We start from the raw sequence: 56342 nt of genomic DNA, 5'->3' as shown, positions 1-56342 counted from the left end.
CTTCACTCCGGCCTAAAAATTCGCATTTTTCCAGGTTGGCCCGGACGGTTTGCAGCGCCTGGATCTCCTTATCAACGAAAATCACTTTCTCCATACCCCTGCTCAAGGCTTCGATCCCGAGCCCGCCGCTCCCTGCATATAAATCGAGGCCCAGGCCTTTTTCAAAATACGGGCCGATCATATTAAAAATCGCTTCTTTTACTTTATCTGTCGTAGGCCTCGTTCCCATTCCCGGAACGGCTTTTAAAACAGTGCCCTTTTGGCTGCCTGAAATGACTCTCATGCTGGTCACCACGTATCATCAGATTTCCATCTTATCCTACCATATTTTCCGGCCGGGTGGAAAAGTTTTTCACCAAAATTTAAAGCAAAAGTATAATTCAGGAAAAGTTGGCCATAATGATACCAGCAGCATCAAAAGATGTTGCTGCCAACCGCGGAGAAGACTTACGTTTCCCCATAAGTTCTTCCTCCGGTTTCTCCTCTCCCTTTGCCTTCTGTCCGGAATAAGGATATAGAAGGGCCCTGCAGTATTGGCTGCAGGGTTTTTTATTTTCCGCATTCTTGGCCGGGCACGTCGTTTCAAAAAGCCGGCCGGCATCTCCCCCGGTTTATTTTGCAGAAATACTTTCCGAATAAAAAGAAGTGCAGTAGAATAGAAGCAGCAAATTTGTTTGTAAGCGAGGAATGAAGATGCAACAAAGATTTATTGAACTAGGAAACGGATATACAGATTTATTTGAACTGATCGAACTGGCAAAAGCAAACCGGCACCGGCTGCACGGCATGCTTGCCCTTCATACCATCGTTGCGGATCAAGCTGTCACTTCGCCCGTGCTCATTTTAAAACCGACCGATCCGGGGGAATTTCAGGCGTTATACGTTTGCCTTGAAGGGATTCCGGATCCGAGGGTGCAGCCAAACAAACGGTACAGCCTGTTTGCCGAAACCGCAGCTGCTTTAGGAGCGGACATTGTGGAACTCGAAGTCCGGCCATCTTCGTCTTTTTCCGACAAAAACCTTTTTTATCAATATTTAATCGGCATATTAAGAATGAACCGGCTGATTCCGCCGCTGCAATAAATATTTCGGCCAGAGTGCAGCCGGATGTGCTTGATTTAAAATGCGCGGGACGGAGCTTCCGGGCAGCAACGCTTTTTTGGGCACGGCGGATTTGCGGTGATGCACACGCAGGAAATGCTAGCATGCAAACCCGGCGCCTTTATAGCCCTATTTTATAATCGTATTCTTTTGCTTTGTCCGGTTTTGCGTTTTCATATTCCGTTTTTAAAAACGGCTTCATGGAATAATCCACTTTCCTTACAAACGGAAGATTTTCAATTTTCGCTTTTACCTGCTCTATCTCTTTGCGGTCACAATAAAGGACGGCATACTTCATCCTTTTTGACGCATAATGGACATTGCCAAATCTTCGTAAATGTTTCGTATGCTTCATCTGATACAGCCAAATGATGAGGCCCTGCCGATCTGATAACATAGCGTTTCCCCTTCGTGCTTTTTTTAATGAGTGTACCATACCTTTTTTCACGGAACAATAAGGAAAGGCCGCGGATTGCGGCCTTATCACGATTTATGCGGAACAGCTGCAGCTGCCGCCGGTTCCGCAGCCGCCGGAACAAGAGGCATCAAAAAACGGATTTCCGGTCGGCACTTTTATATGTTCAGAAACAGATTTGCCAATCATCAGGCTGATTTGGTCGAGCAGATCCTGGAGGGCATTTTCCGCCCGCCTGAATCTTGCGACGTTCTCATCCAGATCCATTTCCCTCTTGGCTTCCCTTGTTTCTTTGTTGATGCGTTTATAATCAGGGTGATACCTGCCAAAGCGCTGGACTTCCTCAAACTGTTCTTTCAGGCGTGCAAATTTCCGGATTTTCTGCTGTGTGGCTGGATCATGATACATCCTGTTATAGCAGTCCCGGTAATTTTCGGCAATATCCGAGGCAATGACCATTTTCGCCAGTGCTTCAGCTTCAGACAAAATTTCCGCGCTTTCCAATGTTGCAAGCAAAAAGCTCACCTCCACATGATGATTTTACCATGTTTCCGCAAGCTTTGCGAATTTGCCCGATCAGCTCTCTCCATATGTTTTAACTTATACAAAAAGGGAAATGGAATTATAAGAGAGAAGTCATTTCTCCATGTTTAGAAAAAATTACTGAAAGGTGGTATAATTATGTCTTCAGAAAACAATGTTAATCTAAAAAACCCACCAATGAGTAGAGCAACTGCAGATGAACTTTTACCGGTACTAGATGCTATTGAACATATTCCTGATGAATTGTTAGAACAAGGAAACCAAGATGAAATCCAAAAATATTTCAAAGATACTTTACCTAAAATCCAAACAAAAAGCGTGTGGAGTTGTAGCTTAGCAATTGGAGAATTACTTGTTACCAATGCAATTCCGATTGCAAAATTAACTAAAATCAAGAAATATGTTAAAGCATTAGGCGGGGCATGGGAAACTGCTAAATTATTAGTAGGTGCTACCACCGCAGGTGAAAAAATAGCAGCTCTTTCAGCCCTGATGGCAGAACTAACAGGCTTTACAAACGTAAGGAATGAGTGTGGGTTCTAAAATGATTGGAGTGTCATTATGAACTGGGGTTTAATCACATCACTAATTCTCAATGTTGCGTTTTTAATTTATATTGTTGTTTTAACGAACAAGGTTAATGCTTTAAGAAAAGAAAATACAAAACCTAGTGAAAGCAACGATGAATTAATTGCTCTAGCACAGGAAAAACTAAAACTTCTCGGTGCCATTAAAACTGTGAAATTTTTAAGAGAAGAAAAAGGTATGTCAATGTTGGATGCCAAGCAACTTGTAGATGCATTAAAAAAACAGGAGTAGCTTTAAAGCTACTCCTGTTCTGTTACTCTTTAATAAAATAATTTCTACTTTGCAATCCCAATAAGCAATATGCTTTTTCATCTTCATCATCAGCATTCTCTTCAGTCAAAAAATACAGCCCAGTTTTTCCACATATACGAACGGAATTTCTTGAGGCTCTTTGCATCCGTCATCTGCTTCCGCGTGTATCCATACGATCAGCTGACAGAAATATAAAACTGTCTGTGAATGCCTAGGCGGGCGCCTGTGTTTTTGTCCACTACTTCCAGCTGCACTGTATGTACCCCTTTATCAAGCCCTTTTACAACAAATGCAGCCGTATTGTACTCGTCTTTCCATACACCATCCACATAGACTTTGATTTTTGCCGGTTTGGCATGCCGGCTGCCTGAAAAGGTGACGCTTGGAATCATACATTCCACGAACAAATCCCGGTCTTTTACAAAATACCGGACTGATGCCTGATTTTCCGCCGCGGAAGCAGCAGCATCCGCTTCCCGCTGCTCTTTACGCGGCATATGCCCGCTGCAGCCGGCAAACAGCAAACATACAGCAAGGAATCCTGCAGCCATCTTCATTTCGATCACTCCTTGCGGTTATTTTCCGCAAGAAAGCGCTGATTTACTCAAAAAAGGCAAATTTTTTCGGAAATCATCCTTGTTCATAGATGGACTGCACCATATGCATCATCATTTGTGCCATTTGCAACCCGTTTGCAAACTTTTCAACCCGCTGCGGGATCGTTTTCTGGTAATAATGGAGCGCGGCAATTTGAAATTGCTCCAGTTCCTCGGGATGCCTTGACAATTTCCGGTACCACGCCGGCTGCTCCCTTAAAAAAGTTTTCCATTCGTTCGACTGCCGGATGACTTCCATTACTTCGTTCCGCATATGTGCAGCCCCTCTCTAGTCTTTTCTGAATGAAAACGGGCCCTTCGGCTGGGGAGCCTGGGATTGTGGCGTCTGCCCCCCTGTAAACTGCGTGATCACATTTTGGACGGCGGTAATCGCTTCCGTCAAATGCTGCAGGTGGCCTTGGACCTGTGCTGGGTCCAGGTTCTCGAGCATCGCGCCGAGCTGGTTCAGCCAGCTGCTTCTCCCGCCCGTTTTTTCCTTCGTTTCACTGCCTTCTGCCGCGTATTTTTCCCAGACCGGGTCGTCTTCGCCCAGTATATACCATTCTTCAAAGAAATCCTGTAAAGACTTTTTTCCGCCCCGGACTTCTTTTAAAATCAAAGGATGGGTTTTTGTAAAAGCTTTAAACTTTTCTACGGAAGGATGCAATTTTTTCGTTCCCATTTCCGCTCACCCCGCGAGAAAACATTTTTTTCGAACGTTGGCTTTCTGTTACGTTCACATACCTTCCTCATATCCAGCATATGCCGGCAGTAAGCAGGTGTGAAGGTTTTCATTTCCCGTGAATTTTGATACGATATGGGTATGCTTTTAAAAAAACGCGTTAAAAGAGGTATCAGGAGATGAAAGAAGAAATACACCATACTTTTGAAAAAGTGGTCCAAGCGGCAACGGAAGAAGACTTAATCGTATTGCAGCAAATGTTAAATGGACTTTCCAATAAACAAGCCGGGAACGAACGTACATATTTCAAGGATCTCTTTTTGATGGAAGCGGACTTCGATGGGGAAGAATGCGAGGTGACCATTCCAGTTACGCCGTTACTCTACAATAACTTTTCCATCGTTCACGGCGGTGTAACGGCAACCCTGCTTGATACAGCAATGGGCGTGATGGCAAATCGCCTGTTGCCGGCGGGTCAGCAGGCTGTTACATCCAATCTCACCATTCATTATATTGCCCCGGGGACGGGAAGCCGCTTAAAAGCGAAGGCAAAGGTAATCCACCGCGGCACGCAAACGATGGTGCTGGAAGGAACTGCCTTTCGGGATGACGGGACAAAGATCGCCCATTGCACGGGTTCTTTTTTCATTTTGAAATGAGAAGCCGGAAATACCCTTTCAAAAGCCCCGGGCAGCCCGCCTGCCTTATATGCATACATCAGCCGGACCCCTCTCCAGCTTAGGCTGGAACGGTATCCGGCTATGGTGCCTTCATGAAATCCTGGGTATAGTATTTCTGGTACACCCCGACGCCAAGATGGGTGAAATCTTTCTCCAGCAATGTTTTCCGGTGGCCTTCTGAATTAAGCCATCCCTCCACAGCAGCCGGACCATCCGTATAGTGGGCGGCAATATTTTCCCCAGCCGCAGCATAAGAAACATGCCCATTCTTTAATCTTTCTTTTAAGTCTCCATATTTGGGGGAGACATGCGAAAAATAATGGTCGTCAGCCATGTCTTTGCTGTGATTGTACGCCACTTCGGAAAGAGCTGTATTCCAGGCCAGTTTTTTTAAACCGAATCGTGCCCTGACAATGTTTGTAAGGTCAAAAATTTGCCTGGCGTTCGCCTTTTCTACGTCAACCCATTTCGGATCATCCTCCGGAACGGATTCGGGCAGTTCTCCGTGGTACACCATTTCATATGGATGCAGCATCGTCAGTGTGTTTTTATCCATAAAACGGATAAACAGCAATTTGCCGCTGAACTTATCAAGCGCCAGCTGGGCATAGATATCCCCAAGACGGACAAGCGGGCGGATATTCAAATCTTCTTCCGACAATTCAAAGCGGTATGTGCCTTCATTTGTTTGCACCGTCATATCCGTATCCATTAAAATGGAACTGTAAATTTTTTCTACATTTTCTCCAATCTCAAACGGGGCTACGTCTAAACGGGTTCCGACAGCGTAAATGGTCGTAACCTTGCCATTTTTCACGCCGGCCTGAAAATAACCGGTCGATTTTTTCTTATAAATCCACCAATCATAACCATATGGAGACAGATCCACCCTTTGTGGTTTTCCGAAATGTGTGGTCAACGTTTTCACAGGTTTCCCGATATATACCGACATGCCATGATCCGGACGGCTGTACGTTTGATCCTTGCTGTGGTCATGAATGTCAGAACTGTTATCCATTTTCTTGTTAGAGGAATGGTTTTGCAGTACGCCGTTTTCAGGACGAAGCTGGACATAAAGTCCGATCAGAAATATGATCACAAGGATCGCGGCTGTTTTTAAAAAGGTACGCAGGTGACTTCACCTCTCTTGATGTTCCGTAAATTTTTTCTCCTTTAATTCATTTTATTATATATTTTACAGTTTTAAGCAGAAAAGCACCAATTTTTTCAATCACCTCCTCGAAGGGCAGCCGGTGCGGCCGGTTTTTTTGCGGGTATGAACATTTGCATTGCATAAATGTTTGTATTCAGATAAGATAAAATTGAAAGATTTTAATTGTGCGGACGGGAGGGGTATTTTTGCGGTTTGATGACACGGGTTTGGAAAATATGAAAGTGGATCTGACGCGGTTGGATGATGTAATGGAGCGGCACAAGATGGTACGTGCCGGGCAATGGGATTATGAACGCGTCACATATGATAGAAAATTTACGATTCAAGAAGGCACCTATTATCTTCGCGTGCAGGGAGTTGCAACCGAGGGGGATGTGGATTCGTTTGATGCCGTGATTCAGTTAAAGGCGCCTATTTTAGGAAAATATTATTATCCGCATGGTGTGGAGTACGGCGATGACGAGTATTTTCCGCATGATCTCGTCATGTATTGCAGAAAAATTTTGGAAGCGCTTAAAGAAGACTTGGTTGTATTTGCTGAATAAAATGCGCCGCTCCTGTGGCCCCTTAAAACGGCGGGCCATAGAGAGCGGCCTTTTTTAATGCTGTTCGATCAGCCTCCGCTGTTCTCCGGCAACCGGATTCTTTTCCGTGCTGCCATCTTCCTGTTCTGTCCTTGCCCATTGGAAAAAGATGCGGGCAAGCATGATGCCGTAGACGATTTCCTGCATAATTTTCATCACCACACCGCCAAGCTGCTGGTCCTGCAGTACAGGAAGCGGTGAGAAAAGCGCCGGGGAGCCGTAACGCGCCACTCCGGAGAGCATGTCAGCAGGCACACATAAATGCATGGACGAAAGCCACATCGTTCCGTCGGAAAAGCTCCTGTAAACCGGATGATTGGCGAACATGATTAAGGCGCATGCAGGGGTTAAAAGCATGGCGCTTGCAAATAAATAAGCGATTTTTTTCAGGCCACTCAGCGCATATTGCCCGGGCAATGGCGACAAAATCGGCCACCACATCGCTATGGCTAAAAGAAACAGCACAATGGTGTAGATGCTGTGGAGAAACGGCGTGACCTTGACCTGATCGAAAACGGCCGGAATGTGGTACAGGGAAAAAATGATATTAAAGGTGATAACGGCAAGCACCGGATTTGTAAAGAACCGGACAACGGGCGCGACAACCGGAAGCTGCATCCCCTTTTCCAATATCCACACCGGCATCCCACGCAAAAACAGCGGTGCGACAATGAAAAAAAGGATAGACATTTGCAGCATATGGACGGAAAACAGGATATGCCCGATAAGATCGACAGGAGAGCCTTTGACGATGTAAAGCAATACCATCGCTGTACAAAAAGAAACAGACTGCACCGGACTCGGCGGCATTGCGTTCAAATAAGACCTTTTGCATAAGGACGCAAGCAGAAAATAAAGAAAAACAAACAGTAAGATCGTGATAAAAAAATAAGGGCTCCACAGTGCACGAAATCCGAATATTTCAAGCGGCACCATTACCACTCCTTTCCGCACCATTGCAAATCGATTTAAAGCGGGGGCGCCCAAGAAGCGCCCTCCGCTTTACTTTTAGCTCTGGCTCCTAACAGCCGATAATCAAACGCCCTCCGCTTTTCTTTGTCTAGCTGCGGCTCCTAGCCCCTCGGGTCGAATAACCCGTCCGTCCTGAAGCCAAGGCTTCATCCCGGCCGGAACATTCGCCTGTCGGGGCTAAGCAGTCGCCTCCGCTTTTCTTTGTCTAGCTCCGGGCGCTGTCGGCTAGTGAATTTCCAGTCCCCTCCCCTACGATAAGTCAACATCGGCTCGTTCCTCGCCGTGTTTCCTTTATCTCAGTTCGGGGACTATGAAATTCATACGCCGACGGGCAAACGCCCTCCGCTTTTCTTTTCACCACCAGATGATGGTGAGGAATGCCAGTACTGTGACAAATGCGACGAGTGTGCCGCCAAAGATGAAAAGTTTCGGGCCTTCATGGTGCTTATGGTTCATATGCATGAAATAAAACAGCTGAAATACGACCTGGATCGCAGCCAAAAGCAGGATAACCGGAATGGTAAACCATTTGGACAAATGGGCATGGACGGCCCAGAATGCAACAATAGTCAAAAACATCATCAAAATAAAACTGACGACCTGGTACTTCATTTCCTCCGCGCTTTTGCGGCGCCTGTATTCGTATTCAACATGGCGTCTGTCCATTTGTGCATTGTGTTCCATCTTATCCCACCATCCCCATCAAATATACAACCGTAAAGATAAACACCCAGACGACATCAATAAAGTGCCAATACAGGCTTGCCACGTAAAATTTCGGCGCATTGTACAAATTCAATCCCCGTTTCGCGTTCCGCACCATCAGTGTCGTAATCCATAACAGCCCGAACGCCACGTGGCCGCCGTGGAACCCGACAAGCGTATAAAACGCGGAACCGAATGCGCTGCTTGTAAATGTATGATGGTATTCCGTCACATAATGATGGAATTCATAGACTTCAAGCCCAAGAAAACAAGCACCAAGCAAAACGGTAATCAAAAACCAGGCCTGCATTTTTTTAAAAGCAAAATTTTTCATATGATAAATGGCATACACACTTGTAATGGAACTCGTTAACAGAAAAACCGTGGCCAAAAAGGTTAGCGGCAGTTCAAATAAGTCTTTTGCATGCACCATTGATGCCGGGCCCTTGTCTTTCAGCGCCAGGTAGGTTGCAAACAAGGAAGCAAAAAGGACCGTCTCGCCGCCTAAAAACAGCCAAAAACCGAGAAATTTATTCCTGCCTTCAAGCGTCGCCCGCTCCGGGGACTCTGGCCATGTTTTCGCCGTAAAATTTTGTTCTATTTCCATTACGCCCCGGCCCCCCTTTCTTCGCGTTCCATTAAGGCTTCCTTCCTAATATGGTATCCCGTATCATCTTTTACCGACCGGATCAGCATCGATCCAAGGGTAATCGCCAAGCCGATGACAAGGATCGTGATGCCGGCTTTGGTATGGTTTGCATGATACATTGCGCCGAACGCGGCAATAAATAAACCGAATGCCATAAAAAACGGCAAGATGGACGAGTTCGGCATATGGATGTCTTTGATCGGCTCTGCTGGTGTCACCTGTTTTTTCCCTTCCATTTTTTCGAGCCACCAGGTGTCAATTCCTCTGACAAGCGGTGTTTGTGCAAAGTTGTATTCCGGCGGCGGAGAGGAAATCGACCATTCGAGCGTCCTGCCAAACTCCCACGGATCGTTTCCGACTTTCCGGTTCTGGACGGCCGTGACAACAATATTGGCCACGAGGATTAGCACACCTGCCGCCATCAACACCGCGCCGGATGAACTGACGAGGTTATCCGTATCCCAGCCTTGATTCGGCAGATATGTCCACTGCCTTCTCGGCATCCCGAGCAATCCGAGCCAGTGCTGGATCATAAAGGTTAAATGGAAACCAATGAAAAATAGCCAGAATGTGATTTTCCCCATTGTCTCATTCAGCATCGTGCCGAACATTTTCGGCCAGTAATAATGCAGTGCCGCAAGCAACCCGAAAACAACACCGCCGACAATAACATAGTGGAAGTGGGCTACAACAAAATAGCTGTCATGATATTGGTAGTCAGCAGGTGCAGCCGCGAGCATCACCCCGGTAACACCGCCCAATGTAAAGGACGGGATGAAAGCAGCCGCATAAAGCATCGGCGTTGTAAACCGGATGCTCCCGCCCCACATCGTAAGCAGCCAGTTGAAAATTTTAATGCCCGTCGGCACCGCAATGGTCATTGTAGACACGGCAAAAATGGCGTTGGCTACATTGCCCAGGCCGGTTGTAAACATATGGTGGGCCCACACCATAAAGCCTAAAAACCCAATTAAAATAACGGCGAATACCATGGAAGAGTATCCGAATAATCGCTTTTTAGAAAAATGTGCAAAAATTTCAGAGAAAATGCCAAATGCCGGCAAAATTAAAATGTAGACTTCCGGATGCCCGAAAATCCAGAAAAGATGTTCCCAAATGATGGTATTTCCTCCGAAGGCCACGTCAAAAAATTTCGCACCGAACATCCGATCAAATGTTAGCAAGAACAAACCGGCTGTAAGTGGTGGAAACGCAAACAGAATAAGGGCGGACACAACGAAAGTCGTCCATGTGAACATCGGCATGCGCATGTACGTCATTCCCGGCGCCCGCATGTTCATAATCGTCACAAGGAAATTCACCCCAGCAATGAGCGTACCGAAACCTGAAACTTGCAACCCGAGTGAATAAAAATCAATCCCGTGTCCGCCAGATGCGAGGGACAGTGAAGCATAGGAAGTCCACCCCGCATCGGGCGCGCCCCCAAGAAACCAGGATAAATTCAAGAAAATACCGCCAAAGAAAAACAACCAGAACCCCAATGCATTTAAAAACGGAAAAGCCACATCACGGGCACCGATCTGAAGCGGGACAATCGCATTCATAAAACCAAACAAGAGCGGCATGGCCGCAAGAAAGATCATGGTCGTGCCGTGCATTGTCATGACTTGATTGTACGTATCCGCGCCGACAAAATGATTGTTCGGCACCGCCAGCTGTATGCGGATCATCAGCGCTTCAATCCCGCCGATGACAAAAAACAATCCCCCTGTAATCAAATACAAAATGCCGATTTTTTTATGATCCACTGTTGTGAGATATTCATAGACAGTGGCGCCAAAACCTGCCTTTTTTGTTCCTACGCTCACTTTAACCTCCCCTTTGCTTTCGAATATCCCCTTTGTTTTATTCACCAGCTTTCAATTGCATCAAATAAGCCGCAAGCGCATCGATTTGCCGGTCGGAAAGCTTATCCCCGAAGGCTGGCATTTTTGTCCCCGGTTTGTATTTCTCCGGATCTTTTATCCAGTTTTTGAGATTGGCCTCATCATGATCCAAAATGCCGGCGACTTTTTCCCTTTCGCCAAAGGTTGCCAGATTGGGAGCTGTCCGTGCCTGTTCCGGCCGTGTATCATTCGGCGTGACCGCGTGGCAGCTGATGCAGCTTTTTTTGAATACATCCTGCCCTTCCTGTGCGAGAGCGGACGCCGGTTTTGTTTCTTTTGCATTTTTCATATTGCTGATCCACGCCTTAAACTCATCCTGTGGCATCGCTTTCACGCGGAAGTCCATTAAGGCATGGGAAGGGCCGCATAATTCGGCGCATTTTCCATAAAACACATTTCCGGCATCCTCTGCCTTCTGATCATCAATTTCAAGCCAGAACTTGTTGATATTATCTGTGTTGGCATCCATTTTCCCGCCAACGGACGGTATCCAAAATGAGTGTTTCACATCTGAGGCTTTAACTTGGAAGTAGACTTTCTGGTTTGTTGGGACAACGAGTTCCTGGCTTGTCACCACACCGTAACCCGGGTATTCAAATTCCCACCAATAAAGGCTGGCGCGAACTTTAACGATAAGCGCCCCTTGCTTGGCATCCTTTTTCTTATCCATCGCTTTCGTATCTCCGAGGCTGAAGACCTGGCTGATGGTCGGAATGGCAATTAAAATCAATAAAACAATCGGAATAATGGTCCATAAGATTTCAAGCTTATGATTCCCCGGCACCTGTTTTGGAATGGATTCGTCCCCTTTTTTCCGCCTGAACCGTATGAGAACGGTAAGGAAAACGGCGAATACGACAACCATGACGAACACCATAATCCAAACGCTCCACATCATCAAATCATACTGCTTCCGGGCCACTTCGCCGGCAGGATCAAGTGCCGACAAATATGGCTTACCACAGCCCGAAAGCGCGGCCATAAACAAAGTGACAATAAAAAGCAAACTCCCCTTTTGCAGCCGCTGTTTCATCGCTCTACCAATCCCCTCTTTCCTGTATCTTTCTGTCAGAACAAGGATGCAATCTATTGGATTTCTTTTGCAAGAAAGAACTCCCTTTAGAAAAGCGTAGCGATTACCATTGCTACAAACAAGATCGTTAAATAGTTCAGCGAATAAATGAACATCCATTTCGCCCATTTTAAATCATTCTTCATTTTAAAACCGGACAGGCTTAATGCCAGCCAGCCCAGATTAAACAATGTCGCAAGGATGATAAAACCAATGCCGAGCGGTTTCAGGAAAAACGGCACCGGAATAAGCAATGCCACCCATATGAGCATATGCCATTTTGTGATTTGAAACCCCTTGACAGCCGGAAGCATCGGAATGCCCGCTGCCTTGTATTCTTCGCATTTTTTCATCGCAATCGCATAAAAATGCGGTGGTTGCCAGATAAACATAAGCAAAAACAGCATCCATGGCACAATCCCGAGATGCGGGTCAACAGCCGCCCAGCCGATCAGCGGGGGAACAGCGCCGGCAAAACTGCCGATCACGGTATTGCTGACAAGGGTTCGTTTTGACCACATTGTATACAGCACGACATAGCTGAATACGCCAAACAGTCCGATCAGCCCCGCCATTGGAGTGGTCATAAACAATAGCAGTGTGCCGATTGCCACAAATCCGAGGCCAATTGTAAGCACTTTCGCGTTTGAAAATCTGCCTGTAACCGTCGGCCTAAAATTTTTGCTTTTCATAATGACATCAATATCCCGGTCATACCAGTTGTTCAGGCTGCACGACCCGGCGACAATCAGCGCAGTTCCCGCCATCGCAAGGACCATAATGTCCAGCGACTGCAAAAAATGCCTGTTTGTCAGTTCCAATGCAAGCCACATTCCGGTAAATGCCGTAATTAAATTTGAGTTTACAATTCCAATTTTAATCAAGGATAAGAAATCTTTCAACGCAGAGGCGTCTGCAGCTTTTACCCTTGTTGTTGTATCCATCGTCCGACTATCTGCCACGATAGTCCCTCCTTCCAATTTTTCAAAACCGTTCAAAAAAAATGGCCTGACACGTTGTCGGCGGATTCCTTTTGTAAATGTTTTTACGCTGCCAATAAGGAAAACGGTATACTACAACTATAATCCATCTTTTCCTTTTTGGCTATTAATCAAAACTGTATGTAACGATATCGTCATACTAAGATCATTTATAAGTTTCCCAACATGTAAATATGCGGAATTCCGAAATATACCTGCCTATATTATATTTAATCATAAATTACCGCGAAGGTGTGATATTTTCGACACATTTTTATGGCAAATTTGTGTCATGGGAAATAAATATTTTTCCTTCAGACTGTTTTACGATAAGATGATAGTTGGAAGCACCTTGCCGAACGGATTTTCTACTATATGAACGGTTGCAATGATGCGGGACTGTATGTTGCATTCGTGGCTTGTGATACATGTTTACAAATGAGATAAAAGAAGGTGGAACAATTGCGCACAACTTTAAAATGGCTCGGAGTAGTGACAACTTTATCGATGATGGTGGTGTTAATTGGCGGGGCACTTGTCACCAATACCGGTTCAAGCCTTGGCTGCGGCCGCCAACGGCCGCTTTGTAACGGCAAAATTTTTCCTGATCCGCTCACTGTCGAGTCGCTGATTGAGTGGCTGCACAGGTTTTGCACGGGCATCGCATCGTTTCTTGTCTTTGCGCTTGCCATTTGGTCATGGTTTGCAATCGGCCATAAAAGAGAAACGAAATTTTTATCCATTATTTCCGTCATTTTTCTGCTTCTGCAGGCATTTCTCGGTATGGCGGCAGTCGTCTGGGGTTCATCCGATCTTGTGATGGCACTTCATTTCGGCGTTTCGCTCATTTCGTTTGCGTCCGTGCTGATGCTAACGCTGATGGTTTTTGAATGGGACCAGAAATTTGACGCAGGCAGGCTTGTCCTTGAAAAAAGCATGAGATGGCATACGATCGGCGTGACCGTTTACAGCTTTATCGTCGTTTATACGGGCGCGCTTGTCCGCCATATGAATGCAAGCCTTGTTTGCCGGGATTTCCCGCTTTGTGTGAACAGCGACCCTTCCTTGCCCGCAAACCGGTTCGAATGGGTGCAGATGGGGCACCGGACGGCGGCACTCCTCATCTTTGTCTGGATTGCTTATATCACCTTTAAAGCGGTAAGGCATTATCAAAACCAGCGCGTTATTTACTGGGGATGGATCATTGCGTTCGTGCTTGTCTGCCTGCAGGCTGTTTCAGGCGCCATGGTCGTTTTTTCGAGGATGAATCTTACTTTCACCCTCCTGCACGCATTTTTCATTTCCTGTCTGTTCGGCCTGTTATGTTATTTGAACCTTGTTGTCGGGCGAGTGAAGCAGTTTGCCAAAAGCAAAGACAGCCTCCCGCTAAAAAAAGCCCGGGTTCGCTGAGTTTGGAAAAACCAATGGTACCGCATGTTGCGGCTTGGTGCAAAATAAGGCAGCAAAGGGCTTACGTAAGATAGGCGGAAAAGGCGCAAGGCATAAAACCTTGCGCCTTTTTATTTTATCCTCTGCTTTCACTCTGCCGCGCACCCGTTTTTAAACGTTACGGCCTTGAGTAGACCTGATACGGCCTCCGGTTTGCTCCGCCCGCTTCCTGCGGCTTTTCCTGTTTGTGTTTATACTTTTCCTCATACTTTGTAAACATGCCCACATTGACCAGAATGCCGAGGGAAAGGGACAAAATCAGAAGCGATGAACCGCCGTAACTGATAAACGGCAGCGTCACCCCCGTAATTGGAATCAGGCCGCAGACGCCGCCCAGATTGATAAATGTCTGGATGGCAATCATGCCGGAAATTCCGATCGCAAGCAGGCTCCCGAACTGGTCTTTTGAATGGATGCCGATATATATGCCGCGCAGCACAATGTAGCAAAGCCCGCCGATCACAAACAAAACGCCAAAAGCCCCAAGTTCTTCGGCAATAATGGCCATAATAAAGTCGGTGTGGGGCTCTGGAAGATAACCGAGCTTTTGAATGCTTTCCCCGAGTCCCTGCCCTTTCAGCCCGCCTGACCCGATCGCAATATAGGAGTTTACGAGCTGAAGACCTTCCCCGCCTTCGTTCTGAAAAGGATTCAAATAGCCTGTAAACCGTGCGATCTTAACCGGTGTAAAGATTTTGTCCTTTTCCAGAAAAAGAAACGGCGACAACAGAACGGAAAATAGAAGCCCGAGCCCTGCCAGCTTCAGCATGGTTTTCAGGCGCATGCCGGATGCAACGATGATCGTGCAGCCAATCCCAAAAATGATGGTCGCCGTCCCGATATCCGGCTGGATCGCAACCAGGAAACAAACAACGATAAGAAAGATAAGCGGCGGGACAACCCCTTTGTTAAAGATGTCAATGTATGCCTGTTTCTTGGCATAAACGGCGGACAGATAAATAATAATCGCAACTTTCACAAATTCCGACGGCTGTACGGAACTGGAACCGAGCCGGAACCAGCTTTGCGCGTTATTCGACGTATGGCCGAAAATAAACAGTGCCAAAAGCCCGAACATCGACCCGCACATCAGCACTGCAAGGAATTTTTTGCTCGCGTATAGTTTATACGGGAGAAAAGCCGTAACGGTAAACGCAAGGAGTGCAAGGGCCAAATTGATTTTCTGCTTGTTGTAAAAATAGGCGCTGTCCAGCCCGTAACGCTGCACTGCAATCACCATGCTGGAACTGTAAATCATTACCAAACCGAATAAGCAAAGAAGCAGGTAGACAACGATGACCGAGTAGTCGAATGATTTTAAGATTTTTTTCAGCATAGGAACCTTCCAATCCGTAAAAACTGCAACATTCATGATAAAAAATATTCTACCGTTTTAAAAAAACTCCTGCCGTTATTTTTAAATTATAACATCTTTTTCGCCGGCCGCCATTACCTGACCCTTATTCAAAAAATAAAAAACTCAAACAACCGGAACATCGTTTGAGTTTTCAACATTATTTTTTTATATATGCATCATGCAAAAGGGACAGTTCCTGTTCAAGCGAATCAAGAAGCCGCTTTCCGTCACCGGCATCCACTAAGCCGAGCCGGACCGCAAAATCTATTTCACGGGATAAACCAAACATTTGTGTATCCAATACTTCCTCGTATAAAGGGCATTGGGGCATCGTTAAGTTATCCATTTGAACCTGAATTAATTTTAATATCTTTTCTGCGTCCGCCTTGAGCAGGCTGTATGCTTTCTCCCGGTGGTTCACCTTTGTTTCAGACGCCAAATTGATCCCCCCGTTCACATATCAATCTAATAAAAATTGTACCTTTAAAACCGTGATTTTGCAAGTTATACGAAATCAATAAACGCCCGGAATCCCGTAAACAAGCGGGGGAGACAGAATTTGAAATTCCGCAATTCCCCGACCCCGAACGCTTTCCGGACTGTTTTTATACGCTTTCAAGTGACACGGGCAGCCGTGAAAGGTATAATGCTGTATAGACGGACAGAAAGGGGCCACAATCATGATTATGCAAATAAAGGGAAAAGTGAAGTTTCCGATTACGCTAGATATCGGCACTTGGATATTTGATGACCGGAAAGTCGATCTTGATACATATTTCGACGAAGAAAAGCAGGAAACCAGCCAGGAAGAAGCCTACTTAAAGAAAACCGGCAAATATTTTGACAAAGCCATGGCAGAAGGGGCCGATCCGCAGGCTGCTGTAAGGACAAAGTCAAAGTTTAAACGGCACCATTTGAAAACTGGGACATTTGGCATCCCGGTCGGCCTGTTCATTCAAAATGCGGAGCCGCTGGAAGATGCGGAAAAAATCGTGTTTGAAACAAAGAACGGGCCTGTCGCTTATCCGCTTGAAATGGCTGGCCATTTAATTGCTGCCTTTTCTATTAAAGGAAGGGCGCTGAAAGAAGACGGCCCGCTTCACATTTTATTGGATGACGGTTCAAACCGGGAAAACCCGGTCAAATATGTAACCGGTATGCGCATTGAATAATCCCGGATGCCGGGGGCAGCATAAACGTTTTAAGACAGCTGCTCCCGGTTTTTTCATATAGTGGTCTTACAAAAGGTCTGCCGCGATTTGCGCGAGTTTTGAGCGCTCGCCCTTAAGCAGCTGCACATGCCCGGCGAGCGGCACATCTTTAAATTTCTCAACGACGTACGTCAGCCCGTTATTGTAAGCATCCAAATACGGGTGGTCAATTTGTTCCGGATCCCCCATTAACACGATCTTACTCTGTTCCCCTACCCTTGTTAAAATCGTCTTCACTTCATGCTTGGATAAATTTTGCGCCTCATCAATAATGATATATTGCTCCGGGATGCTGCGCCCGCGGATATACGTCAGCGCCTCCACCTCAATCGAACTCATGCCGGACAATATGCCATCAATTTCTCCCGCTTTTTTCGTATTAAACAAAAACTCAAGATTATCGTAGATGGGCTGCATCCACGGCCGCAGCTTTTCCTCTTTTTCTCCCGGCAAATAGCCGATATCTTTGCCAAACGGAACAATCGGACGAGCGACCAAAAGCTTTTTATAATCATGCAAATCTTCCGTCTGCATCAGGCCTGCAGCAAGGGCAAGCAATGTTTTGCCCGTTCCCGCTTTTCCGGTCAGGGTGACGAGCGGAATATCGGGGCGCAGCAAAAGTTCCATTGCCATCCACTGCTGGGCGTTTCTCGGCTTAATTCCCCAGACAGCATCCTGCACATGAAAGAGCTTTTTCGCCGTTTTTCCAGCCTGATCCACAATGGCAATTGCGGAAGCCGAGCTGCCGAGCGCATCTTTCAAAATCAGAAATTGGTTCGGGTAGAACGGGTGGTTGGCAATTTCGCTCAGCGACAGTTCCTGCTTTTCATAAAACCGTTTCAATAAATCGGGGCTGATATACATTTCCATTTGCCCGGTATAAAGATGATCGAGGCTTACGACACGGTCGTTTAAAAAATCTTCCGCCAACAGGCCGAGCGCGTCCGCTTTTACCCGGACGAGCGCATCTTTGCTGACAAGAATCACCGGGCGGCCATTTTCTTTTCTCTCTTCTTCCAGCGATAAATTTTTCGCAACCGCGAGGATCCGGTTGTCATTTGTTTTTTCCACGAAAATATCCTGCAGCTGGTGAAAGGAGCGGTGATTCAGCTCAATTCTGAGCACACCCCCGTTTTCAAGCGGGATTTTCTCATGCAGTTTTCCGGCTTGCCGGAAACCGTCCATTAATTTGGATACCTGGCGCGCATTTCTGCCGATTTCGTCCATATTTCGTTTTTTAGAATCCACTTCTTCCAGTACAACAGCCGGTATGACAATTTCATTATCTTCAAAAGAAAAGATGGCATATGGATCCTGGAGCAATACATTGGTATCCAAGACGTATATTTTCTTCAAATCGATGCCCCCTGCTTCATATGGATTATGTTAGTTTATGTGAGCGCGGTGTGACCTGTTCATCGCTGGGATTGGACAAAGGACCAGGCACTGCTAAAGTATATGTACGGGCAAGTCCGGTTAGAATCATTGCGCGCGTCCAGTTCTTTTGCGGCACAAAAAAAAGCTTCCGGAACCGGAAGCGTGCTACATTGGAAAACGTTCCTTTTTTTCAGTTTTTTTATGCTGATACAGGCGGATTTTGTAAACGCCGAGCACAACAGCCGCTAAACAGAGCGACTCCCCCACGGGCAAAAAGATGGCAAAAAACGTGAGCAGCGTGCATCCCAAAAGGAGCAGTACATAAATAACAGCAGATTTCAGAACTGGCAACTTTCTCGCAAATCCGAGCCGGTAGACAATGACCGAAAGAACGACGATGGTCAGATACAAGGCCCACATCCCCGGTTCCGGGTTTTCATCCACTTTGTACAACGCCGCAAAAAATGACAATTGGTGGTGAACCGCCTCGCTTGTCATCCTATCTCCCCTTTTCCCCTTTGAATATATGAAAGAACAGGGTCATGCCGGCCCTATTCTTTGCTTATGCATTCTCTGCTGCTTTTGCCCGTTTCTGCGCTTTTTCGCGCTCGCTCTTATTCAGGATTTTTTTGCGCAGCCGGATTGATTCTGGCGTCACTTCGCAATATTCGTCGTCGTTCAGGTATTCGAGCGCCTGTTCTAACGACATTATGCGCGGCTTTTTGATGACCGCCGTCTGGTCTTTTGTTGCCGAGCGGACGTTTGTCGCGTGTTTTGCTTTCGTAATATTGACAGCAATATCATTTTCACGGGAGTTTTCCCCGACGATCATGCCTTCATAAATGTCCGTGCCTGGCTCGACAAACAGCGTGCCACGGTCTTCCACCTGCATCATGCCGTATGTCGTGGCTTTGCCCGTTTCCATGGAGACGAGAACGCCGTTTCTGCGGCCGCCGACACGACCAGACTGCATTGGCTGGTAGGAATCAAACGTATGGTTTAAAATGCCGTAACCCCTCGTGAGCGTCATAAATTCGGTCGTATAGCCGATCAATCCGCGGGCCGGGACATTGAAAATCAGGCGGACTTGTCCATTTCCGTTATTGATCATATCGAGCATTTCGCCTTTCCGGGAACCGAGCGACTCAATAATCGCACCGGTGTGTTCTTCCGGTGTATCGATTTGGACACGTTCCACCGGTTCGCATTTGACGCCGTCGATTTCTTTAATGATCACTTTCGGTTTTGAAACCTGCAGTTCAAACCCTTCACGGCGCATATTTTCAATTAAAATGGATAAATGCAGTTCCCCCCGTCCAGATACAACCCATGCATCCGGAGAGTCAGTGTTTTCAACACGCAAGCTGACATCCGTCTGCAGCTGCGAACGGAGCCGTTCTTCAATTTTCCGCGCCGTCACAAATTTTCCTTCACGGCCGGCAAACGGGCTGTTGTTGACAAGGAAAGTCATTTGCAAAGTCGGCTCATCAATGCGGAGCGGCGTCAGTGCTTCCTGGTGTTCAACCGGGCAGACCGTTTCCCCGACATTGATGTCTTCCATTCCGGATACCGCAATTAAATCCCCGGCATATGCTTCCTCAATTTCTTCCCGCTTCAGCCCGAAGAAACCGAACATTTTGGTGACACGGAACTGCTTGACGCTGCCGTCCAGCTTCATCAATGCCACCTGCTGGCCGACATGCATTTTTCCGCGGAAAATGCGGCCGATGCCGATCCGCCCGACATAATCGTTGTAATCAAGCAGGGCAACCTGGAACTGGAGCGGTTCTTCGCGGTTGTCGATAGGTGCCGGAATATGTTCGATAATCGTATCAAACAGCACTTTCATATTTTCTTCCTGTTTGGCCGGATCCGGATCGAGGCTTGCCGTCCCGTTAATGGCGGAAGCATACACAACCGGAAATTCCAGCTGTTCATCATTAGCATCCAGCTCAATAAATAATTCAAGCACTTCATCAACCACTTCTTCAGGGCGTGCAAAATCGCGGTCAATTTTGTTTACGACCACAATCGGCGTCAAGTTTTGTTCCAGTGCTTTTTTCAGCACGAAACGCGTCTGCGGCATGCAGCCTTCATAGGCATCCACCACAAGCAAGACCCCGTCCACCATTTTCATAATCCGTTCGACTTCGCCGCCAAAGTCAGCATGTCCCGGAGTATCCAAAATATTGATTTTCTTATCTTTATAATGAACTGCCGTATTTTTGGCAAGGATCGTAATGCCTCTTTCCCGTTCCAGATCATTGGAATCCATTGCACGTTCTTCAACATGCTCATTGGCACGGAAAGTACCGGACTGCTTCAGCAGCTGGTCCACAAGTGTCGTCTTCCCATGGTCTACGTGCGCGATAATGGCAATGTTGCGTAAATCTTCTCTTCTTTTCAAAAACATTTCCTCCTGCCTAAACGCAAATCTATGTTAGTCTGTACCTTTAACTAAAATATTATAACACAATGCTGGCTTTATTAAAACATTTTCGCTAAAATAAGGGGAGAGGGAGGTTCATCATATGCGGGAAATCAAATGGGTATTTGTGTTCTTTTCACTGGCTGCATTCCTTTCCATGTGCGGCATCGGCGTTGCGATCGGCGCCCAAAGCGTTGCCGGCATTCTCGGTTGCACCGCGCTTCTCATTGTCATTATGGGATTCGGCTTTAAAACAAAGAAAAAAATGCGTGAAGAGGGGAAACTGTGAGCCCCTCTTTTCTTATTCCTGCCCTTTTAGATACCGCTTTAAAATTTCCTCATGCAGCCCGGGCTTGCCGGCAAACACGGAACTGTTCCCGAGCATATCGAGCGGGCGCCCGAAAACATCCGTCACAACGCCGCCCACTTCTTCCACGATCACTTTCCCGGCGGCAAAATCCCACGGCGACAGGCGCATCGTAATATAAGCATCAAGCCTTCCCATTGCCACATAAGCAAGCTCAAGCGCTGCCGACCCGTAACTCCTTGTGCCGCGCACATCCCTGACAAGCGCTGCCAGACGGGCCGGGTCGATACCCCTGTTTTCCACCATGCAATACGGATTCAGCGCAAGGATCGTATCTTCCAGCCTGTTTTGCGCAAGTAACGGAATCCGTTCCCCGTTAAAATAAGCCCCCTTGCCCTTTTCTGCAAAATACAATTCTTTCCGGACGACATCATAAATATAGCCCAGTTTGCCTTCTCCGTTCTCGTAGACCCCAATGGAAATCATGAAATTGACTTTTTGGTGGACAAAATTGACCGTCCCGTCAATCGGATCCACAATCCAGAGGATGCCTTCTGTATCACGAATATCCTCACCGAAGCCTTCTTCACCCAAAATGTGGTGATCCGGAAAGGTTGTCCGGATTTTGCCGATTAAAAATTGTTCTGTTTCCTTGTCAATATTGGTAACCAGATCATTGCGGTCCGATTTTGTTTCAATTTGCAGCGGTTTTTGCGAAGCAAGAATCCGCTCGCCCGCTTCCCTGATCCACCGGACGGCATATGTATTGATTTCTTCCCATCTGTCCATAGTCGGGCCCTCCATCTATGCAAATCATTTCCCTTAAGCGTAAAGGAAATAAAGACAATTATCAAGTTTTGAGAATGCGTCCGAAATCGTTTTCCCATAGCGGTTTTGTCAGTAAAGATGAACCTCTCCTGCACAAAAACGAACCCCATCTGTATCCAATACAGGGAGTCCGCTTTCAACGACATCCTGCCTTTTCGTTCCATTACATGGCTTTCATTTTCAGCAGTTCTTCACGGATTTTTTCCAGACGCTTAATCGACTTTCCTTTTTGCTCTTCATCTTTCATTTCCATCGCTTCATATAACGTAGCCAGTTCGTAATCCAGTTCCATGCGCAATACTGCAATCCGTTTTCTTTCATAAGGTTTTCTTTTCACCGAAGAGATTACTTGTTTCATTTTTCTTCACATCCTCCTGGGGTAATGATATGAATTTTCTGATATTATCTTTATATATATTATGTGTAATCTCGATTGATGTAACAAAATTGTGTGTATACCTATTTTTACCCACCGGCTTTTATTTGTTAAACCTCCCTGATGGATGATAAAATATGAATATCCCCATGGTTCATACAGAACGGAGGTGAACAAATGGGCATCACTGCTTTTACTGGACAGGATTTTGACGTTTTCCGGATCGAAGGCCTCGATCAGCGGATGGAACAGCTGAAATCAACCGTCCGTCCGAAACTTGAAGTATTGGGGGAGTATTTTTCGCCGGTTTTGTCGGTTTTGACCGGTGAAGAAATATTTTATCATGTTGCCAAACACGCCCGCCGTACCGTCAATCCGCCGAAAGATACGTGGGTGGCCTTTTCCCCTGGCAAGCGCGGCTACAAAATGCTTCCTCATTTTCAAATCGGGCTGTGGGAAGACCGGCTCTTCATTGTCACGGCCGTCATGAATGAGTGCCCGCAAAAAGCGTCCATCGGAAAAAAACTCGAAAAGAAAATTGATCCGATTTTAGAAAATATACCCGGCCATTACATTTGGTCGGATGATCATACAAAACCGGGTGGCATCCGCACTGACCGTATGAATCCCCATACTTTAAACACGTTTTTCAGACGGATGCAGGTTGTTAAAAAAGCCGAAATGCTTTGCGGGCTTGAGATCCCGCGGGAAGAAGCAGCCGGCATGTCCCCGGATGAACTGGCCAAAACGATCGAGGACGTCTTTGTACATGTATTACCCATCTACAAAATGGCCTAAACAGCATGCAGAGTGGAAAAAAGCGCGCCGGAACACGGTGCGCTTTTTCTCCTGTGCCGATTCGTAATTTGCAGACAATTTAAAAGCAGCATCAGCGGGTGATGCTGCTTTCTTTCCGTGCCGCTAATCGCGCGATCCGTTTTTATCCATTTTAATGACCGGTCCCTGCTCTTCCTTCATTTTCTTGATGGCCCGGTACGGGGAATAACCGCTCGCCTCTTCAAATTCATTGCATATATTCCGCTCATCCGCCTTCCCGGGGACGATTTCTTTAAAACGGCGGTACCTGGCAAGCAGCACATCCCGGTTGACCCCTTTTTCATATGCTTCTTCCACCGCTTCGAAAAATTGAACGGCGTCGATGACTTCCTGTGTCGACCAGTCAGCTGAAATCGGATATGGATATTCCATCCAAACCACCTCGCTTTTCTTCTGTATACCCGTTCTATTTTACCTGAATCGCTTCCGCCTGGCCAATGATGCCGCCATCTGCCGGAATACAAGGGCTACCATCCGTTTGGTTTCCCATGGCTCCCCGCCTTGTACATTCACCGTCTAGCTTCCCCTCATTTCTCCATGCTTTATGCGCTTTATCTTTTTCCATTGCCCGCATCCGGCTTTTTTTCCCTGTGCAAAGAAAAACTATTTAAAAACCGTGTCCGGAATGCTATAATTCATCTTGTTTTTCTTCAAAAGCAAGCAATGAGATAAAGAGGTGGAATGATTGTCACAATATCACACGCCGTTATACACCGGGCTTCTCCGGCATATTGAACGAAATCCCGTCCAATTCCATATTCCCGGCCATAAAACCGGGCGCGGGATGGATCCTGATTTTCGCAAATTCATCGGCGACAATGTATTAAAACTGGATTTAATTAATATCGAGCCGCTCGATGATCTTCACCAGCCCCATGGCATGATTGAGGAGGCGCAGAAGCTTGCGGCGGAAGCATTCGGTGCGGATGCCACGTTTTTTTCCGTACAAGGGACGAGCGGCGCGATTATGGCCATGGTGATGAGCGTCTGCGGGCCGGGCGATAAAATTATTGTGCCACGCAATGTCCATAAATCGGTGATGTCTGCGATTGTGTTTTCCGGCGCCGTGCCCGTTTTTATCCACCCAGAAGTGGATCCTTTGCTTGGCATCTCACACGGCATTACCCCGGCGTCCGTTTCCAAAGCGCTCAAGCAGCATCCCGATGCGAAAGCCGTTCTGGTCATTAATCCGACCTATTACGGCATTTCCGCTGATTTGAATAGCATTGTGGATATATCCCATGCCTGCCATGTCCCGGTACTGGTGGACGAGGCACACGGTGTCCATATTCATTTTGACGATGAACTGCCAGTTTCCGCCATGCAGGCCGGCGCCGATATGGCCGCAACGAGCGTCCACAAGCTTGGCGGCTCGCTGACGCAAAGTTCGATCTTGAATCTGAAGGAAGGGCTTGTATCGAAAAAACGTGTCCAAAGCATTTTCAGCATGCTGACGACCACGTCCACTTCCTACATTTTACTGGCTTCGCTCGATGTCGCCCGAAAAAGGCTTGCAACCGAGGGAAGCACGATCATCAAGGAAACAACCCGCCTTGCGCAAAAAACACGGGAGCGGATAAACGAAATCGATCATTTGTATTGCGCCGGAAGCGAGATCCTCCAAACGAAAGCAACATATGATTACGATCCGGCGAAGTTGATCATCTCTGTAAAAGATTTGGGGATCACCGGCCATGATGCGGAAAAATGGCTGCGTGAAACCTACCATATAGAAGTGGAACTCTCTGATTTGTACAATATTCTTTGCATTGTGACGCCCGGGGATACGGAAACGGAGCTGGACTTGCTCGTTGAGGCTTTACACAGCTTGTCCGACACGTTCTCGCATTTGTCCGGCAAGGTAGGGGTGAAAGTGATGCTTCCCGAAATTCCATCGCTTGCCCTCTCGCCGCGTGATGCCTTTTATGCCGAGACGGAATCCATTCCGCTTTCCGGTTCTGCTGGCAGGATCATTGCCGAGTTTGTCATGGTCTATCCGCCGGGCATTCCGATTTTTATCCCGGGGGAAATTATTACGGAAGAAAACATTGCTTATATCCGGAAAAACATCGAAGCCGGCCTTCCCGTACAGGGGCCTGAAGACGAAACATTGCAAACGATCCGCGTCATTAAAGAACATCATGCCATTCAATAAGTTTGAAAAAGCAGGCTGGGGCCTTCCCGCCTGCTTTTTTGTCCCATCACGCAAAAAAAGCCGGGCAACAAGCCGGCCGAGAGAAAATGGACGCATGCATTGGAAAAATCAAGTGCTACAGTTCAGGACTATTCTTCTTCGTGTTTACATTGGTCACACGTTGAGTAAAGCACGGATACTTTTTCTTCCTCAACGTGGTCAATCGTGGCATCGCATGATTGGCAAACAATGATTCCCATCCGATTTTCCTCCCCTTTGCGCTTTTTGTAATCGCTTGTAATATTATAATATGTCATACTGGAGAAAAAATCAAGGATTTTGTATAACATATTTTAAATTATGTTATACAATTGAAAGCGAAATCATTTTGCGGTTGTTTTAGAAAATCAGTTTTGAAAATGACACTTCCACAAGCCCGTATACAGCGAGACTCAGCACCGTTACCACAGATGCAGCCCGGAGCGAATGCACAATTGATTTTGCCAGGGCAAAGGCAATGAATAAAAAAATAATGAACAGGGCGGCGGTAAAAATAACTGGATCGTGATCGGACAACCACTCTGCCAGTTTAAAACCGCTCCATATCATGATCTGGAATAAAAATGCCACCGTACATTTCATTGTCCCACCTGCACCTTTCATCATAATTCAAAATATGCACGCAGTTTCGTTGTTATAACCTTGCCTGCCAGCACGAAAAAATCTGTCCCATATGCAGTTGTTACTGTTATAGCCTTATAGCGGCGCCTTTAAACGGAAAAAGGCTTCACGCCGGGGCAGCCTTCCCGGTGTGAAGCCTTTGAATCATTATTTTAAAATATGGACTGGGGTGCCGAGTGCCGCTTCGGCCGCTTCCATCGTAATTTCCCCTAATGTCGGGTGGGCATGGATCGTCAGCGCGATATCTTCCGCTGTCATGCCCGCCTCGATTGCGAGGCCGATTTCCGAAATAATATCGGAAGCGCTGATCCCGACGATTTGGCCACCGATCAACAGCCCGTCTTCTTTGCGTGTAATCAGTTTGACGAAACCTTCGCCGGCTTCAAGGGCAAGTGCCCGCCCGTTCGCGCCGTACGGAAATTTGCCGACTGCATAATCAATGCCCTCTTCTTTTGCCTGCTGTTCTGTATAGCCGACCGTTGCAAGTTCCGGATCAGAAAAGACAATGACCGGAATGCCGAGGTAATCCACTTCGGCCGGCTGCCCGGAAATGGCTTCGGCCGCAATCTTCCCTTCATAGGAGGCTTTGTGGGCAAGCTGCGGGCCCGGGACAATATCGCCGATGGCATAAATATTCGGCACGCTTGTCCGGCACTGTTTATCCACTTCGATAATGCCCCTGTCTGTCATCTTTAAATTCAACTGTTCAAGGCCGAGTTCATCTGTGTTTGGACGGCGCCCGACCGTAACCAGCACATAATCGCCTTCCACTTTTTGTTCCTGGCCTTTTGCTTCATACGTGACAACTACGCCGTTTTCCTTCTCTTCCACGCCTTTTGCCATCGCTTCCGTGATAATTTCGACACCCCGTTTTTTCAGCTTGCGGACAACGAGGGAAGTCATTTGTTTTTCAAACGCGCCGCCGATAATGTCTTTTGCCCCTTCCAAAATCGTTACTTTCGTCCCGAATTTTGCATAGGCTGTCCCGAGTTCCATTCCGATGACGCCGCCGCCGATAATGACGAGTTTTTCCGGAATTTCCTTCAAACTCAGCGCGCCGGTTGAATCAATGACGCGTTCTGAAAATTTGAAGGAAGGGATTTCAATCGGTCGCGAACCGGTTGCGAGAATCGCATTTTTAAATGTATAGGTTTGCGCTGATTTCTCGTCCATTACACGAAGCGTATGGTCATCGACAAAATAGGCTTCCCCGCGGACGATGTCAATTTTGTTGCCTTTTAACAGGCTTTCTACGCCTCCGGTCAGTTTTTTCACGACGCCGGATTTCCATTCCTGCACTTTCCCAAAATCAATTTTTGCATTTTCAACGGCAATGCCGAGCGCCTCGGATTCCGTTGCGTATTCATAGCGGTGCGCCGCCGAAATGAGCGCTTTTGAAGGAATGCATCCTACATTTAAGCAAACCCCGCCGATAAACTGCTTTTCAACGATCGTCACTTTTTGGCCGAGCTGGGCTGCCCGGATGGCCGCGACATATCCGCCAGGCCCTGCGCCGATTACAATTGTGTCGGTTTCAATTGGAAAATCTCCTACAACCATCAGATTACGCCTCCATTAATAAAAGTTCTGGATCATGCAACAAACGTTTGATATGATTTAACGCATTTTGTGCGGTGGCACCATCGATGATACGGTGGTCAAAACTGAGCGACAACGCCAGTACAGGCGCTGCAACAATTTCACCGTTTTTAACGACCGGCTTTTCTGCAATCCGGCCGATTCCTAAAATGGCCACTTCCGGACGGTTGATAACCGGTGTAAACCATTGCCCGCCGGCGGAACCGATATTGGAAATCGTAATGGAAGCGCCTTTCATTTCGTTCGGGGCAAGCTTTCCATCTCTTGCTTTTTCAGCCAGTTCATTAATTTCTTTGGAAACCGCAAATACCGGTTTGCGGTCGGCGTGTTTGACGACCGGCACAAGCAAGCCGCGCTCCGTATCAGCGGCAATCCCGATATTGTAATAATGCTTATGGATGATTTCATTCGTTTCATCATCAATCGAACTATTTAAAACCGGGTATTCCCGCAGCGTGCTGACGAGCGCTTTTACGACATACGGCAGGAAAGTCAGTTTGATGCCTTTTTCTGCCGCGATCTCTTTGAATTTTTTCCGGTGCGCGACCAGTGCCGTCACATCGACATCATCCATCAGCGTAACATGCGGCGCGGTTTGTTTCGAGTTGACCATCGCTTTTGCAATCACTTTGCGGATGCCGCTCATCGGTTCACGTGTTTCAGGGAATTCCCCTTCAGGAATAGCATTCTGGGAAGCAGGTGCCTGTGCTTCGGTTTTGCCGGTTTCCGCTTCCGGCTGCTGCGGCCCGTTCACATACGCATCGATATCTTCGCGGAGCACGCGGCCGTTTTTTCCGGTTCCGGACACAAGCTGGATATCGACGCCTTTTTCCCGGGCATATTTCCGTACGGATGGCATTGCGATCACGCGGCGATCCGCGGATTCGGAGCCATGTTCTGCTTCTTTTTCAGCAGGCTTGGCAGTTTCAGCTGTTTCCTGTTTTGCCGGTTCCGGTTTGGCCGGTTCCGGTTTTGCACTTTCTGCCGCCTCTTCTTTCTGATCTTGCCCATGATCCCCTTTAAATTTAAGATTTTCATATCCGGGCGCATCGAATTTTACAAGGACGTCGCCGACAACTGCGACGCTCCCTTCTTCAACAAGAATGTCTTCAACAGTCCCTTCCACAGGGGACGGAATTTCGACAACCGATTTGTCATTTTGCACTTCACAAAGCACATCATCTTCCGAAACTTTATCGCCCGGTTTAATAAACCATTTTACAATCTCGCCTTCGTGGATCCCTTCGCCGATATCCGGCAGCCTGAATTCAAATGACAAGGTGTTCACGCTCCTTTTTTCAAAATGCGCCCCCATCAAGGTGCAGCAAAAAACTTGATTGGAATGTATCTCGGTTCAACGCGCCGCCATCACCCGTTTACGGCAAAAACCGGTTTAGAATGTCAATGTCTCTTTTGCTTTTTCCAAAATATCTTTATAGGTCGGAATCCAAACGCCTTCCGCCTGCGAGAACGGATAAACGGTATCCGGCGCTGTTACGCGCAATACTGGTGCTTCCAGGCTCAAAATCGCGCGTTCGTTGATTTCCGCAACGACGTTTGCCGCAACACCAGCCTGGCGCTGTGCTTCCTGGACGACAATGGCGCGGTTTGTTTTTTCCACAGACGCCACAATCGTTTCTACATCAAGCGGGCTGACTGTACGGAGATCAACCACTTCTGCGGAGTACCCTTCTTTTTCAAGTTCATCCGCTGCTTTCAATGATTCATGGACCATTGCGCCGTAAGCGATAATCGAAATATCTTTTCCTTCCCGTTTTACATCGGCTTTTCCGAGCGGAATCGTATATTCTTCTTCCGGCACTTCTTCCCGGAAAGAACGGTACAGTTTCATATGTTCGAGAAAAACGACCGGGTCATTGTCCCGGATCGCGGAGATAAGCAACCCTTTCGCATCATAAGGCGTGGACGGAATTACAACTTTAATGCCCGGTGTTTGCGCCATGAGTCCTTCGAGGCTGTCCGCATGCATTTCCGGCGTATGCACGCCTCCGCCGAAAGGAGCGCGGATCGTAATCGGCATTTTCAAATCCCCGCCGGTGCGGAACCGGTATCTCGCCATCTGGCCGTGGATCGAGTCCATCGTTTCAAAAACAAAGCCGAAAAACTGGATTTCAGGAACCGGCCGGAACCCTTGGAGCGCAAGCCCGATGGCAAGCCCGTTGATGCCGGATTCGGCGAGCGGCGTATCGATGACGCGGTCTTTGCCGAACTCTTTTTGCAGCCCTTCCGTTGCCCGGAAGACGCCGCCGTTTACGCCGACGTCTTCACCGAATACCAAAACATTTTCATCATTTTTCAACTCGGTCCTGAGCGCATCCGTAATTGCCTGTATCATCGTTAGTTGGGCCATGGCTTATTTCGACTCCTTTGCTTGGTAAAATTCGTATTGTTCCTTTAAAGTTTGCGGAAGTTCTTCGTACATCACGGAGATCAGATCCGTCACTTTCTGTTTAGGTGCGCTGTCCGCTTTCTTAATGGCAGCTTTAATATCTTCTTTCGCCTGTTCGATCGTTTCATTTTCCTGCTCTTCGCTCCACAGGTTTTTCTGTTCGAGGAACTTGCGGAAACGGACGAGCGGATCTTTTTTCGCCCATTCATTGTCAAGGTCTTCCGTACGATAACGCGTCGGGTCGTCCCCGCTCATCGTATGCGGGCCGAAACGGTAGCAGATCGTTTCAATCAGAGAAGGACCTTCTCCGGCGAGCGCCCGTTCGCGCGCGCGTTTTACCGCCGCATATACACTAAACGGGTCCATGCCGTCCACTACAATGCCCGGGATGCCTGCAGCCACCGCTTTTTGCGCCAGTGTTTTGGCCGCAGTTTGCACGGAACGCGGCGTTGAAATCGCGAACTGGTTGTTTTGAACAATAAAAACAGCTGGGGCTTTAAAAGCACCCGCAAAGTTGATGCCTTCGTAAAAGTCCCCTTGTGAACTGCCGCCGTCCCCTGTATATGTCACGGCAACGGCCTTTTTGCCGCGTTTTTTAATGCCGAGCGCAACGCCGGCAGTCTGCACATACTGAGCGCCGATAATGATTTGCGGCGGGAGAATGTTCAATTTTTCAATGCCCTTCATCCCGTCCACATGTCCACGCGACCATAAAAATGCCTGTTCAAGCGGAAGGCCATGCCAGATCAGCTGCGGCACATCGCGGTATCCCGGGAGAATGAAGTCCTCTTTTTCAAGTGCAAAATGGGAAGCAATTTGGGAAGCTTCCTGGCCGGCAGTCGGCGCGTAAAACCCGAGGCGGCCTTGGCGGTTCAAGGAAATGGACCGCTGATCAAGAATGCGCGTATACACCATTCTCCGCATCATTTCCTGAAGCTGTTCATCCGTTAAATCCGGCATGAGGGAATCGTTTACAATTTTCCCTTCTTCATTTAAGATTTGGACTGTTTCAAACTTTTCTTCAATATCATGAAGCGTCTTTACTTCATCAAGGTTTGTGCGTGAAGCCATCCCGTTCACCAATCCTTTCTTTATCCGCATATATGGATATACAATTTCGCCGATTTTAAAAAATGTGTGTTTACTGCAGAAACCGACAATTCTTTCAAGTAACCGCAATCATTTTTGGCCTGCCAAAAAAGCGCTGTATCAATAAAAAAGCGGATGTGACTAATACAACACTATATTCAACATATATAGAGTACATGAAAAATAAAAAAGCGTCAATTATAAACGCTTTTTCTATCCGATATTTTTTTAATATACCGAATCATTCTCCCCGGGAAAACTGTATCAATATGCAATTTAAACTGTACTATAAAAGCGGAAACGTTGCGAGAGAAGGTTTTCAGGAAAACCGGTTCCGCGGGCCCGAAACGTTGTTGCAAACGCTGCCATTTTTTGCAGCAATCTTTCCCGGCATGCCGGAAATTGTCATATTTTGGCGTGATGGTTCCGCATTTTCCCTACATATAATAAAGGACAAGATGAGCCGCACGCCTTTACAATATCCAAATAAATATTACAATAGAAGTAGGGAGTTGATCCACAATGTTAAAAAAGCTGAGGAAGAAGCTTTTAAAACAGTGGAAAGATATGCTGCGCAAAAAGTTAATCGCCTGAACTTTTGAATCCCTCTTTTCCAGAGGGATTATTCTTTTCTTTATGAAAAAAAGGCCATGAAAAAGTTGTGATATGTACCATGATTTATATATAATAGAAAAAGTTACATTGAAAACGGAGCAAGGAGAGATTAATCATGATTTACAAAGTGTATTACCAGGAAAATCCTGAAGAGATTCCTGTCCGGGAAAACACGAAGACGTTCTATATTGAAGCCGGATCGGAAAGGGAAGTACGCCAAAAGTTGAAAGACCGCCGAATCAACATTGAATACATTCAGCTGCTTGAGGGAAAATATCTTGAATACGAAAAGCAGCAGGAAAATTTTAAATTAACGGAGTAACTGTATGAAATTTGTTAAAAATGACCAGACAGCGGTTTTCGCCCTCGGCGGATTAGGCGAAATCGGAAAAAATACTTATGGCGTACAATTTCAAGATGAAATCATTTTAATTGATGCAGGCATCAAATTTCCGGAAGATGAACTGCTCGGAATCGACTATGTCATCCCGGATTATACCTACCTCGTGAAAAACGCGGACAAAATTAAGGGCCTGTTTATTACGCACGGGCATGAAGACCATATCGGCGGCATTCCGTATTTGCTGCGCCAGATCAATGTCCCGATTTACGGCGGGAAGCTTGCACTCGGCCTTATCCGGAACAAGCTGGAAGAGCACGGCCTTCTCCGGCAGACAAAGCTGATTGAAATTAAAGAAGACGATGTGATTAAATTCCGGAAAACATCTGTTACGTTTTTCCGGACGACGCACAGCATTCCGGATTCTTACGGCATCGTCGTCAAAACGCCGCCGGGCAATATCGTGCACACCGGCGACTTTAAGTTTGACTTTACACCAGTGGGTGAGCCGGCCAACTTAACGAAAATGGCCGAAATCGGAAAAGAAGGCGTGCTTTGCCTTTTGTCCGACAGCACAAACAGCGAAGTGCCGCATTTTACGATGTCTGAACGACGTGTCGGGGAAAGCATTCAGGATATTTTCCGGAAAGTGGACGGACGGATTATTTTTGCAACCTTTGCCTCCAATATCCACCGCCTGCAGCAGATGACGGAAGCGGCTGTTTTGGCGGGTCGGAAAATTGCCGTGTTCGGGCGTAGTATGGAAGCGGCGATTGAAATCGGCCGTGATCTCGGCTATATCCGTGCCCCGAAAGATACGTTTATTGACACACAACAATTGAACCGTCTGCCGGCCAACCGGGTTACCATTCTTTGTACCGGTACCCAGGGCGAACCGATGGCGGCTCTGTCCAGAATTGCAAATGGCACGCACCGGCAGATCCAGATCCAACCGGGCGACACCGTCGTTTTTTCTTCCTCCCCGATTCCGGGTAATACGACGAGCATCAACCGGACGATTAATTTGCTGTACCGCGCCGGCGCCGATGTGATCAGCGGGTCTTTGAACAATGTGCACACATCAGGCCATGGCGGTCAGGAAGAACAGAAATTGATGCTGCGGCTGATCAAACCGAAATATTTTATGCCAATCCACGGTGAATACCGGATGCTCAGGATGCATGCCAAGCTTGCCAACGACTGTGGCGTCCCGGAAGAAAACTGCTTTATCATGGATAACGGGGAAGTGCTGGCGCTCGGTCATGACACCGCAGAAGTTGCTGGCAAAATCCCATCCGGCTCTGTCTATATTGACGGGAGCGGCATTGGCGATATCGGCAATATTGTTTTGCGCGACCGCCGCATCCTTTCTGAAGAAGGGCTCGTCATTGTCGTTGTGGCCATCAATATGAACGAGTTTAAAATTGCATCCGGCCCTGACATTATTTCAAGGGGCTTTGTGTACATGCGTGAATCCGGCGATTTGATCAACGAAGCGCAAACGATCATCACAAAGCACTTGAATAAAGTGATGGAACGGAAAACGACGCAATGGGCCGAAATCAAAAATGAAATTACGGATACGCTGGCGCCGTTTTTATACGAAAAAACGAAACGCCGGCCGATGATTATGCCGATTATTATGGAAGTTTAAAAAAGGGGATCCCGTCAGGAAGCCCACTTGAAAAGTCCAAAAGAAAACGAAAAACGGCGAGACACCACCATTCATCGTGTCTCGCCGTTTTTTTGCATTGTATAAATAAATTTAAAACACATTTTTTCAGTGTCCTCCCCGTTAGCATAGTGCTTTTTTGTATGTCTGTTTGAAAAAGGCGTGCCAAACCGGTGTACCCGATCCGGCCGGCGTTTTGCAGAGGAAACGTTTCCAATTTTATCCATCCGCTTGAAAAGAATTTTTTATTTTTTTTTGCAAAAAGTACTGTACAAAACAAATTTCAGGGTATATACTGTATTATAACAGAAGGATAAATGATTTGTTGTTATAAAACATGCTTTTGCTGACACCAGCCCGGGCCCGGCTGTCGCAGCATCATTGAATGGTTTTATAACAACCTAAAAATCCAAACACGAAAAAGGAGATGGATGAAAAATGATGATGAGCCCAGTTGAATTTTTTAAAACATTGCCTGCGAAACAATGCCCTGAATGCGGTCAGCCGATTGAAGAACAAGCAGAATCATACATGCTGGAATGCGACCATTGCCTTTCCAAAAAAGAAGAATAACGCCGTAATAAAAAAGAAGGGGAAATCCCCTTCTTTTTTATTGCAACGATAAAATATAGGCTATCATCAAATCGGCAGCTGTCTCGAGCGCTCGTTCGTCCGGCGCAAATTTGGCATGGTGCAGCCCGTATGGTGACCCGACACCGAGCCAGAACATAAAGCCAGGGATTTCTTTCAACATATAGCCGAAATCCTCCCCTGTTAAAGCCTCCCTGCATTCATGCAGGTGCGCCCCCTCGTAGCTTCGGACAAAATCCATAAAGCGGGCGGTCTCTTCCGGATGATTGAACACCTGGTAATAATTACAGCCGTAATCAATTTCCGCCCGGCACTCAAAACCGGCCGAAAGCCCGTTTGTGAGTGCTTCAATCCTGTGCTTCACTTTTTCCATCGCTTCGCTCGATAACGTGCGGATCGTCCCTTCAAGGCGTGCATGTTCCGCGATTGCATTTTGAACCGTGCCGCCGGTGATTTTCCCGATGGTCACCACTGCGCTGTCGAGCGGGTCGATATTGCGTGAGATAATAGACTGGAGCTGGGTCACCAGATGGGCCGCCGCCACCACCATATCCTTTGTATGCTGCGGATAGGCCGCATGCCCGCCCTTTCCTTCCAGGTCAATATACAGTTCAGATGTATTGGCAAACAGCAGCCCTTTTTTTACCGCCACCGTACCAGCCGGGTATTCCGGCGCAACATGGAGTGCCATCACAAGGTCCGGCTGCCATTCATCGTGCAGCACTTCTTCCAGCATCGCTTTCGCCCCGCCAGGCCCTTCTTCTGCCGGCTGAAAAATAAAGATCAGATCATCCTTAACGGGCCGGCTTGCAAAATGCGATAAAATCCCGAGTGCAATCGTCATATGAAAATCGTGACCGCACGCATGCATGTTTCCTTCGTGTTCCGATTGAAACGGGAACCCTGTCTCTTCTTTGATCGGCAGGCCGTCTATATCCGTCCGGTAACCAATCTTTTTTTCGGGGCAGGTCCCCTTTACTTTTACAAGCACCCCGGTTTTCCATGTTTTCACTTCAAGATGGCCTTTTGGCAAACGCGAAATAAAATCAAGGATGTACCGCTGTGTTTTATGCTCCTTGTATCCGAGTTCGGGAATCCGGTGCAGATCCCGCCTGATGGCAATCAAATTCGTTTCCATATCCAGTCCTTCCTTTCCGGTATGGCAAAAAAGGCCGGGCACCGTTTTTTTGGCACCCGTCCCCGGCTTACAAATTTCTGAGGTCTTTCATGATTTCGGTTTTGGATTTTGTTTTTTCGTCAATTTCTTTGATCACTTTTGCCGGAATGCCCGCAACAACGGTATGCGGCGGCACATCTTGCGTGACGACCGCACCGGCTGCCACAACCGCCCCTTTTCCGACGCGTACGCCTTCCAGAATCACAGCATTCGCCCCGATTAATACATCATCCTCAATGACAACCGGGTTCGCAGAAGGCGGTTCAATGACCCCGGCAAGCACGGTGCCCGCTCCGATATGGCAGTTTTTCCCGACTGTTGCACGGCCGCCTAAAACGGCGTTCATGTCGATCATCGTGCCTTCTCCAATGACGGCGCCAATATTGATTACGGCCCCCATCATAATGACGGCGTTATTGCCGATTTCCACACGGTCACGGATCGTGACGCCAGGTTCAATGCGGGCGTTGATTCCTTTTAAATCGAGAAGCGGAATGGCCGAGTTGCGGCGGTCATTTTCCACAACATAATCCGCGATTTTGCCACGGTTTGCTTCCAGCACGGCCGAAATCTCTTCCCATTCACCAAAGACGACAGCCATGCCGCCGCCTGCAAAAACACGGGCTGATTCACCGAAATCAAGGCCTTCGACATTTCCTTTCACATATACTTTTACAGGTGTTGATTTTTTGCTGTTTGCTATGAATGAAATGATTTCATTTGCATCCATCATGTCCATATGTATGCCTCCTGACAGCAGATTCGCACGTAAATGTGATCATTTGCGCATATGTTTCATTTTAAAGGATATGGGGCTGCGCCGCAATAAATTCACGCACCACTTTTACAAAAGCACGGACCTGCTTCAATTGAAACGCGGCGTCATAACCGAGCAGCCATGTGTCGCGTTTCAGCGGCTCCCCGCCTTCCCCTTCGAGCGGAATTTTGTGCAGATGGCGGATTTCCGCCCCGTCCAGCGTGATCGCAGGCAAAATCGCATAGCCAATACCGTTAAAAACCATTTGCTTGCACGTTTCGATCTGGTCTACTACGATTGTTTGTTTCGGGGAAGTTTGAAACTCGCGGTGCCACCAGTCCATCATTTCCTGATAATAATTCGAATCGCTTTTAAACTGGATAAACGGCCGGTCGGCAGCCGGCAGCTTTTCAAGGGTGTCAATTTCCTGGTCTACAAGAAAGAGCGGATCTTCAAACAAATGGATTTTCGTACTTTTCCATTCATTCAAGCCGCGGACAATGCCGATATGGACTTCATCTTCGTAAATGGACCGCAAAATTTCACTGCTCCAGCCCGTAACAAGCGAGATTTTTGCCTCCGGATATTTTTCAACGAATGTTTTCAGTACTTTCGGCAGCCAGTTTTGGCCGACGATCGTGGCGCAGGCGATTTTTAATGTTCCGTACACTTTTGAGTCGAGCGTGCGGATGGCTTCCCGCACATTTTCTTCCCTTTCGAGCATTTCGTTGGCGAGCTGGATGACCAGTTCCCCTTCAGGCGTTATGATCAACCCTTTTTGCGTGCGGAGAAACAATTGCGCTCCCCACTGCTTTTCAATCGACTGCAGCCTTTGCGACAAGGCGGGCTGCGACACAAACAGCCGTTCAGCCGCCTTCCGCATATTTAACTCCTGTGCTAAAACAGACAGTAACTGACACTCCGAAAAATTCATGTTAACCCCAATCCGTTTTCTTTGGTTTATGGAAAAAAGGACCGCGCAGCCATTTGCGCGGTGCCACCGCTAAAAATGATTCAATTTATGAATATGATGGTTCAATTCCTTCAGAAGCGAACGCCGTGTAAAAATGCCGGCAAAAAATCCTTCATCGTCTTCAACACATAAAAAATTGTGGTCAACAAGCCAGCGCAACGCTTTTTCAAAATTGTCATGCACATTCAGCCGTGGAATGTCCGCCTTCATGACCTGTTCCACCTTAATCTCGCCTAGTTTTTCAAACTCAATCCGTTCCAACCCCAAAATGGAATCGGTGATCATCGCGGAACTGATCAGGCCGTGCAGTCGGTAGCTGGCGTCCAAAACCGGAACAGCGGCATACCCACTTTTCGTCAGCACGAGCAAAGCATGTTCCAGGCTGTTCCCAACCTGCACATGGGCCACTTTTTCAGACGGGATCATAAAATCCATGATTTTCGGTTCAAGAAATTCCTGGCTCTGCAATGAAATCATCTTGCAAAAATCTCCTTTTCTTCCGTATTTTCAGGTACAAAAACCTTCAAGAGGAGATGCTTATTTCGTTTGCCGTTGATGCATGATGGATCACTACTATTTTATCATAAACAGGACTTGATTGACGAAAGAAAAACGCCCGGCTTTGTGCCGGGCGAAAAAATTTTTTAACTGTCAGAGCCTTCCTGGACGATATCAAAGATTTCGATGGCGGCAATATCCAGATCGTCAAACTGGTACTTGCTGGCGTGTTTTTGCCCATCGAATACTTCCAGTTCAAACGTTCCGGTCTGCGGGAAAAATTTCACCTGGCAGAGCGCCTTGCCGTTCACTTCAAAACGCCGTTGCTGGACTTCCCCTGTATCTTTTGCTTCCTGCATCGCCTGCAGTCTTTGGATAATACCTAATAATTGAGACATAATGGACTCCTTTCAACGAACGTGAGTACCGGTTTTGGATGCCGGCATTCACCCTTTTATTCACACAAATGATAACCTGTCCCATTCGAATTTTACAGTAAAACCTTCGCTTAGAAAAGGGAGCGGCGGCAAATTTTTTCATTTTGTGCCGTTTCTGTCCTTATTTTATCCGAAATCGGGGAAGACCTTGTAACATTTTTGCGATTTGTCCCGGAGAAAAAACTCCTGTTTTAAAAGAAGCCGCTCCAAAAAATTGAAAAGAAAACATAAAAACGGCGAGACACCGCTCATCCAGAGTGTCTCACCGTTTCTTGAATACTTTTTCAGTGTCCTGCTTTTAAAGCAGAGGGCCCGGCGCGAACAAATCGGGCAAAACAGCTTTCGGCACGGCTATTCTGACTGTCACAAGCGGATTTACAATCTGGCTGATTTCAAGGGAGCATGTGGCACTCAACAGCCTGTAGGCGTCATTAAACCCAAGCCCGAAAGCAGCCCGGAACCTGTTTGCAGCCGCTCGCATCCCTTTTTTCGCCGCCGCTTCCACGGTTTCTGCCGATGAAATCAAAAACCATGCGCGGTCGGTTTCAACGACCGGCATGCCGATGGCGGGCGCGCCGGCCAGTTTCGTGCATTGCAGGGTGACTTTTCCGCCAATTTCCACGCCGGAACCATCCAGTTCCCCGTCCCCCATTGCGGCGTGAAGATCGCCAAGCGCAAGCAGGGCACCGTCATGGAAAACGGGAAAGTACAATTTCGACCCCGTCGTGATCCATCTCGTATCCATATTGCCGCCATGGTCCCCGGGTGTTTCACAAAGCACCGCGCCTTTTTCCGGGGCAACGCCGATAACGCCGATCATCGGGGCAGCCGGAAATTGAAGCTGGCTGTTAAACTGGATGTGACCGTCTTTCACCCGGATGATGCGCGTATCGGTTTCTTTTACATCCTCGCCGAGCACCCCCATCCCAGGGTAAAGCACCATAACACCGGCTTCATCCAGCTCAATATTTTGAATATTAATACAAAGGATGTCGCCTTTTTTGACCCCTTCAATCTCAATCGGACCTGTCGCCGGGTTGATAAAGGGAATGTCCACTTCCGTCCTAAGCTGGGTTTCCGATGTGATTTTTCCGCCGTAGCAATCAAACGTCTCCACGGCAAACGTTTCGTTCAGCCGGACTTTGTAAGCCGGCTTGTTTTCCGCTGAAAAATGGGTGATAAAATGTTCTTTTTTCAGTTGCTGCATGATCCGCTCCTTTCGCGGCCGTTTAAAAAGGATGCTGATTCAGCCACTGGCCGCCGTCCATTGTAATCACTTCTCCATTGATATAGGCAGCATGGGACGAGAACAGGAAAAAAGCAAGTTCGGCAATTTCTTCCGGCGTTCCGAGCCGTCCGAGCGGGACACTGTCTAATGTCCTTTTTGCCGCTTCTTCCGATTCCCACAGCTTGCCCGCACCGCCTGTTCTTTCAATCGGGCCGGGCGCGATCGCATTGACGCGGATGCCGTATTTTTTGCCCCATTCCACCGCAAGCGTACGTGTTAAGGATAACACACCCGCTTTTGCCGCTGCAGAATGGACAACGCCGGCTCCTGCCCCCCAGGCATAGGTGGCGACCATATTGAGGATGCTCCCTTTGATCTTTTTTTCTATCCAGTAGTTTCCAACCGCCCGTGAACAATAGAATGTCCCGTTTAAGACAATATTGATGACCGCATTCCAGCCGTTTACCGATAATTTTTCCGCCGGGCAGATAAAATTTCCGGCGGCATTATTGACAAGGAAATCAATGCGTCCGAATTTTTTGTCTGTCTCTTCCACCATTCGCTGGACGTCTTCCGGATTCCGGACATCCATTTGCACCGTGAGAATATCAGAATGGTAACGGAGCAGTTCCGCTTTTGTTGCCTTTAATTTTTCCTCATCCCTTCCTGTAATGACCACTTTTGCTTCTGACTGCGCAAATTTGGCCGCCATTGCCTTCCCCATTCCGCTTGAACCGCCTGTTACGATGACAACTTTTTCTTTCATCAACCTTCTCCCCTTTCATGAATGAACAGCCATTCATTATATATAAAAAAATCAACGGATTCGGCAAGCTGCCGGATACCGTCGCAAACGATCCCAGTGCCCCGGCCCAAGTGCTTCCAGGGCGTATGAAACTAAGAATCTTTTTTTATTTTTAATAAGGACTCATGCAGCTTCGTTAATGCCCGGATGATCGTTTTCTTACGGTTATAGCCTTTTACCACAACCGTCAGGCCGTTATATTCCGCATACGCCTGCCCCCAGGCACTGTCACGCAAAAAACCGAAAACGTAAACTTTAATATATCCAGCCTCAGCCGGGATAAAAATCATGTCCATTCTTTCGCTCATTTTGAACGCTCCTTCCGTGTCCAAAAATGCGGCCCGGATTCCGGCTGGCACCGAAAACGATAGAAAGAGCCGTCTTGGTGAAATTCTTTTTTCTATACCATACCATACAATGTACCATTAGTCAGGGGAAAAGAAAATACGTTTTTGCAATTTAACCGGACGGATTTTACACAAACAGCTGCTTTTCCACTTCTTCGGCGGGGACAGGCCGGCTGAAGAAGTAACCTTGTGCTTTCTGGCAGCGGGCCGATTGCAAAAACTCCACCTGTCCTTGTTCCTCGACCCCTTCCGCGACGACTTCAAGCCCGAGCTGGTGGGCAAGGTGAATGATCGTTTTTGTAATGGCCGCATCTTTTTGGCTGTTTTCCAGTTCCCGGACAAAAGACTGGTCAATTTTTAAAATGTCAACCGGAAATTTTTTAAGATAGTTCAAAGAAGAATACCCGGTTCCGAAATCATCGACCGATATCGTCAGCCCCATTTCTTTCAGGCTACTAAGCACTTTTAAAATATGGCCTTTATCTTCCATTGCGCCTTCCGTAATTTCAATTTCAAGCACGGACGCAGGCAGCTTGTATTTTTCAAGCGTTCTTCCGATAAGTCCGGCCAGGCCGGGATCAAGAAACTGCTTCGGGGATATATTCACAGCGACCCGGAAACCGGCCCACCCTTTTTGCCGCCACTGTGCAATTTGCGCGCATACGTGATCGATCACCCACGCGCCGATTGAAGTGATCAGCCCTGTTTCTTCTGCAAGCGGAATGAACTTCAAAGGCGGGACATTACCGAATTTCGGGTTGCGCCATCTCAACAAGGCTTCAAAACTTTTAATTTTGCCCGTATCGAGCTGCACTTGCGGCTGATAATGGACGGCCAGCTCGTTTTTTTCAATGGCGCGGCGGAGATGGGCTTCCATCAAAATATAATTATGGAAGTCGGCATCCATTTTTTTGCTGTAAAAAAGGAAATGCCCTTTCCCCCGTTCCTTCACTTTAAAAAGAGCCGTGTCCGCATGTTTGATTAACGTTTCCCCGTCTTCGCCGTCTTCCGGAAACAGGCTGATGCCAACGGACGGCGTCAAAAAATAATCTTCCCCTTCAATTTTAAACGGGTCATAAAAGAGCGCCAGGATCTGTTCCGCCATTTGTTTCACTTCTTCCCGTGAGCACCCGGCCGTAAGCACGATAAACTCATCGCCGCCCTGGCGGTACACTTCGTAATCCGAAAAGGGAAGCTGCTTCAGGCGGATGGCTATCCGTTTTAAAATTTCATCGCCGACATGCTGGCCAAGAATATCGTTAAAATATTTAAAACGGTCAAGATCGATATATAATACAGCCGGATGGGGCGCGCCTTTTTTTGCTTCCGCCGTTTTCCTGTTCAACCGATCCAGCAAAGCGTGCCTGTTCCAAAGGCCTGTTAAAGGGTCAAGCTGATATGTACGTGCATCCGGAAGCATCCGTTCGCCATCCAGCAGTGCTGTCACATCCCTTGTAATGGCAATCACCCACTCTCCGCCGTTCATGCCGGCCAAAGAAGTATGGAGGATGCGCCTTGCATCCGAATGATGGATGAAGTCGACAGCTTTGTTATCTTCCAGCGCAGTTTGGCAAAAATATTCAAACCGGGCGGCTTCCTCTTCCTCGAGGACATCCTGTAGAAATTTTCCGGTTTTTTCCATCTGCTCTTCTTTGTTCACATAAACAAACTTAAACGCCGGCCCGTTCTCCACTTTCAAAACACTGACCGTCTCGGAAAGCTTGGAAAGAAAATCGCGGCTGAAAAAAACATCGATTGGCAGTTCCTGGAATTTCTTTGTTTGTCCTTCAGCTTTCGATTTGTCCATAATATCATCCTTTTTCTGATCAAGAAAATGCTTGCTGACGCTGAAAAACTCAGGTGAAAGTATATTTCTATTTTACAGAGAAATGTACGAAAAGCATAGTTAAAATACAAAAAACCGGGGCGGAAAGTGCGGCCGGGAAATCCGCGGCCGTTGCTTTCCTTCTAGGCCGGCCATCCATTTGCCGGGTCCCGCCACTCCCGGTTTTTGTCTTTTTCCGTCGGTAGTGATCCGCCCGTCGCTCACTTGTTGCCCCTTTTTTACTTCTGATTTGCGATAAAGGGCCACCAATTTGCCTTCCCAAGCATTTTTACAAGCACCGGCACAAACAAGGGCAGCATGATCAAGGCATAAAACAGAAGCCCGGTAAGTGTCAGGGTGGCGATTTGCAGCAATGATAAAACGCCGGACGGCATCATAGCCGCAAAAGTGCCGGAAAGAATGATGGCTGCAGAAAGAATGACGGTCCCCATCTTTTTCATGGCAAGCAAAATCGCCTCTTCTGCAGGCAAATGCTGGTATTCATTGAACCGTTCCATTAAAAAGATGGAATAGTCGGTACCGAGCGCGATTAAAATGACAAAACCGAAGAACGGCACCGCCCAGCTGATACCCGGATAGCCGAGCAGATGGACAAAAATGATTTCCGTTAAACCGGCAGATGCAAAATAAGTGATAAGAAGGGACGCCAGCAAATAGAGCGGCATGACGATCGACCGCAAGAAAATCAAAAGCGCGGCGGCCACCCCGATCAGCATAAAAGTGACGGTACGCGTGTAATCCGCTTTCGACATCTTATCCAAATCGCGGTTGATGCTTGACACGCCGCCGATCCCGATGTGGGCATTTTCTAATTTTGTCCCCTTTACGGCGTCTTTTAATGCCCGGTTGATATGACTAATATCAGCCATTGCCCTGTTGGAGTACGGGTTTTCATTTAATATCAGATGAAAAGTCACCATTTTTCCGTCTTTCGAAATATAATGGCCCAGCGCTTTCTGATAATCCGCATTTGAAAGCAGGGCATCCGGAATATAAATGCCGGACTGTTCCATACTTGTTTCATCTGCCAAATCATTCAGATAAGAACCGGCATCGTACAACCCGGATTCGATTTTCCCGAGTCCTGCTGCGCTTTTATCAAGACCATCGGAAAGCTGATTCATATGGGTTCCAAACGTCGTGAGGCCGGTTTTCAGCTGTGCCTGGCCGTCCGCGATCCCCTGAAGCCCTTTTTGCAGCGCCGGGATTTTCCGGATCACTTCGTTTTGGCCTGCTGCGGTCTGGTTCAAACCGTTTTCAAGCTGATCAAGCCCGTTGATGATCGGCGTAAACCCATCGGCAAAGCGGCCAAGCCCGGCGGAAATCGCTGAAAGTTTTGCGTCCACGCTTTCCAATGTTGCTGTGACGGCATCAATCTGGCGGTACAGGCTGACAATGGTATCATTGTCATTACCGGTGCCGAGCCCAAGCTCATTCATCGCCTGCTGCACTTTTTGGAATTGCGGGTCATTCGCTGCTTCCGGATTATCTTTTAAAAACGCCTGGTAAGCCGCTTGCAGGGAGCTGACCTGCTTCGGAATATCAGCCGGCAACTGGTCCGTTTGGCTGATAAACTGGCGGATGCCAGACTGGACGAGCTGGTATTTTCCATACAGCTGGTTAAAACCGGACTGCAGTTCCTTTGCCTGCTGCTGGGCATTTTTTACCCCGCTTTTCAGTTCGTCCGCGCCCGCCGAACCGCTCTGGATGCCTTCTTCAATCCGGCTGAGCGAGTTTGACAGATTCCCCATGCCGGCTGAGATTTTCTCTGAACCGGCCTCCAGCTCCCCGATCCCGTCGGTTGCTTCTTTAAACTTTGATTTGGCGTTTTCCAGGGAACCGGATGCCCCCGTTAATCCTGATTTGATTTTCTGAATGCCGTTATGGCTTTTTTCCAGCCCTTCACCCAATGTTTTGGCCTGGTTTTTGACATAAATTTCTTTCATTACCGAACCGTCCGGCCTTGTCGCGCTTTGAATTTGTGCAACATGCGGGACTTTATCCAGATCAGCGCTGATTTTCTCGATTAAAGCGAGATAGTCTTTTGATTTAACAGGCTCATCATTCTCGAGGACGACTTCGGCCGGCATTGCTTTCCCGGCGCCGAAACTTTCGGCAATGATGTTGAACGCTTTTACGGAATCGTAGTTGTCCCCGAGTTCATCGAGAGAATTGAAAGACAGCTTTCCGTTATAGCTGATCAATAGCGGAACCATGATCACCGCCACAATCGCAAGGGAAAGAAACGGCCTTGCCAGCGCAAAAAGGCCGGCCCGTTCCCAAATTTTGCTTTCATGGTGGGAAATGTCCCCGCGCACAGGCCAGAACAGCCCTTTCTTTAACACAGCCATAAAAAACGGCACAATCGAAAACAGGGCAAGCAGCAAAACGGCTACCCCGACCGCAACGGCAGAAGCGGATTGGTACAGCTTAAAACTGGCAAGCCCGATCGAGGCAAAACCGATCAGGACGGCAATGCCGCTGAACAGCACCGTTTTCCCGGCCGAACGGTAAGTCGCAAGAATGGCCGGCAATGTTTCTTTGCCATCCGCCAGTTCTTCCTTAAAGCGGCTGAGCAGCAAAATACAATAATCCGTACCAATCCCGAACAAAACAGCAACGAGAAAAATTTGCGTAAAATTTGAAACCGGAAAATCAAGCTTGTCGACGAGTATCGCAACGATAAACTGGCTGACAAGATAAGAAAGCCCGACCGTTAATAGCGGGATGAGCGGCGCGACGATTGAACGGTACACGAGCACAAGGACGGCCAGGATGAAAACAATCGTAATCGCTTCTGTTTTTTTCAAGCCCGCCTGTGATCTGTCCGTGACATCTTCATTGATCAGCCTGTTGCCGGTCATCATCACCTCGACGCCCGGCGTTTTTACCGCTTTCTGCAAAGCCGCGCGCACTGTTTTAAAAGACTTCTTGCCCGGATCCACGCTGGCAATGGCCATCACCGTTTTTCCGTCTTTGGAGACAAGCTCACTTTTAAGGGCCGGCTCGCGAAAATGGGTTGTTAAGCCCGTAATCGCATATTGCTTTTTATTTTTTTCCAGCCGTTCAAGTGTGCTCCGGATATGCCCCATCTCATGGCCGGATATTTTTACCCGGTCATGGAACACGATGATGACGCTTGTACCGTGGTTTTCTGTCTGCTGGTGCCGGCTTTTGATTTCAGCCGCCCGTTGCGAGGCATAACCTTCCGGAACCTTAATCTGGCCTTTTTCCCTGACTAATGGTTCCATTGCCGGCGCTTTCCATGCCAATAAAATGCTGATCAATGCCCATACTAAAACAACAATCCATTTCAACTGCACCAATCGCTTCATGAACTGGTTTCCTCCCAAGCTTGTGATCACGTCACTCTTGAACCATTATAAAACAAACGGCCGCAGAAGTATGTAAAAAAATGGACATTTTCATGTTGCTTTCTTTCCAAAATAAACGAAAAGTAGTATAATTGACTAAAAAATAATATGATTAAAAATGAAAGGAGTTCTCTATTTGAATTCGCATAAACCTGCTCCATTACAACCTACAATCGAAAACCTCTCTTATGCTGTATTCACGGTCAATCGCCATGCGAAAACCGCAACCAATCCAAAATTTCTTTACCTTTTAAAGAAAAAAGCGCTTGAAAAAATGATCCAGGAAGGGAAAGCACTGAAAGTCGGGCTACACTTTTCCGAGCATCCAAAGTACAGCCAGCAGCAGTCTGATGTGCTTGTAAAGTGCGGTGATTATACATTCCATATTCCGCCGTCAAAAGACGATTTTAAAAACCTCCCCCATCTCGGATACCTGGACCATAAAACAAGGAACCCGAAATGCCGCATGCCTTTAAGCCAGGCTAAGCAGTTGCTCGAGCAGTATACTGGGCTCACGGAAAAACAACAGCATCCGGGGCAGCCCCGCACCGGCAGGAAAAATTGCAAACCGGTTTTTAAAAAATTGGGTGACTCCTTTTTCTAAGCCGCAGCAAGCGCAAACCAAATAACGGGAAAATCCGTTTGCAAAACCGGGTAAAAGACCCCTTCCAGATGAATCACGATACGCAACCATACAGGAAAGCCCTCCGCGATTAGCCGGGGGCTTTTCTGCGTTTACAGCACTTTTTCGTCCATCGCAAGGATAAGCTGGTTGATTTCAGGTTTACTGATTTGGGCATCGGCGCCGACCATTTCCCCTTTATGCCTCAATGCGTCCGTGATCAGCGACGAAAAGATGATAACCGGCAGCACTTTTAATGCAGGATCTTCTTTTATTTTTTTCGTTAAATGGTGTCCATCCATTTGCGGCATTTCAATGTCCGTAATCACAAGCTGGACTTCATCTTTAATCTCTTTTCCGCTTTCTGCAATCCCGGATAAATATTCGAATGCTTCTTTCCCGTTTTCAAAAAACGCAATTTGTTCATACCCGGCTTCAAGCAGCGTATCGCGGAGCAATTCCCTGAGCAGGCCGGAATCTTCCGCGATCACAATCCGTTTATTGTTCCGCTCCCGCTTTCCAAGCTTTTTGACTTCTTCCACCCGGATCGTGGCTTCCGGGTTGATTTCCGCAATCATTTTTTCAAAATCAAGCAGCAAAATCATCATGTCTTCTTTCTTGATCACGCCGATCACCTGTGTATCGGTGCCCGCATACATCCCAGACGGTTTTTCAATTTGATCCCAGGAGAACCGGTGGATTTTTGAAACATTGTCCACATGAAAGACAATTTTTTGCTGGTTGAACTCCGTCACGATAAATTTGTCATCCTCGCCCGTTTCAGGCGGATGCCCGAGTACTTTGCGCAAATTAACAACCGGCAGTATTTCCCCGCGCAGCTGGATAATGCCTTCAATATTTGGATGGGCGTGCGGAATGGTGGTAACCGCAGCCGGCATGATAATTTCCTTCACCTTAATGACATTGATGCCGTAATGATTTTGTGCGACAGAAAATTCTACGATCTCAACTTCGTTTGTGCCGCTTTCCAGTAAAATCTCGTGCTCTAGACTCATTTTTTTTGCCCCCTCGTTCTAAAACGTATGAAAATCCGGCGCGGAGCATTTTGCGGACTGCCCGATTCTCAATATTTGCCCACATGAATTATATCGGCAGATGGACCAGAATGTTTCACCTCTAAAAGGGCAAACGGAAAAGATTGCTTTTTCACAAATGTGCAAGCGTGGTAAGATGAAGAAGAACAGGACATACATATTTAATGAAAAGCAATTCGTGAAAGAGGAGGAAACCGGTTTTGGAACATTTACTGAACCCGCATGTGCGGGAGATTGAAATATCCGGCATCCGCAAGTTTTCAAACATGGTTGCCGGAATCGAAGACATGGTCTCATTTACAATCGGCCAGCCCGATTTTAAAACGCCGGAACATGTCAAACAAGCAGGGATCCGCGCCATTGAAGAAAATAAGACAACCTATACCCACAATGCCGGCGACCTTGCTTTGCGCAAGGCTGCAGCACAATTTGTAAAAACGAAATACAACCTGTCTTATAAACCGGAAACGGAAGTCATTGTCACGATCGGCGCCAGCGAGGCGATCGATATTACGCTCAGAACCGTATTGACACCCGGTTCCGAAGTCATCCTGCCCGGGCCCGTTTACCCGGGGTATGAACCGGCCATCCGCCTGTTGGGAGCCGTTCCGGTGCACGTGGACACAAGGGCAAACCGGTTTAAGCTAACCGCGGATCTCATCCGCCAGGCTATCACAGCAAAAACGAAATGCATCATTTTGCCGTACCCTTCCAATCCGACAGGGGTTACGCTCGAAAAGGCGGAATTGCAGGAAATTGCAGACCTGCTCCGCGGCCGTGATATTTTCATTCTGGCCGATGAAATTTATAGCGAGCTAACGTACAATCTGCAGCACGTCTCGATTGCTTCGTTTTTGCCGGAGCAGACCATTGTCATTAACGGCGTCTCAAAGTCCCACTCGATGACCGGCTGGCGGATCGGCTTCGTGTTTGCGCCGGAATGGCTCACAAAGCATATTTTAAAAGTCCACCAATATAATGTGTCGTGCGCGCCTTCTATTTCCCAGATGGCGGCGCTTGAAGCGCTGACAGCCGGCATCGATGACGCGCATGCCATGAAAACGGAATATGAAAAACGGAGAGACTATGTATGCAGGAGGCTGGATGAGATCGGCATTGGCTATGTGAAACCGGACGGGGCTTTTTACGTATTCGCAAAGGTGCCGGAAGCGTGGAAGCGGTCCTCTTTCGATTTTGCGCTGGATCTGGCAAAACAGCAAAAAGTCGCGGTTGTCCCGGGGAGCGCTTTTTCGAAGTACGGCGAAGGCTGGTTCCGGATGTCTTACGCATGCAGCATGGATCAACTTGAAAAAGGGCTTGCGCGCATGGAAAAGTTTGTTGCAAATCTATCCTGAAACTATGTGCCGGCTGATTTTCTGCTGGTGCCGCATTCCATGGCAATGGGCGTCATGTTGAAAATGAAATTCCTTGCTGGCGCCGCGTTCGCCATAAGGACAGAAGCCCGCGTTAAACCATAATGGCTTCCCGTGTTAACAAAATTTGCTGGAACATGGGCATATGACCCGACCAGGATGATCCCGCCCGCATAAAAAATAAGCCCGCCGGCATATGCCGGCGGGCAAACTTTACTTGGACCAATATTTAATCAATGCTTGTGTGCCGCTGTTTTCTTCACCTTTTGCAGCCAGTTCTTCATATAATTTTTTGCTGAGTGCAAGCCCCGGCAGGTCGAGCCCCATTTTTTCCGCTTCATCAAGGGCGATTTTCATGTCTTTAATAAAATGCTTGATAAAAAAGCCCGGGGAATAATCGCCCGCAAGCATGCGCGGAACAAGATTGGACATTGACCAGCTCCCGGCTGCCCCGGCGCTGATAGATTTGAGCACTTTTTCCGGATCGAGCCCTGCTTTTTTCGCATACACAACCGACTCTGTCACACCAATCATATTGGAGGCAATGGCGATCTGGTTGCACATTTTTGTATGCTGGCCGGATCCCGGGCCGCCCTGCAGTACGATATTTTCCCCGAGTACGGAAAAAACCGGTTTTACTTCTTCAAATACCGATTCTTCGCCGCCTACCATAATCGTCAAATTGCCTTTTTGCGCCCCGATATCGCCGCCGGAAACCGGTGCATCAAGCGCCTTCACCTGTTTCGCTTTCGCCGCTTCATCAATCTTTTTGGCAAGGGTCGGCGTGGAAGTGGTCATATCAATCAGGATCGTTCCTTCTTTCGCCGCGCCAAGCAGCCCGTTTTCCCCGAAATACACTTCTTCCACATCGTGCGGATAGCCGACCATCGTAATGACGATATCTGATTTTGCAGCCGTTTCTGCCGGCGTGCTGCACCATTCGGCTCCTGCTTTGAGAAGCGGCTCCGCTTTTTCTTTTGTCCGGTTATAGACAAAAAGCGGATATCCTGCGTTTCGCAAATTTTGCGCCATGCTCCGGCCCATTACGCCTAACCCGATAAATCCGATCTTTTTCATCATGGGTCCCCCTTTTCGCAAATAAACAAAAAAGCCTGCATCACAGCAGGCCAAAAGCAAACATGGGGGTACAAGGAAGAAAACAATCTTTCCTCTATTTTATACCCCGCATGATCTGCTTTAAACCTGGCAAATTAAATCGATTTGACTTTTCCGCCGTCGATCAGGAAGCTGCTTCCGGTAACATAGGAATTGGCTTCCGAAGCCAGAAACGCAACAAACTTCCCGAATTCGTCCGGTTCGCCGTATCTGCCGAGCGGAATCGACTCCAGTTCCTTTGCCTGGACTTCTTCCATCGATTTTCCGGTTTTCTCCGCTGTCACTTTGTCAAGATGGACGATCCGGTCCGTTGCAATTCTGCCCGGGCCGACCGTATTCACAAGGATTTGGTACGGGGCAAATTCTTCCGCCAGCGTTTTCGAAAGCCCCACAATGCCCGTCCGGAACGTATTCGACAAAATCAGCCCCGGGATCGGCTCCTTAATGGATGAAGAGGCAATGTTGATGATCCGGCCGCCGTTTTTCTTTAAAAGTGGCAATGCTTCCCTGATGATGCGTATGTACGAAAGCAGATTCAGTTCGAATGATTTTTGCCAGTCTTCATCCGCCATATCTTCAAAACTTCCGGCCGGCGGTCCTCCTGCATTGTTGACCAGTATATCCAGTCTGCCGAATGTATCCCGTGCTTTTTGTACCATGGCGCGAATATCTTCCGGATGGGTAATATCTGCCCGGATATACGCTACTTTTCCGGTGCCGTAAGCGGATAATTCTTCTTTTGCCGCCTGCAGTTTTTCTTCATTCCGGCTTGTAATGAGGACATCCGCGCCTTCCATTACAAGTTGTTTGGCTACCGCTTTCCCAAGCCCCTGGCTGGAAGCGGCAACAAGGGCGGCTTTTCCTTTCAACCCTAAATCCATTCAAAATCCCTCCCCGAAATCTTATGTTCACAAAATCCTGTCTTCATTATAAACGATTTTTCCCCATCCATACACGATAAAGCTTCAAACCGGCTTCCCCACCATTTTTCCGTTAAAAATGGATATCCGGCATTTTGATGTGCGCTCCGCCAAAGCGCAATCCAAAAAAAAGCCGAATGGCAAAGCCACTCGGCAAAAATAGGGGGAAAAATGAGAAAGAAACGATATACATCCGGTATTGTAACAATACTGGATACCAATAATACTACCCTTAATGCTGGGATGGTTTACATATACCCGCTTCCTTCGCCCCTAAACCTGTTTTTGAAAAATTTTTTTTATGCCTTTGAAAGAACTTTTTTCACGTGTTCTTTTACTTCTTCGTTCGTTGTGAGGTTCAAAACGTCTTCTGCCAGTTTTTCCATATCAGCCTTATTCAGGTTCCTGATTTGGGAACGGGCCCTTAAAATCGAAGAAGCGCTCATTGAAAATTCATCAAGGCCGAGGCCGAGCAGAATCGGAATAGCGATTTCGTCTCCGGCCATTTCGCCGCACATGCCGGCCCATTTGCCTTCTTTGTGCGCCGCGTCAATGACGCGTTTCACAAGGCGTAAAATGGCCGGGTTATACGGCTGGTACAAATACGAAATGTGTTCGTTCATACGGTCTGCAGCCATCGTGTACTGGATCAGATCGTTTGTGCCGACACTGAAGAAATCAACTTCTTTTGCAAACAAATCAGCCATTACGGCAGTGGAAGGAATTTCAACCATAATGCCGACTTCGATATGATCTGCAACCTGCACGCCTTCCTGGATAAGCTTTTCTTTTTCTTCCAAAAGAATCGCTTTTGCTTTGCGGAATTCATCCAGATTGGAAATCATCGGGAACATAATTTTCAGGTTGCCGTATGCGCTCGCGCGGAGCAATGCACGCAGCTGGGTGCGGAAAATATCCTGTCTGTCCAGGCACAAGCGGATCGCACGGAAGCCGAGGAACGGGTTCATTTCTTCCGGAAGCGGCAAGTATGGCAGTTTTTTGTCGCCGCCGATATCCAGCGTACGGACTACAACCGGTTTGCCTTTTAAGCCTTCAAGCACCGCTTTATAGGCATCAAATTGCACTTCTTCTGACGGAAGTTCGTCCCTACCCATATAGAGGAACTCTGTACGGTACAGGCCGACGCCTTCCCCGCCGTTCCGGATTACGCCGTCGAGATCGTTCGGGGTGCCGATATTGGCAACCAGTTCAACCGTATGGCCGTCTTTCGAAACGGATTTTTCATTGATCAGCTTCGCCCATTCGGCTTTTTGCCGTTCAAATTGTTCCTGCTTTTGTTTGTATTCATCGACCACTTCAGGTGTCGGATTCACATGGACATCGCCATTGCTGCCGTCCACGATGACAAGGTCGCCGTTTTGGATATCCTGGATCGCCGTTTTCGTCCCGACGACTGCCGGAATTTCCAAAGAACGCGCCATGATCGCAGAGTGGGACGTACGCCCGCCGACATTTGTTGCAAAACCTTTTACATACTGGCGGTTCAACTGCGCCGTATCAGAAGGGGTCAAGTCTTCAGCAATGACAATGACTTCTTCCGAGATCATGCTTGGATTCGGAATATCCACTTTCAGCAGATGAGCCAGAATCCGTTTTGTCACGTCGCGGATGTCCGCTGCACGTTCGCGCATATATTCGTTGTCCATTTGTTCGAACATGGTCACGAACATATCCGCAACTTCTTTCAATGCGTATTCCGCATTGACCTGGTCATCCCTGATTTTGTCCTGGACCGGCGTCAACAGTTCCGGATCTTCCAAAACGAGCAAATGGGCATCAAAGATCGCTGCTTTGTCCGCCCCCAGCGCCTTCATTGCATGCTCCCTGATCGCCTGCAGTTCAGACTTGGATTCAGACACAGCAGTATCAAAGCGTTTCAATTCATCCGAAACATTCTGGATAGACCTTTTTTCAAAAGACAAATCCGGTTCTACCAGACGATATGCTTTTGCGATGGCAATCCCGTTGGATGCTGCTATACCTTTTAAAATGGTTGACATTATTCGCCCAGACCCTCTTTTTTCATTAATTCAGCTAAAGCGTTCAATGCATCTTGTGCATCGTTGCCTTCTGCAGAAATGGTAATGTCGGCGCCTTTGCCGATTCCAAGGGACATAACCCCCATGATCGATTTCAGGTTCACTTTCTTATCCTTGTACTGCAATTGGATATCTGAATCGAATTTGCTTGCCGTTTGTACGAGCAATGTAGCAGGACGTGCGTGGATTCCTGTATCTGCTGTTACTTTAAATTGTTTTTCAGCCATGGGTAGAACGACTCCTTTTCTATAATATAGTTCTAAAAATAATGCACTGTACATTTTTCGTCAATATTTATCAACCATCTTCATACAAATGACAAATTTTGCAAACGGGGGTTGAAAAAAACCGCAGCGATGCCGGGTACCTGCAAACACCGTTCATCCCCGGTTATTCAGCAGGCTGCTCCCTCAAAGTCCGCGCGGCCCATCCGTGCCAAAAACACGCCTCGCCCGAAACCGGGAACACGCATGTCCCCGGCCGGATCAAAAAAATGACAAATATTGCACAGTGCGGGAAAAACAAAATCCCCGTAATAGAATAACATGCCTTTCCAAATAAAACAATCATCAGAGTTGACTTCATTTTGCTTAAAAATGCACAAAATTATGCATGCCCCGGTCAGATTTCCGGCTCGTCCAAATAAATATAGCGGACATTCCCGCCGCGCAAGGCAATGCCCTTAAAATGTTTAAAGTCTTCCTCGGCAATAAGCACTTTCCGGAAGTCCATAAAATCTTCACGGCTGACGAATAATTCTTCGATTTCCCTGTTGCGAAGCCGGTTGATTTCCTGTCTGATTTCTTCTTCCGACATACGACCACCCCACCCGGTATTGTACCACATTCTTCCTGCCGCCTACTTGTTTGCTTTCGCGATTTTTTAAAACCGGCCCGATTTGTATTTTTCTGTTCCTTTCGCCTTGAATTTTTCAGAAAAATAGTGCAAACTGGTTACAATACTTTCTTACGGGAGGACCGCAATGAAAAAAGCACAAATTGGTGACATTATTGAATTTAAAGACGGGCTTCAAGGAATTGTCGAAAAGGTGAACGAGAACTCGGTCATCGTGGATTTAACCTATATGGAAAACTATCAGGAACTGGAGCTTGATGAAAAAACAGTGGTCAATCATAAAAACTATCAGGTTATCCATTCGGCTTTACATTAATTCAAACGCTTACCGCGCAGTAAAAAACCGGCACATGCCGGTTTTTTACTGCCGTTTCTATGATTGTGAATTTTTTAACATTATTTTCCCGGATACCTTTTTCCCTATTTCTCTGCTAAAATATTCAATGTATTTTTGTTTGACCCAATGCCGCGAAGGCCGGACTGCGGGGCCGGATCTCTTTTTTTGGCCCTTCCCGGTTTTTTTGCCGGCGGTTTGCGAACTTAAGAAAGGAGCGCATTGGCGGTGGCAAAAAACATGGTGGATACAAAGCTTCTCGGAAGTATCTTAATCGCCCACCTTCTGCTATATATTACGTTTCGGGATACCTCCGTTTTTTGGTATTTATATTCCGGCGCAATGCTGTTTTTGATCAGTTACACGGTTTTTCTTGGAAAATCAGAAAAACACGAAAAGCTTCCGTACCTTCAATTGCTGTTGTATGGCATCTTTTCGGGTTTTCTCCTCTATATTATTTTCAGAATTGGCAATACAGTACTCGGTTTTTTGCCGGGCGGGCTTGACAATGAAGTCGCCCGCGCATACAGGCGTTTTTCACCCGAATCTTTCTGGCATTACTTAGCGCTTGTCCTGATTCTCATCCCCGGAGAAGAAATTTTTTGGCGTTCATTTGTCCAGGCCCGACTCATGAAAATGATGGAAGCGAAATATGCGATTTTGATTTCCGCCGTATTGAACGCATCCGTTTATTTTTACTGCGGATTAAAAATCATGGTCATTGCCGCTTTTGCCGGTTCGATTTTCTGGGGGCTGCTGTATGCAAAAAAACGGAGCCTGTCTGCACAAATTTTGTCGCATCTTACCTTTGATTTGCTGCTTGTCGTCTTCCTGCCGATTTTTTAAGCATGGGGACGGCTTTTTTTCGGCATTTGCCCGCCACAAATGCATAACAACCGCGCAAAGCTGTTTTGAATGCCTTACCGGTCACCCCCGGATCGTCTTTATTCCGAGTGCCATCATAAAAACAAGGCTGAAATAGCCGAACAGGGGATATAAAACCGATAATAGCGGGCCGTAATGCAAGCTGCTGATCAGCAGAATGGCGGAAAAAATCAACCCGTACAGCAAACCGCTTTTCATCGGGATATATTTTTGCATTTGCCGCTCAAGCCCGTAGGCATCCCCGATAATAGAAGTGAAAATTTCCCCGAAAATCAGCAGAACATAAATAAAATAAATGCCCGGAAAACTCGCTTTCACAATATGCGCCATCGGAATCTCCACTTGGGCAACGTCCGGCAGCGTGACCAGTGACAAATGGCTGGAAATCAGGATGAGCGTTAAAAACAGCCCGCCCAGTATCCCGCCGGCACGGACGACTTCCTTATCTTTCACTTCCGCCGCAACCGGGACAAGCACCGCCTGCGCGAGCGCCAAATTCAAAGCCGCATAGGAAAGGGCGCGGAGAAGGGCACGGGGCATATCAACACTTTCCGGCCGGGCCATGAGCGCTTGAAAAAATCCGGGTGACTGGACGGACTGCGACAAAAGGAGAAAATTAAACAAAAGCATCAAAGGCACCACAAATGTATTGACGCCAAGCAGCCCCTTGATGCCAAAACACATGACAAGAAAGGCAAGAAGCACCGTCAATAAAATCCCTATTTCTCTCCCAATATGAAGCTGCTCCTCAAAAACAGCACCCGCACCGGACAGCATGACGCCGCAAACCCCGAAAAGCATGGCCATCATCATCACATTCACGAAACCGGCCGCTTTTTTGCCAAATAAATACCGGTTTAAAGTTTCATAGGAATCCGCATGCAAATCGATCGCTTTTTCCATCATTTTCGTACCAAAGAAAATAAACAAAAACCCTGAAAGGCAGATGGTAAGCAATCCATACAGCCCAAACTGTGTAAAAAAAACGGTAATTTCTTTCCCTGTTGCAAACCCCGCTCCGATGACCGTTCCAATATAAACGGCTGCGATTTGGACAGCACCGCCCCACTTATTCAACGCCTGCACCCCTTTAAGAAAAAATAAGACAACCTGTCAGCTCCGTTACTATCCTATGTCCCGCTTTCTTAAAATAGCCCGGCCGGTTCATTTCCGCCGGTAAAAAATTGGTCAAAAAAAGTCAAAAACCCCTTTACAAGCAAAAAAAGTTGTCCTATACTATAGGCAAAGGTCAAAGTTGGTCAAATAAAAGATGACACCATTGGCTGATAAGCGTTAATGGCAAATGCAAATCTTTTGATTTTCGGACCGCGCTGTTGTATACTGATATTAGAAAGGTCAAAGATAGTCAAAAGGTGATACGCAGATCCATTTAGTTGTTTTCAGCATAAGACAAATTTGCCATTGTGCTGGAAAGGCCAAAATGCATCAAAGAGGTGCATGCAGCTCTGAGGAGTAAAA

General features: G+C 47.4%; 63 protein-coding genes (1 of these 63 running past the window's edge). 18 read left to right on the top strand and 45 right to left on the bottom strand.

The genetic code is table 11. The features are described from left to right. Positions 1 to 283 carry the 5' end (the start) of a 16S rRNA (guanine(966)-N(2))-methyltransferase RsmD gene (gene rsmD, locus P9687_RS11360; protein ID WP_017552186.1) on the bottom strand. 314 nt of this gene lie to the left of the window's left edge, so only the first 283 of its 597 coding nucleotides appear in the window; its start codon is at positions 281 to 283; its stop codon lies off the left edge, out of view. Between the two features lie 410 nt (positions 284 to 693). Between rsmD and P9687_RS11355 the strand changes: the two genes are divergently transcribed. Beyond that, the gene (locus P9687_RS11355) at positions 694 to 1083 is read left to right on the top strand and encodes a DUF7147 family protein (protein ID WP_014095581.1); all 390 of its coding nucleotides are present in this window, start codon (positions 694 to 696) and stop codon (positions 1081 to 1083) included. Positions 1084 to 1222: 139 nt separating this feature from the next. On the opposite strand, the gene P9687_RS11350 is transcribed toward P9687_RS11355, so the two are convergent. Beyond that, positions 1223 to 1498 carry a YlbG family protein gene (locus P9687_RS11350; protein WP_014095582.1) on the bottom strand — a complete coding sequence of 92 codons (276 nt, stop codon included), beginning with the start codon at positions 1496 to 1498 and terminating at the stop codon, positions 1223 to 1225. 93 nt (positions 1499 to 1591) lie between these two features. Continuing rightward, positions 1592 to 2032 carry a YlbF family regulator gene (locus P9687_RS11345; RefSeq protein ID WP_014095583.1) on the bottom strand — a complete coding sequence of 147 codons (441 nt, stop codon included), beginning with the start codon at positions 2030 to 2032 and terminating at the stop codon, positions 1592 to 1594. A gap of 165 nt (positions 2033 to 2197) precedes the next feature. On the opposite strand from P9687_RS11345, the gene P9687_RS11340 reads away from it, so the two are divergent. Continuing rightward, on the top strand, positions 2198 to 2602 hold the full coding sequence (locus P9687_RS11340) for a hypothetical protein (protein WP_052123299.1): 405 nt from the start codon (positions 2198 to 2200) through the stop codon (positions 2600 to 2602). Between the two features lie 18 nt (positions 2603 to 2620). Further along, positions 2621 to 2878 (top strand): hypothetical protein, encoded by a 258-nt coding sequence (locus P9687_RS11335; RefSeq protein WP_035189225.1) that lies wholly within the window; start codon positions 2621 to 2623, stop codon positions 2876 to 2878. Positions 2879 to 3075: 197 nt separating this feature from the next. On the opposite strand, the gene P9687_RS11330 is transcribed toward P9687_RS11335, so the two are convergent. The 3 genes from P9687_RS11330 to P9687_RS11320 all read right to left on the bottom strand — a co-directional run bounded on the left by P9687_RS11330 (position 3076) and on the right by P9687_RS11320 (position 4177). Next, on the bottom strand, positions 3076 to 3456 hold the full coding sequence (locus P9687_RS11330; RefSeq protein WP_035189223.1) for a hypothetical protein: 381 nt from the start codon (positions 3454 to 3456) through the stop codon (positions 3076 to 3078). A gap of 73 nt (positions 3457 to 3529) precedes the next feature. Then, complete coding sequence (locus P9687_RS11325) at positions 3530 to 3769, bottom strand: YlbE-like family protein (protein ID WP_014095585.1); 240 nt, start codon at positions 3767 to 3769, stop codon at positions 3530 to 3532. Between the two features lie 15 nt (positions 3770 to 3784). Continuing rightward, complete coding sequence (locus P9687_RS11320) at positions 3785 to 4177, bottom strand: YlbD family protein (RefSeq protein ID WP_017552184.1); 393 nt, start codon at positions 4175 to 4177, stop codon at positions 3785 to 3787. Between the two features lie 179 nt (positions 4178 to 4356). On the opposite strand from P9687_RS11320, the gene P9687_RS11315 reads away from it, so the two are divergent. Beyond that, entirely contained in the window at positions 4357 to 4836 is a 480-nt protein-coding gene (locus P9687_RS11315) for a PaaI family thioesterase (RefSeq protein WP_014095587.1), read from the top strand. A 100-nt stretch (positions 4837 to 4936) separates the two neighbouring features. On the opposite strand, the gene P9687_RS11310 is transcribed toward P9687_RS11315, so the two are convergent. Beyond that, on the bottom strand, positions 4937 to 5956 hold the full coding sequence (locus tag P9687_RS11310) for a CAP domain-containing protein (protein WP_014095588.1): 1020 nt from the start codon (positions 5954 to 5956) through the stop codon (positions 4937 to 4939). A gap of 260 nt (positions 5957 to 6216) precedes the next feature. Between P9687_RS11310 and P9687_RS11305 the strand changes: the two genes are divergently transcribed. Then, on the top strand, positions 6217 to 6576 hold the full coding sequence (locus P9687_RS11305) for a YugN family protein (protein WP_014095589.1): 360 nt from the start codon (positions 6217 to 6219) through the stop codon (positions 6574 to 6576). Positions 6577 to 6630: 54 nt separating this feature from the next. Here the strand turns inward: P9687_RS11305 and ctaG are convergent, their stop codons facing one another. The 6 genes from ctaG to cyoE all read right to left on the bottom strand — a co-directional run bounded on the left by ctaG (position 6631) and on the right by cyoE (position 12882). Beyond that, the gene (gene ctaG, locus P9687_RS11300) at positions 6631 to 7602 is read right to left on the bottom strand and encodes a cytochrome c oxidase assembly factor CtaG (RefSeq protein ID WP_080746286.1); all 972 of its coding nucleotides are present in this window, start codon (positions 7600 to 7602) and stop codon (positions 6631 to 6633) included. Positions 7603 to 7941: 339 nt separating this feature from the next. Further along, on the bottom strand, positions 7942 to 8271 hold the full coding sequence (gene ctaF / locus P9687_RS11295; RefSeq protein WP_017552180.1) for a cytochrome c oxidase subunit IVB: 330 nt from the start codon (positions 8269 to 8271) through the stop codon (positions 7942 to 7944). 1 nt (position 8272) lies between these two features. Further along, entirely contained in the window at positions 8273 to 8899 is a 627-nt protein-coding gene (locus tag P9687_RS11290; protein WP_014095592.1) for a cytochrome (ubi)quinol oxidase subunit III, read from the bottom strand. Next, positions 8899 to 10770 carry a cytochrome c oxidase subunit I gene (gene ctaD / locus P9687_RS11285; RefSeq protein WP_017552179.1) on the bottom strand — a complete coding sequence of 624 codons (1872 nt, stop codon included), beginning with the start codon at positions 10768 to 10770 and terminating at the stop codon, positions 8899 to 8901. Before ctaD ends, P9687_RS11290 begins: the two co-directional genes overlap by 1 nt. A 37-nt stretch (positions 10771 to 10807) precedes the next feature. Beyond that, the gene (gene coxB, locus P9687_RS11280) at positions 10808 to 11881 is read right to left on the bottom strand and encodes a cytochrome c oxidase subunit II (RefSeq protein WP_046721293.1); all 1074 of its coding nucleotides are present in this window, start codon (positions 11879 to 11881) and stop codon (positions 10808 to 10810) included. An 86-nt stretch (positions 11882 to 11967) separates the two neighbouring features. Continuing rightward, positions 11968 to 12882, bottom strand: coding sequence for a heme o synthase (cyoE, locus tag P9687_RS11275; RefSeq protein WP_080746308.1), 915 nt, complete (start codon positions 12880 to 12882; stop codon positions 11968 to 11970). A gap of 480 nt (positions 12883 to 13362) precedes the next feature. Between cyoE and P9687_RS11270 the strand changes: the two genes are divergently transcribed. Then, positions 13363 to 14310, top strand: a complete 948-nt coding sequence (locus P9687_RS11270; RefSeq protein WP_328228896.1) for a COX15/CtaA family protein — start codon at positions 13363 to 13365, stop codon at positions 14308 to 14310. A gap of 157 nt (positions 14311 to 14467) precedes the next feature. Here P9687_RS11270 and P9687_RS11265 read toward each other — a convergent pair whose 3' ends face one another. Both P9687_RS11265 and P9687_RS11260 read right to left on the bottom strand, forming a co-directional pair. Then, complete coding sequence (locus P9687_RS11265) at positions 14468 to 15685, bottom strand: FtsW/RodA/SpoVE family cell cycle protein (protein WP_035190127.1); 1218 nt, start codon at positions 15683 to 15685, stop codon at positions 14468 to 14470. Positions 15686 to 15863: 178 nt separating this feature from the next. Further along, on the bottom strand, positions 15864 to 16145 hold the full coding sequence (locus P9687_RS11260) for a YlaN family protein (protein WP_013858935.1): 282 nt from the start codon (positions 16143 to 16145) through the stop codon (positions 15864 to 15866). Between the two features lie 241 nt (positions 16146 to 16386). Here P9687_RS11260 and P9687_RS11255 point away from each other — a divergent pair, with 241 nt between their 5' ends. Beyond that, a complete protein-coding gene (locus P9687_RS11255; RefSeq protein ID WP_017552174.1) occupies positions 16387 to 16878 on the top strand; it encodes a peptidyl-prolyl cis-trans isomerase in 492 nt (163 codons plus the stop codon). A gap of 66 nt (positions 16879 to 16944) precedes the next feature. Here P9687_RS11255 and P9687_RS11250 read toward each other — a convergent pair whose 3' ends face one another. The 3 genes from P9687_RS11250 to typA all read right to left on the bottom strand — a co-directional run bounded on the left by P9687_RS11250 (position 16945) and on the right by typA (position 20701). Next, entirely contained in the window at positions 16945 to 18273 is a 1329-nt protein-coding gene (locus P9687_RS11250) for a PhoH family protein (protein WP_014095599.1), read from the bottom strand. 186 nt (positions 18274 to 18459) lie between these two features. Then, positions 18460 to 18792 carry a YlaH-like family protein gene (locus P9687_RS11245; protein WP_014095600.1) on the bottom strand — a complete coding sequence of 111 codons (333 nt, stop codon included), beginning with the start codon at positions 18790 to 18792 and terminating at the stop codon, positions 18460 to 18462. Between the two features lie 64 nt (positions 18793 to 18856). Next, on the bottom strand, positions 18857 to 20701 hold the full coding sequence (gene typA / locus P9687_RS11240) for a translational GTPase TypA (RefSeq protein ID WP_014095601.1): 1845 nt from the start codon (positions 20699 to 20701) through the stop codon (positions 18857 to 18859). Positions 20702 to 20825: 124 nt separating this feature from the next. Between typA and P9687_RS11235 the strand changes: the two genes are divergently transcribed. Next, complete coding sequence (locus P9687_RS11235) at positions 20826 to 21011, top strand: YlaF family protein (RefSeq protein WP_014095602.1); 186 nt, start codon at positions 20826 to 20828, stop codon at positions 21009 to 21011. A gap of 12 nt (positions 21012 to 21023) precedes the next feature. On the opposite strand, the gene P9687_RS11230 is transcribed toward P9687_RS11235, so the two are convergent. Further along, the gene (locus tag P9687_RS11230) at positions 21024 to 21818 is read right to left on the bottom strand and encodes an inositol monophosphatase family protein (protein WP_014095603.1); all 795 of its coding nucleotides are present in this window, start codon (positions 21816 to 21818) and stop codon (positions 21024 to 21026) included. Positions 21819 to 22020: 202 nt separating this feature from the next. After that, the gene (locus P9687_RS11225; protein WP_014095604.1) at positions 22021 to 22215 is read right to left on the bottom strand and encodes a hypothetical protein; all 195 of its coding nucleotides are present in this window, start codon (positions 22213 to 22215) and stop codon (positions 22021 to 22023) included. A 195-nt stretch (positions 22216 to 22410) separates the two neighbouring features. On the opposite strand from P9687_RS11225, the gene P9687_RS11220 reads away from it, so the two are divergent. Then, positions 22411 to 23031: a DUF1054 domain-containing protein gene (locus P9687_RS11220; RefSeq protein WP_014095605.1), complete on the top strand. Its 621-nt coding sequence runs from the start codon at positions 22411 to 22413 to the stop codon at positions 23029 to 23031. A gap of 123 nt (positions 23032 to 23154) precedes the next feature. Here P9687_RS11220 and P9687_RS11215 read toward each other — a convergent pair whose 3' ends face one another. Next, positions 23155 to 23442 (bottom strand): UPF0223 family protein, encoded by a 288-nt coding sequence (locus P9687_RS11215; protein WP_014095606.1) that lies wholly within the window; start codon positions 23440 to 23442, stop codon positions 23155 to 23157. Positions 23443 to 23476: 34 nt separating this feature from the next. Continuing rightward, positions 23477 to 23635: a hypothetical protein gene (locus P9687_RS11210; RefSeq protein WP_014095607.1), complete on the bottom strand. Its 159-nt coding sequence runs from the start codon at positions 23633 to 23635 to the stop codon at positions 23477 to 23479. 120 nt (positions 23636 to 23755) lie between these two features. Here P9687_RS11210 and P9687_RS11205 point away from each other — a divergent pair, with 120 nt between their 5' ends. Continuing rightward, positions 23756 to 25225: an aminotransferase class I/II-fold pyridoxal phosphate-dependent enzyme gene (locus P9687_RS11205; protein WP_014095608.1), complete on the top strand. Its 1470-nt coding sequence runs from the start codon at positions 23756 to 23758 to the stop codon at positions 25223 to 25225. A gap of 128 nt (positions 25226 to 25353) precedes the next feature. Here P9687_RS11205 and P9687_RS11200 read toward each other — a convergent pair whose 3' ends face one another. The 6 genes from P9687_RS11200 to pdhA all read right to left on the bottom strand — a co-directional run bounded on the left by P9687_RS11200 (position 25354) and on the right by pdhA (position 30965). Further along, a complete protein-coding gene (locus P9687_RS11200; RefSeq protein ID WP_014095609.1) occupies positions 25354 to 25464 on the bottom strand; it encodes a GapA-binding peptide SR1P in 111 nt (36 codons plus the stop codon). Positions 25465 to 25603: 139 nt separating this feature from the next. Further along, positions 25604 to 25846: a hypothetical protein gene (locus tag P9687_RS11195; RefSeq protein ID WP_014095610.1), complete on the bottom strand. Its 243-nt coding sequence runs from the start codon at positions 25844 to 25846 to the stop codon at positions 25604 to 25606. 186 nt (positions 25847 to 26032) lie between these two features. Continuing rightward, positions 26033 to 27445, bottom strand: coding sequence for a dihydrolipoyl dehydrogenase (gene lpdA / locus P9687_RS11190; protein WP_014095611.1), 1413 nt, complete (start codon positions 27443 to 27445; stop codon positions 26033 to 26035). A gap of 4 nt (positions 27446 to 27449) precedes the next feature. Continuing rightward, positions 27450 to 28763 carry a dihydrolipoamide acetyltransferase family protein gene (locus P9687_RS11185; protein WP_014095612.1) on the bottom strand — a complete coding sequence of 438 codons (1314 nt, stop codon included), beginning with the start codon at positions 28761 to 28763 and terminating at the stop codon, positions 27450 to 27452. 114 nt (positions 28764 to 28877) lie between these two features. Beyond that, a complete protein-coding gene (locus P9687_RS11180; RefSeq protein WP_014095613.1) occupies positions 28878 to 29855 on the bottom strand; it encodes an alpha-ketoacid dehydrogenase subunit beta in 978 nt (325 codons plus the stop codon). Positions 29856 to 29858: 3 nt separating this feature from the next. Beyond that, a complete protein-coding gene (gene pdhA / locus P9687_RS11175; protein ID WP_014095614.1) occupies positions 29859 to 30965 on the bottom strand; it encodes a pyruvate dehydrogenase (acetyl-transferring) E1 component subunit alpha in 1107 nt (368 codons plus the stop codon). Between the two features lie 368 nt (positions 30966 to 31333). Here pdhA and P9687_RS11170 point away from each other — a divergent pair, with 368 nt between their 5' ends. From P9687_RS11170 to yhfH, 4 genes are all read left to right on the top strand, one after another. Beyond that, positions 31334 to 31585, top strand: coding sequence for a hypothetical protein (locus P9687_RS11170; RefSeq protein ID WP_142743390.1), 252 nt, complete (start codon positions 31334 to 31336; stop codon positions 31583 to 31585). A gap of 128 nt (positions 31586 to 31713) precedes the next feature. Then, positions 31714 to 31920 carry a DNA-dependent RNA polymerase subunit epsilon gene (locus P9687_RS11165; protein ID WP_013858917.1) on the top strand — a complete coding sequence of 69 codons (207 nt, stop codon included), beginning with the start codon at positions 31714 to 31716 and terminating at the stop codon, positions 31918 to 31920. Positions 31921 to 31924: 4 nt separating this feature from the next. Then, positions 31925 to 33592: a ribonuclease J1 gene (gene rnjA, locus P9687_RS11160; RefSeq protein ID WP_014095615.1), complete on the top strand. Its 1668-nt coding sequence runs from the start codon at positions 31925 to 31927 to the stop codon at positions 33590 to 33592. Between the two features lie 456 nt (positions 33593 to 34048). Continuing rightward, on the top strand, positions 34049 to 34183 hold the full coding sequence (gene yhfH / locus P9687_RS11155) for a protein YhfH (protein ID WP_013858915.1): 135 nt from the start codon (positions 34049 to 34051) through the stop codon (positions 34181 to 34183). Positions 34184 to 34220: 37 nt separating this feature from the next. Here the strand turns inward: yhfH and P9687_RS11150 are convergent, their stop codons facing one another. The 10 genes from P9687_RS11150 to P9687_RS11105 form a co-directional block, all read right to left on the bottom strand. Further along, positions 34221 to 35339: an N-acetyldiaminopimelate deacetylase gene (locus tag P9687_RS11150; protein ID WP_014095616.1), complete on the bottom strand. Its 1119-nt coding sequence runs from the start codon at positions 35337 to 35339 to the stop codon at positions 34221 to 34223. Positions 35340 to 35406: 67 nt separating this feature from the next. After that, positions 35407 to 36117, bottom strand: a complete 711-nt coding sequence (gene dapD, locus P9687_RS11145) for a 2,3,4,5-tetrahydropyridine-2,6-dicarboxylate N-acetyltransferase (RefSeq protein WP_014095617.1) — start codon at positions 36115 to 36117, stop codon at positions 35407 to 35409. Positions 36118 to 36178: 61 nt separating this feature from the next. Further along, a complete protein-coding gene (locus tag P9687_RS11140) occupies positions 36179 to 37069 on the bottom strand; it encodes a LysR family transcriptional regulator (protein ID WP_071646891.1) in 891 nt (296 codons plus the stop codon). Positions 37070 to 37138: 69 nt separating this feature from the next. Continuing rightward, the gene (cbpB, locus tag P9687_RS11135; RefSeq protein ID WP_013858911.1) at positions 37139 to 37585 is read right to left on the bottom strand and encodes a cyclic-di-AMP-binding protein CbpB; all 447 of its coding nucleotides are present in this window, start codon (positions 37583 to 37585) and stop codon (positions 37139 to 37141) included. 167 nt (positions 37586 to 37752) lie between these two features. Then, complete coding sequence (locus P9687_RS11130; protein ID WP_013858910.1) at positions 37753 to 38004, bottom strand: YkuJ family protein; 252 nt, start codon at positions 38002 to 38004, stop codon at positions 37753 to 37755. Positions 38005 to 38341: 337 nt separating this feature from the next. After that, complete coding sequence (locus P9687_RS11125; RefSeq protein ID WP_035190105.1) at positions 38342 to 39250, bottom strand: acetamidase/formamidase family protein; 909 nt, start codon at positions 39248 to 39250, stop codon at positions 38342 to 38344. A 22-nt stretch (positions 39251 to 39272) separates the two neighbouring features. Continuing rightward, positions 39273 to 40037 carry a 2,4-dienoyl-CoA reductase gene (gene fadH / locus P9687_RS11120; RefSeq protein ID WP_026683825.1) on the bottom strand — a complete coding sequence of 255 codons (765 nt, stop codon included), beginning with the start codon at positions 40035 to 40037 and terminating at the stop codon, positions 39273 to 39275. 131 nt (positions 40038 to 40168) lie between these two features. Beyond that, a complete protein-coding gene (locus tag P9687_RS11115) occupies positions 40169 to 40384 on the bottom strand; it encodes a hypothetical protein (RefSeq protein ID WP_014095621.1) in 216 nt (71 codons plus the stop codon). 166 nt (positions 40385 to 40550) lie between these two features. Beyond that, positions 40551 to 42230, bottom strand: a complete 1680-nt coding sequence (locus P9687_RS11110; RefSeq protein WP_014095622.1) for a putative bifunctional diguanylate cyclase/phosphodiesterase — start codon at positions 42228 to 42230, stop codon at positions 40551 to 40553. Positions 42231 to 42487: 257 nt separating this feature from the next. After that, a complete protein-coding gene (locus P9687_RS11105; RefSeq protein ID WP_168985973.1) occupies positions 42488 to 45604 on the bottom strand; it encodes an MMPL family transporter in 3117 nt (1038 codons plus the stop codon). Positions 45605 to 45779: 175 nt separating this feature from the next. Here P9687_RS11105 and P9687_RS11100 point away from each other — a divergent pair, with 175 nt between their 5' ends. Then, complete coding sequence (locus P9687_RS11100) at positions 45780 to 46247, top strand: YkyB family protein (protein ID WP_211161953.1); 468 nt, start codon at positions 45780 to 45782, stop codon at positions 46245 to 46247. Between the two features lie 131 nt (positions 46248 to 46378). Here P9687_RS11100 and P9687_RS11095 read toward each other — a convergent pair whose 3' ends face one another. Continuing rightward, complete coding sequence (locus P9687_RS11095) at positions 46379 to 47281, bottom strand: chemotaxis protein (protein ID WP_035189533.1); 903 nt, start codon at positions 47279 to 47281, stop codon at positions 46379 to 46381. A gap of 239 nt (positions 47282 to 47520) precedes the next feature. Between P9687_RS11095 and P9687_RS11090 the strand changes: the two genes are divergently transcribed. After that, positions 47521 to 48675 (top strand): aminotransferase A, encoded by a 1155-nt coding sequence (locus P9687_RS11090; protein WP_017552156.1) that lies wholly within the window; start codon positions 47521 to 47523, stop codon positions 48673 to 48675. A 231-nt stretch (positions 48676 to 48906) separates the two neighbouring features. Here the strand turns inward: P9687_RS11090 and P9687_RS11085 are convergent, their stop codons facing one another. The 5 genes from P9687_RS11085 to P9687_RS11065 form a co-directional block, all read right to left on the bottom strand. Next, on the bottom strand, positions 48907 to 49770 hold the full coding sequence (locus P9687_RS11085) for an NAD(P)-dependent oxidoreductase (protein ID WP_017552155.1): 864 nt from the start codon (positions 49768 to 49770) through the stop codon (positions 48907 to 48909). 134 nt (positions 49771 to 49904) lie between these two features. Further along, complete coding sequence (locus P9687_RS11080; protein ID WP_014095628.1) at positions 49905 to 50690, bottom strand: SDR family oxidoreductase; 786 nt, start codon at positions 50688 to 50690, stop codon at positions 49905 to 49907. A gap of 338 nt (positions 50691 to 51028) precedes the next feature. Beyond that, positions 51029 to 52750 carry a phosphoenolpyruvate--protein phosphotransferase gene (gene ptsP / locus P9687_RS11075; RefSeq protein WP_046721191.1) on the bottom strand — a complete coding sequence of 574 codons (1722 nt, stop codon included), beginning with the start codon at positions 52748 to 52750 and terminating at the stop codon, positions 51029 to 51031. Then, positions 52750 to 53016 carry a phosphocarrier protein HPr gene (locus tag P9687_RS11070; protein WP_013858895.1) on the bottom strand — a complete coding sequence of 89 codons (267 nt, stop codon included), beginning with the start codon at positions 53014 to 53016 and terminating at the stop codon, positions 52750 to 52752. The genes ptsP and P9687_RS11070 overlap by 1 nt, the downstream gene beginning before the upstream one ends. Before the next feature lie 394 nt (positions 53017 to 53410). Further along, a complete protein-coding gene (locus P9687_RS11065; RefSeq protein WP_026104678.1) occupies positions 53411 to 53605 on the bottom strand; it encodes a hypothetical protein in 195 nt (64 codons plus the stop codon). Between the two features lie 166 nt (positions 53606 to 53771). Here P9687_RS11065 and P9687_RS11060 point away from each other — a divergent pair, with 166 nt between their 5' ends. Together P9687_RS11060 and P9687_RS11055 are read left to right on the top strand one after the other, a co-directional pair. Continuing rightward, entirely contained in the window at positions 53772 to 53960 is a 189-nt protein-coding gene (locus P9687_RS11060; protein ID WP_014095631.1) for a YkvS family protein, read from the top strand. Between the two features lie 246 nt (positions 53961 to 54206). After that, complete coding sequence (locus P9687_RS11055; protein ID WP_014095632.1) at positions 54207 to 54824, top strand: CPBP family intramembrane glutamic endopeptidase; 618 nt, start codon at positions 54207 to 54209, stop codon at positions 54822 to 54824. 81 nt (positions 54825 to 54905) lie between these two features. On the opposite strand, the gene P9687_RS11050 is transcribed toward P9687_RS11055, so the two are convergent. Further along, positions 54906 to 55940, bottom strand: coding sequence for a YkvI family membrane protein (locus P9687_RS11050; RefSeq protein WP_014095633.1), 1035 nt, complete (start codon positions 55938 to 55940; stop codon positions 54906 to 54908). Between the last annotated feature and the right edge of the window lie 402 nt (positions 55941 to 56342).

Source organism: Weizmannia sp. CD-2023 (genome assembly GCF_036225245.1).
Taxonomy (GTDB): Bacteria; Bacillota; Bacilli; order Bacillales; family Bacillaceae_C; genus Weizmannia; species Weizmannia faecalis.
This window is presented reverse-complemented; position numbering and strand designations above follow the sequence as displayed.

What these genes read in the sequence shown, in the direction of transcription:
- dapD (WP_014095617.1), bottom strand. Translation starts at nt 36,117, where the DNA reads ATGGACATGATGGATGCAAATGAAATCATTTCATTCATAGCAAACAGC.
- P9687_RS11130 (WP_013858910.1), bottom strand. Translation starts at nt 38,004, where the DNA reads ATGTCTCAATTATTAGGTATTATCCAAAGACTGCAGGCGATGCAGGAA.
- P9687_RS11095 (WP_035189533.1), bottom strand. Translation starts at nt 47,281, where the DNA reads ATGAGTCTAGAGCACGAGATTTTACTGGAAAGCGGCACAAACGAAGTT.
- P9687_RS11085 (WP_017552155.1), bottom strand. Translation starts at nt 49,770, where the DNA reads ATGAAAAAGATCGGATTTATCGGGTTAGGCGTAATGGGCCGGAGCATG.
- P9687_RS11315 (WP_014095587.1), top strand. Translation starts at nt 4,357, where the DNA reads ATGAAAGAAGAAATACACCATACTTTTGAAAAAGTGGTCCAAGCGGCA.
- P9687_RS11320 (WP_017552184.1), bottom strand. Translation starts at nt 4,177, where the DNA reads ATGGGAACGAAAAAATTGCATCCTTCCGTAGAAAAGTTTAAAGCTTTT.
- P9687_RS11220 (WP_014095605.1), top strand. Translation starts at nt 22,411, where the DNA reads ATGGGCATCACTGCTTTTACTGGACAGGATTTTGACGTTTTCCGGATC.
- P9687_RS11060 (WP_014095631.1), top strand. Translation starts at nt 53,772, where the DNA reads ATGAAAAAAGCACAAATTGGTGACATTATTGAATTTAAAGACGGGCTT.
- P9687_RS11150 (WP_014095616.1), bottom strand. Translation starts at nt 35,339, where the DNA reads ATGGAAACGAATTTGATTGCCATCAGGCGGGATCTGCACCGGATTCCC.
- P9687_RS11115 (WP_014095621.1), bottom strand. Translation starts at nt 40,384, where the DNA reads ATGAGCGAAAGAATGGACATGATTTTTATCCCGGCTGAGGCTGGATAT.
- P9687_RS11335 (WP_035189225.1), top strand. Translation starts at nt 2,621, where the DNA reads ATGAACTGGGGTTTAATCACATCACTAATTCTCAATGTTGCGTTTTTA.
- P9687_RS11200 (WP_014095609.1), bottom strand. Translation starts at nt 25,464, where the DNA reads ATGGGAATCATTGTTTGCCAATCATGCGATGCCACGATTGACCACGTT.
- ctaF (WP_017552180.1), bottom strand. Translation starts at nt 8,271, where the DNA reads ATGGAACACAATGCACAAATGGACAGACGCCATGTTGAATACGAATAC.
- rnjA (WP_014095615.1), top strand. Translation starts at nt 31,925, where the DNA reads ATGAAATTTGTTAAAAATGACCAGACAGCGGTTTTCGCCCTCGGCGGA.
- P9687_RS11070 (WP_013858895.1), bottom strand. Translation starts at nt 53,016, where the DNA reads ATGGCTGAAAAACAATTTAAAGTAACAGCAGATACAGGAATCCACGCA.
- P9687_RS11065 (WP_026104678.1), bottom strand. Translation starts at nt 53,605, where the DNA reads ATGTCGGAAGAAGAAATCAGACAGGAAATCAACCGGCTTCGCAACAGG.
- P9687_RS11325 (WP_014095585.1), bottom strand. Translation starts at nt 3,769, where the DNA reads ATGCGGAACGAAGTAATGGAAGTCATCCGGCAGTCGAACGAATGGAAA.
- P9687_RS11165 (WP_013858917.1), top strand. Translation starts at nt 31,714, where the DNA reads ATGATTTACAAAGTGTATTACCAGGAAAATCCTGAAGAGATTCCTGTC.
- P9687_RS11140 (WP_071646891.1), bottom strand. Translation starts at nt 37,069, where the DNA reads ATGAATTTTTCGGAGTGTCAGTTACTGTCTGTTTTAGCACAGGAGTTA.
- P9687_RS11290 (WP_014095592.1), bottom strand. Translation starts at nt 8,899, where the DNA reads ATGGAAATAGAACAAAATTTTACGGCGAAAACATGGCCAGAGTCCCCG.
- P9687_RS11350 (WP_014095582.1), bottom strand. Translation starts at nt 1,498, where the DNA reads ATGTTATCAGATCGGCAGGGCCTCATCATTTGGCTGTATCAGATGAAG.
- cbpB (WP_013858911.1), bottom strand. Translation starts at nt 37,585, where the DNA reads ATGATTTCATTGCAGAGCCAGGAATTTCTTGAACCGAAAATCATGGAT.
- P9687_RS11180 (WP_014095613.1), bottom strand. Translation starts at nt 29,855, where the DNA reads ATGGCCCAACTAACGATGATACAGGCAATTACGGATGCGCTCAGGACC.
- P9687_RS11125 (WP_035190105.1), bottom strand. Translation starts at nt 39,250, where the DNA reads ATGCAGCAACTGAAAAAAGAACATTTTATCACCCATTTTTCAGCGGAA.
- P9687_RS11235 (WP_014095602.1), top strand. Translation starts at nt 20,826, where the DNA reads ATGCGGGAAATCAAATGGGTATTTGTGTTCTTTTCACTGGCTGCATTC.
- coxB (WP_046721293.1), bottom strand. Translation starts at nt 11,881, where the DNA reads ATGAAACAGCGGCTGCAAAAGGGGAGTTTGCTTTTTATTGTCACTTTG.
- ptsP (WP_046721191.1), bottom strand. Translation starts at nt 52,750, where the DNA reads ATGTCAACCATTTTAAAAGGTATAGCAGCATCCAACGGGATTGCCATC.
- P9687_RS11105 (WP_168985973.1), bottom strand. Translation starts at nt 45,604, where the DNA reads ATGAAGCGATTGGTGCAGTTGAAATGGATTGTTGTTTTAGTATGGGCA.
- P9687_RS11265 (WP_035190127.1), bottom strand. Translation starts at nt 15,685, where the DNA reads ATGCTGAAAAAAATCTTAAAATCATTCGACTACTCGGTCATCGTTGTC.
- fadH (WP_026683825.1), bottom strand. Translation starts at nt 40,037, where the DNA reads ATGAAAGAAAAAGTTGTCATCGTAACAGGCGGTTCAAGCGGAATGGGG.
- P9687_RS11225 (WP_014095604.1), bottom strand. Translation starts at nt 22,215, where the DNA reads ATGAAACAAGTAATCTCTTCGGTGAAAAGAAAACCTTATGAAAGAAAA.
- P9687_RS11230 (WP_014095603.1), bottom strand. Translation starts at nt 21,818, where the DNA reads ATGGACAGATGGGAAGAAATCAATACATATGCCGTCCGGTGGATCAGG.
- P9687_RS11210 (WP_014095607.1), bottom strand. Translation starts at nt 23,635, where the DNA reads ATGGAAAAAGATAAAGCGCATAAAGCATGGAGAAATGAGGGGAAGCTA.
- P9687_RS11330 (WP_035189223.1), bottom strand. Translation starts at nt 3,456, where the DNA reads ATGAAGATGGCTGCAGGATTCCTTGCTGTATGTTTGCTGTTTGCCGGC.
- P9687_RS11215 (WP_014095606.1), bottom strand. Translation starts at nt 23,442, where the DNA reads ATGGAATATCCATATCCGATTTCAGCTGACTGGTCGACACAGGAAGTC.
- P9687_RS11195 (WP_014095610.1), bottom strand. Translation starts at nt 25,846, where the DNA reads ATGAAATGTACGGTGGCATTTTTATTCCAGATCATGATATGGAGCGGT.
- P9687_RS11255 (WP_017552174.1), top strand. Translation starts at nt 16,387, where the DNA reads ATGATTATGCAAATAAAGGGAAAAGTGAAGTTTCCGATTACGCTAGAT.
- P9687_RS11340 (WP_052123299.1), top strand. Translation starts at nt 2,198, where the DNA reads ATGTCTTCAGAAAACAATGTTAATCTAAAAAACCCACCAATGAGTAGA.
- P9687_RS11245 (WP_014095600.1), bottom strand. Translation starts at nt 18,792, where the DNA reads ATGACAAGCGAGGCGGTTCACCACCAATTGTCATTTTTTGCGGCGTTG.
- lpdA (WP_014095611.1), bottom strand. Translation starts at nt 27,445, where the DNA reads ATGGTTGTAGGAGATTTTCCAATTGAAACCGACACAATTGTAATCGGC.
- yhfH (WP_013858915.1), top strand. Translation starts at nt 34,049, where the DNA reads ATGATGATGAGCCCAGTTGAATTTTTTAAAACATTGCCTGCGAAACAA.
- pdhA (WP_014095614.1), bottom strand. Translation starts at nt 30,965, where the DNA reads ATGGCTTCACGCACAAACCTTGATGAAGTAAAGACGCTTCATGATATT.
- P9687_RS11080 (WP_014095628.1), bottom strand. Translation starts at nt 50,690, where the DNA reads ATGGATTTAGGGTTGAAAGGAAAAGCCGCCCTTGTTGCCGCTTCCAGC.
- P9687_RS11110 (WP_014095622.1), bottom strand. Translation starts at nt 42,230, where the DNA reads ATGGACAAATCGAAAGCTGAAGGACAAACAAAGAAATTCCAGGAACTG.
- P9687_RS11355 (WP_014095581.1), top strand. Translation starts at nt 694, where the DNA reads ATGCAACAAAGATTTATTGAACTAGGAAACGGATATACAGATTTATTT.